Here is a 40659-nt window from a genome sequence, read left to right on the forward strand (position 1 = left end):
GAAAGTGTAACCCATGTATTTGGACTAAACTGTTACCCATGTTCTTGACATTACAGTGTCTTTTCTTTTGGTTCCTTTTCTTTGGACAAGCAAAGAAAAGGAACTCGCAGAAAGGCGAAAAAAATAATTTTCTTAATATTGAATTAGTACCATTAAATAATTCTAGAGCTATATCAAAGTACAAAATATGACTTTTAAAAGTAGAGCCTATAGTCGATAACTAATACTCAAAGACCCAAACCGGGCATTGCCCTTTCGTTCCTCAAAGGTGCTGGTGGTTTCGGCTATCGAAAACAACAGCCCCCAGTCTTTCCAGTTCCAGACAAAACCAGTTGAGTAGATCAGTCTTTCGTTCTTGATGGTAACCGATGGGCTATCTCGGAAGGTGTTGCCGTCGACAAAAATATCATTGAAGACATAGCGCGGCTGAACACCGAAAAAGACGTAATACTCTTCAGAATTGGTGCCTGCCAAAGGATTAATGCCGCGCCCAGGTAACACGCTGATAGAGGCATGCGTTCGAGCTAGATTTAATCCCCAGCGCACCATATAGGTTCCTGCGACATAAGAAGTATAGTTCCCGCCACTGGCTTCCAGAATGCCGATAAAATCAAGACCATGACCATCGCCATTGCTGATTTCATGACGCCAGCTGCGTCGCGCCTGTAGAGCAAAAACAGGCTCATTATGTAACTGGTAATCCCAGCCCATGGGCTCGTCAGAACCGGTAATTTTATGCACCACTTTCTGTGACTGCTCTGCCAATGAAGCGGGGCCAACCATACCCAGTACCAGGTTAAACTGATCCGCTCTATCTTCGGTCCAGGAATGGATCGTACCACGCCAGCCGAGAATACCGGCGTAAGGTAAATCATTGGGCTCAAAATTAGGATTGGTAATATCGGCAGGAGTTTGTATCCCTTGAAAGATACTATAGGTCGCAGCATTGAAGTGTTCCGCATCATCATGCACACCAAACACTTGAGCCATAGACTGTAACCACTCAGGACTATTGGTTTCCTCTAATGTCTGATAAGGCCCACGCCCCCAGCTATAGCCAAATCCATTGGTGTAACCGCCATCCTCGCCGGCAAACAGATCATTCTCAATGGTAATGGTGACAAAGGTATCCGGATCTTTGAGTTCCTGCTCTGCAAAAGGCAGATCATTGGCAGCAATGGATACGTGACTAAGGCACAAGACTAGACAGCCGATAAGCGCTGGCCACTTGTTAACATACATACAAAATCCTTGTGTTGGGATTATGAATTTAGTGGTTACTGCGGTTTTTAAACTTTTCTTTAACCTTGTTAACCACCTGCTCAGAATATTCCCCATTTTTCACTTCCTTGCGTATAGTCTCTTCGACGATATTTACTGCATCGTCAATCGTCATATAACCCTTTTTGTATGAACGACGATGTTTGAATAAATTAATATGGTGATCGCTGCGACGTCCCCAGGCCATTAACCGATCCCAATAGCTTGGCTGGTCTTTATCTCGCTCACCGAAGTCCAAAATATAACAAAAAAGTGCTACCGGCATTAATACGAAATCGCGAATAGCGTCTATACCTAATTTGACTTGCAATAAAACTAACTCTCTGGTTCTGTCCCAGGTATCCTTGTTGGCGCTGGACGGCTCTTCATGCTCAGCCTCAAGCTCAATCAAATCTTTATTATCAGAATGTTTGTCCATATTATTGTCCTCGCCTTGCTGCAACCAAGCTCCTGGCTTGATTACAGTTTCTTGCCAAAACCCTTATTAAATAACTCTCGGTTAATTTGTTTTTCTTCATCATTTTTCTTCAACAAAACATAAACCGAGCCCAGGCCACCATGCTGCTTTTGAGCCGAGTGAAAAGCTAGAACAGACTCATGCTGTTTCAACCAATGATTAACATGGCTTTTGAGTACCGCCTGCGGATGACTGCGCTCACCTTTGCCATGAGTTATCAGGACCGTCCGCTTGCCACGCTTCAAACTGCCATTGATAAAATAGAACACATCATCGCGTGCTTCCTTAACGCTGCGACGATGTAAATCAATATGTGCATCAATCGGATACTTACCCAGTCGCAACTTCTTATAAACCCCTTCCTGAACACCATCTTTTTTATATTCGAGCCAATCGTTCGGCAAAACCGGCTCAACAAAGTCAGTGCTTAAATAATTAGGGTCCACATTGGGCTTGCGTCCCAGTGCGGCTTCGCGTCGCGCCTGCTGAGCTATGCTTGGCCCTTCTTTCGACTGATGCAAATTGACACGATCATTTTCCAGGCGCTGAACATCGGACAACTCTTTTTTAAAAAGCTCAAAATCATCTTGTGACATACAACACCTCAATTCACTTGTAACTACTTTTTTACGACAGCTTTAGATGCCGTTCTTCATTGCTTCCAGCGCTTCCCAACGCTCAAACTTCTGCTCCAGTTCTGCTTCTAGCTGCTCCAACGCCTCTTTAGTCTGAGCAATCTTATCGCCATCCTGCTGATAAAATTCAGGATCGCTCATTTGAGCATGAATCTCTTCAATTTTCTGTTCAAGCTCAGCCAATACTTCGGGTAACTTATCCAGTTCAAGCTGATCCTTGTAACTTAACTTCTTCGTTTTCTTTTGATTCTTCTGAACAGGCTTTGCGTCTTGAGCAGAATCTTTCTGTTTTTCCTGAGCCAGCTTATTACCTGACGAAGCTGTTTTGTCCGCCGGCTTTTGTCGTAACCAATCGTCATAACCGCCTACGTACTCTTTAACAATACCATTTCCTTCAAAGGCAATTGTGCTGGTCACCACATTATTCAAAAAATCACGATCGTGTGAGACCAACATTAATGTACCCGGATAGTTATCCAGCATTTCTTCGAGCAGCTCTAAAGTTTCGATATCCAGATCATTGGTTGGCTCATCCAGAATTAACAGGTTCGAAGGCTTGGCTAATATTTTGGCCAGCAACAGTCGATTTCGTTCACCTCCCGACAATGCGGTAATCGGTGCGCGTGCGCGCTCAGGAGTAAATAAGAAATCCTGCAAGTAACTGATAACATGACGCGGCTGACCATTAATAGTCATCAAGTCTTTGCCACCCGACACATTGTCCATCGCAGATTGCTTTTCATCCAACTGAGCACGATGCTGATCAAAGTAGGCAATTTCTAATTTAGTGCCTAGCTTCACCTCACCACGATCTGGCTTTAACTCACCCAGCAAAATATTAATCAGGGTCGTTTTACCGACACCGTTGGGGCCAATAATACCGATTCGATCACCGCGCATGATCAAGGTCGAAAAGTCCTCAACTAAAGTTCGCCCTTCGTAGCCATGATGAATGTTTTTGGCTTCGATAACCTTTTTGCCAGACGCTTCCACATCCTGAGCCTGCATTTTCACATTGCCAATCAGGTTACGGCGTTCGGCGCGCTCTTTTCTGGCTGCCTCCAACCTTCTGACACGACCTTCGTTACGGGTCCGGCGCGCTTTTATGCCCTGACGAATCCACACTTCTTCCTGAGCCAGCTTTTTATCAAAGTCCTGATTTTGCTTTTCTTCAGCGGCTAACTGCTCTGCCTTTCTACGCAAAAAGTTTTCATAATCTCCTGGCCATGAAGTTAATTGCCCACGATCAACTTCAACAATTCGAGTAGCCAGGTTTTTCAGGAAGCGACGGTCATGGGTAATAAACAGCAAACTGCCTTCGTAGGCTTTGAGGAAATTTTCCAACCATTCAATAGACTCGACATCCAAATGGTTAGTCGGCTCATCCAGCAACAAAATATCAGGCTGCTCCACCAGAGCTTTGGCCAACAGGACCCGTCTTTTCATACCGCCCGACAATTCATCAAAAGATTTTTCAGCATCTAGACTTAATCGGTTAATCACCGTCTCGACTTTCTGATCCATCGCCCAGCCGTTAATCTCTTCGATCTTTTCCTGCACTCGTGCCAACTTCTGCATTGATGCATCGTCGGTGGATTGGGTTAAATGGTGAAATTCTTTAATCAGCGCCCCGGCTTCACCCAGACCTTCTGCCACAACATCAAACACGCTACCGCTGGTGCCTGATGGAACTTCCTGGGTGAGCTTTGCGACTTTAATGCCCTGTACAAAACGGATATCACCATCATCCGGAACAATCTCGCGGTTGATAACTTTGAGTAGCGTTGATTTACCCACGCCATTGCGCCCGATAAGACAGACCCGTTCACCGGGTTCAATGCTGAAATCGACTTTGTTGAGTAAGGCGGGACCGCCATAACTGACTTCGACTTGTTGTAATGTAACTAATGCCATTAAAATGATACTTTTCGTGTTTGCGCTATTTTAACGTAAAAGATTGCCGATGACTTGCCCTCTTTGCCTGAACCACCAAACTTTGCACTTTCATACCGACAAACAGCGGGATTACTTGCAGTGTCAGGTTTGTGACCTGGTGTTTGTACCCAAACATCAGCTGTTATCAGCCACTGAGGAGAAGTCTCAATACGATCTCCATCAAAACTCTCCGGATGATCAAGGCTACCGACAGTTCCTCTGTCGATTATTAAATCCATTGACCAAATACCTGCCAGAGCAGGCTCAGGGCCTTGATTTTGGCTGCGGGCCAGGCCCTACCCTATCCATAATGATGTCTGAACGCGGCTTTTCAATGGAGAACTATGATCCCTTCTATGCCAACCTGCCAGACCTGCTCGAGCGAAGCTACGACTTTATCACCAGTACCGAAGTCTTCGAGCACCTACATCAACCTTCTGAGACCATCCCGCTGCTCATGCAAATGCTCAAACCCGGAGGTATTCTCGGCGTCATGACCAAACGCTGGATTGATAAAGATGCCTTTGCGCGCTGGCATTACAAAAATGACCCAACCCATGTCAGCTTCTACTCGGATCAAACCTTTCAATGGATGGCCGATCAGTGGGACTTAAGATTAAAAATCATTTCGGCTGATACAGTGCTACTTTTTAAACCATAAACAACAGCCACAAAAAAGCGGATTCAATATTAGAATCCGCCAATCTAGTCTCAAACGATGACTAAGGGGTGTTCAACTCTTTCACTTTGTAGTTTATCGATTAATTCTTACGAAGCTCGATATCGCCATTAACCGTATCAAATGACAAGTTAGCGCCACCACCATTGTAGGTACCGTTCATTTCAGCCCCAACATACTCACCTTCATCCACTTCAATACCGAATTCATTACTCAGGTCGCCATTTAGGGTTTCTGAGGACAACTTGAAAGAAGCATCGGCAGGAGCGAACAGTGTGATATCACCATTTACGCTATCAGCGCTCACTCTTTGCGAGGAGCCTAAACGGTTCATACGAATAACGATTTTGCCGTTGACTGTATCGGCAGATACATCACCGGATGAACCTTCAATGGTGATTTTTCCGTTAACTGCATCGGCCTGAACATCACTGCGCATATCCTTAATGGTTATAGCGCCATTGACTGAGTCAATTGAATTTAGCTTGGCTTTATTGGGTACTTTCAAGACAAAATCAACTTCACCGGAACCACCACCCCAGCTAAACATGCCTCTGCTTTTAAAATCAACTTCGACATCAAAATCTTTTTCGCTATGGTCAATGATGACTTCGATACGCTCCAGATCTTTCTGGTTGTCCGCTGTAATAACATACTCCAGCGCGATCTCATCTTTGTCCCAACCACTGATATCAATGCTGCCGTTTATATTTTCTACCGAGACAGAGCCGGTAGCACTGAAATCATAAGTTTGTGAAAAGCTTTTGCTTTCTTCTGCCTGAGCAGCTGCACCAAAAACTGATAAAGCGACTATGGCACCTGTGTAGACTAATGTTTTCATTGTTAACCCTCATTATTTGTTAATACACCTTTTTGATGCCTTTCATTGGCAAAGGGTTTAGTTGCTTTTAAATCATTTAACAAAACGCCCTCAAATGAGGGCGCATAAAGTGACGATAGTGACACTATTGATTACTAACGTTTCTTTTTCAGAAAGTCACCGAGCTTATCCTCCAGCTCATCTTTGACTTTGTCTTCCAGCTCTTCTTTTTTCTCATCAATTTTTCCCTGATACTCCGCTTTTAAAATGGCTTCATAATCAATATTGGCCTTCGGCTCAGCCCAGGTGCCTTTCAGTTCAAAAGGTAGCTTCTTATCCTTTAATTTAGGATATTTAGCTTCGACCTGCTCCTTCAAAGCACCTTTTAGGACTAGCTGGAAACTACCACCGATACTTTCTTTATTGGCATCGGTCATAGCCTTGCCCACCAGATCAAACACTGGTGAGTTAATGGCAAAATTGGACAGGTCAATCACCCCATTGTTAGCTTTCAGGTCGCCTTTTAAGCCAGCAAATACGGTTTTGCCGCTGTAATTTTCTTTATTCAGGCTCTGTAGACTTAAACCGGAAGTAATCAGCTTTTCGATATCAATCCCCATCAGGGCCCCATCTGACAGGTTGATATGGCCGGTTCCATTAAGATTCTGCAACATCTGTTTAACGTCGGCACCTTTGGTTTTCATGTCCAGATCCAGTGCTCCGAGTCCTGATAGCCGCTCAAAGTCAAAGAATGCCGCTAGCAAATCTCCAATCTGGATATTGTTTAAGTCAGGCTGAATAGCCAATGCCAATGGCTTGCTGGCAAAGTCAACACTGGCGGTAGTTGCCAGATTGCCCTGGAATGCCTGCGCCTTGAAAGGGTCAAGGTGCAAAGTTGCTCCTTTGTTATAGAGCTTTGCTGATACCTGAGTGAACTGGGTATTTTTCAGGTTGAGGCTACCAATCGTCAGGTCACCCTGAATGCGAGACTGCTTGAGAAAGTCCGCCACTGGTGATAAATCAGCTTCCGCTTGAGCTTTGGTCTCTTTTTCCCCACTGGTTGCCATAAATTGATCCAGGGTCAAGCTATCTGCTGAAACACTGACTTTAATATCGTTTAGCCTACCCAGGCCAGCAGAAACTGTTAGCTGAGCGGACTGATTATCAAAAGTGACGGTGCCTTTATGCTCAATTTGTGTAGATTGATTGGCCTGAGAAACTGACAATAGTCCCTTTAAGCCAACCGATTGAACGCTGCTTGAAACATTATCAACAGTGGCTTCCATTTTCTGTAAATCAATTTGCTTAAAGTCAGAACTGACCTTTAAGTCACCCGCCACAGCCCACTTCATAACAGGCTTATTCACTTCACTGGCAATCTTGCCGCTGGCAGTCACTGGACGGAACTCTCCCGGACGGAAGTCCTCGATCATGAGCTGCTCTAAAGTAAGGCTTTGACTGAGCTTGTTATTTGCATCGAATTGATTGACGGTAAAATTGTTGAGTTCCAGCTTCTGCAGACTGAGCTCCATTGTTTTGCTTTCTGCACTTGCTTCCTGCTCGGTGGATTCTGATTCTGCTTTTTGCAAGGCTTCGGTAAAAGCCTGTAAATTCGATTTACCCTGTGGCCCCTGAGTCATATTCAAAGTGGCGTCACTCACTGATACGGCGCCAACTTCAATATCACCGCTAAACAAAGGCATCAACTTGATACTGGCAGATACCGCGTCAATGGTCAGCGCGGGATTCTGGTCTGGGAATAATGGCGGTTGGGATAAACTAATGCCGCCGGTTTCAATCGCCAGCCACGGAAAGAAGGTTAAGCTTAAATCCTGTTCAATCACCAGTTCTGCGCCGGTCTTTTCTTTAACCTGCTTGGTTAAGGTTGTTTTGAGCTGATCACTATTGAAGAAAATCATTAACGCCACAGCCGCCACAATAAACAGTACGACTACGGCAATAATCAGTCTAAGACTCCATTTAAATAGGGTTTTCATCACTAAATCCTGTAGAAATCAAACGGTTATCATTAGATTAACAGTTATTTATGATAGTTCCATGGATCTTTTGGCAAATATTTTGAACTTTTTTGCATACTGGCTGACAAACTTAACAGATAAGTTGTCATTGTTAGTTCATGGAATGTTACTTTTTAGACAAGCTTTTAGACCTAGCTCTTAGATATCAGAACCCTCAGAACTAGTCCCCCTAAAAGAGTTAAGGCCAATCGAAAGATTGGCCTTTTTATTTTGTGGACTTTATGTCAGTTAAACTAAGAGTTCGCTTCTTTATCCGACCAGGAATCGCGCAAGGTTACCGTGCGATTAAAGACCAGATTATCTTCCGAAAACTCATAACGATCTGCCGTGAAATAACCTTCGCGCTCAAACTGGAAACGATCTTCCGGCTTTGCCTGAGCAAGACTTGGTTCCACCATCGCTGTAATCACTTCCAGCGAGTCTGGGTTTAGCGCCTCGAGGAAGTTATCCATCGCGCCAGGATTAGGTACATTGAACAGGCGATCATACAGACGAATTGTCGCTTTCTTGCCGTGTTTAGCAGAAACCCAGTGAATCACACCACGCACTTTGCGACCTTCTGGATTTTTGCCTAAAGTATCTGGGTCATAAGTACAGTGCAGCTCCTTAACTTCACCATTTTCATCCAGAATCGCTTCGTTGGCTTTAATTACATAGGCATTACGCAGACGAACTTCGCCACCTTTGACCAGACGCTTATATTTTTTATTAGCACTTTCGCGATAATCCGCACGATCAATATAAACTTCGCGGCTAAATGGTAACTCACGAGTACCCATTTCTTCGAACTTCGGATGGTTGTTACCGGTCAGGATTTCTTCTTTATCTTCTGGATAGTTGGTAATAATGACCTTGATCGGATCGAGCACCGCCATACGGCGCTCAGTAGATTTATCCAGATCATCACGCACATTATCTTCCAGCAACGTCATGTCGGTCACACTATTGACCTTACTGATTCCAATCGCATCGCAGAAGTTACGAATTGATGCAGGGGTATAGCCACGACGACGCATACCTGAAATGGTAGGCATCCGCGGATCATCCCAGCCATCTACGCGTTTCTCTTCAACTAACTGGGTCAGCTTACGCTTCGAAGTGATGGTGTACGCAAGGTTCAGGCGTGAAAACTCAATCTGTTGCGGATGACAATCAATGGTGATGTTATCCAGTACCCAGTCATAGAGCGGACGATTCACTTCAAATTCCAAGGTACACAAAGAATGAGTAATGCCTTCCAGCGCATCCGAAATACAGTGGGTAAAGTCGTACATTGGATAAATGCACCACTTGTCGCCAGTGCGAATATGATGGAAGCGCTTGATGCGGTACAGAACCGGATCACGCATCAACATGTTCGGATGCGACATATCAATTTTGGCACGCAACACCATTTGTCCATCGGCAAACTCGCCAGCTTTCATGCGATGGAACATGTCCAGGCTTTCTTCAACCGGACGATTACGATACGGGCTTTCTGTGCCAGGCGTCTGGAAATTGCCGCGATTTTCAGCAATTTTATCGGCAGGTTGCTCATCCACATAAGCCTTGCCTTTTTGAATCAATTCTTCTGCAAAAGCATACAACTGATCAAAATAATCCGAAGCATGGCGCACTTCGCCTTCCCATTCAAAGCCAAGCCAGTGCACATCTTCCTGAATCGCTTTGGCAAATTCTTCGCTTTCTTTTTCTGGATTGGTGTCGTCAAAACGCAAATTACAGGGCGCGTCATAGTCACGCGCGATACCGAAATTCAGGCAAATGGATTTGGCATGGCCCACGTGCAGATAGCCATTTGGCTCGGGTGGAAAACGCGTATGCACTCGCCCTTCATTTTTATTGTTGGCAATATCTTCGTTGATCTTGTTACGAATAAAATTGGTCGGAGTGACTTTTTCCGCATTGCTCGTAGCATTAGCCGAACCATTGTCTTTAGTCTTGTCAGTCGCTGAACTCATGAATCTGCCATTAGGCGCAATATTGCGCGAATTAAGTAAATGTCTAGGATAGGTGGGGATTTTAGCGATATTTACAAGCTAATGCGACACTTGAGCCTGCCGAGTGCGACTTTTTTTACTGAAACGCCTCAGCCTTTAGCGACTTGGGCTAGCGCTTTCCTTTTGTAGACCAATATAGGACAATAAGGCCAGTTTCCACATCCAAACTTCGACTAAACACTTATGCCTGAGAAAAAAGCGTCTACAGCCAAAAAAGCCACCAGTGTTAACTTTGAAAGCCAGTTACAGCAACTGGAGACCATTGTTGAGCAGCTAGAAGGCGGCGAACTGCCCCTCGATGAAGCTCTTAAGGTTTTTGAAAAAGGCGTTAAGCTCTCCCGTCAATGCCAACAGCTACTCGCTGAAGCAGAGCAGAAGGTGACGATTCTGATGGAGAATCAAGAACAGGCCTTCGAAGTAGACGACCAATAATTTCTAGCCTCAATGACCATTTCTCAACAACTTGAACGCTGGCAAGACCGGATTTATCAGCTATTAACTACACGTCTGCCAAGCGATAACAATAGTCCACAAAGCTTACATCAGGCCATGCGCTACGGTGCGCTTAACGGCGGTAAACGCATTCGTCCGACGCTGGTTTATATGACCGGACAGGCGCTTGGTGCCGAACTTACCGATTTAGACAGCCCAGCGCTGGCGGTCGAGCTGATCCACTGCTATTCGCTGGTACATGACGACCTGCCAGCGATGGATGATGATGATTTACGCCGTGGCAAACCGACCTGTCATATTCAGTTTGACGAAGCAACGGCTATTCTGGCCGGTGATGCGCTGCATACTCAGGCTTTTGAAGAGCTGGCCAGCCATCCGTTTTCGGGCAAAGCCAAGCCTCAACAGCTACAGATGATTCAACTGCTGGCGCGCGCCAGTGGCTCATTAGGCATGGGCGGGGGTCAGGCCATTGACCTGGAATCCACATCAAAGATGATAGACTTGGCGACGCTGGAACAGATGCACCGCATGAAAACCGGTGCGCTGATCAAAGCTAGTGTGCTATTGGGTGCCCTCTGTGCAGGCCAGCTGAATGAGCAGGAACAAAGCGCTCTTGAGCAATATGCCGATGCGATTGGGCTGGCGTTTCAGGTTAAAGACGACATTCTGGATATTGAGTCAGACACCAGCACCCTCGGTAAACCGCAGGGCTCTGATCTGGCCAAGGATAAAAACACCTATCCCGCCCTGCTTGGCCTCGATGGTTCCAAGCAAAAATTAGCCGATTTATTGGATTTATCCCTACAAGCACTGGCTAAGTTGCCGTACAATACCGAGTCCCTCGCCGAGTTGGCGAATTATATAGTCAATCGTAACGCTTAATTGCCGCAAAACCCTATGAGCTCTGAAAAATACCCATTATTAATGCATATTGACTCACCTGTTGACCTCAGGCAGTTGGAAAAGTCGCAACTGAACGAAGTTGCCGACGAGCTACGTCAGTACCTCATAGATACGATTAGCCAGTGTGGCGGTCACTTTGCGGCAGGTTTAGGAACGGTTGAACTCACCGTAGCCCTGCACTATATGTTTAATACGCCAGACGATCGCATTGTCTGGGACGTGGGCCATCAGGCTTATCCGCACAAGGTTCTGACTGGTCGCCGTGATCAACTACAGACTATTCGCCAAACCGATGGCTTACATCCTTTCCCGGTGCGTACCGAGTCTGAATACGATACTTTCGCAGTCGGCCACTCCAGCACCTCAATCAGCGCTGCCCTGGGGATGGCGCTGGCAGCCAAACAACAGGGCGAAGATCGCCACTGTGTAGCAGTCATTGGTGATGGTGCACTGACAGGTGGTATGGCTTTCGAGGCGATGAATCATGCAGCCGATACCGATGCCAATATTCTGGTTATTCTGAATGACAATGAGATGTCCATTTCAGAGAACGTTGGTGGCTTAAACAAATATCTTGCCAAGTTACTGGCTGGGCGTTTTTATCAACGCGTCCGCGAAACGGGCAAAAAAGCATTACACAACATTAAACCTCTGTCTGACTTTGTCAGCCGTGCTGAAGAGCACATGAAAGGCATGGTTTTGCCTGGCACTTTGTTCGAGGAGTTAGGCTTTAATTATAACGGCCCAATTGATGGTCATGATCTGCCTACTCTATTAAATACTCTGAACAATATTAAAGAGCTACAAGGTCCGCAGTTTTTACACATCGTTACCCGCAAGGGTAAGGGCTATGAGCCAGCGGAAAATGATCCGATTGCCTATCACGGCGTACCGATTTTTGATCCAAAAGATAACAGTCTGCCGAAAGGCAAAAAACCCAAAACCTATTCCAACATCTTTGGTGATTTTCTGTGTGATATCGCCACTAAAGATGAACGCGTGGTCGGCATCACGCCAGCCATGCGTGAAGGTTCCGATCTGATTCGCTTCTCACGCGAGTTTCCTGAGCGTTATTATGATGTCGGCATTGCTGAACAGCATGCAGTGACAGTCTCTGCTGGTTTGGCTTGTGAAGGATTAAAACCGGTTTGTGCCATTTACTCAACTTTCTTGCAGCGCGGCTACGATCAGCTGATCCATGACGTTGCACTACAGAATCTTGATGTATTGTTTGCCATAGATCGTGGCGGATTAGTCGGTGGCGATGGCGCCACTCATAACGGCGCCTTCGATCTAAGCTATCTGCGCTGCATTCCAAACATAGTCATCATGACACCGAGCGATGAAAACGAATGTCGCCAATGTTTATATACTGGCTATTTGTACGAGGGTCCAGCAGCCGTGCGTTATCCGCGCGGTATGGGTAGCGGCATAGAGCCAGAGCAAACGTTTACCCCATTCCCGATTGGTAAGAGCAGCATCAAACGTCGCGGAGAAAAAGTGGCCATACTAGCCTTCGGCTCAATGGTGCAAACCGCCATGGAAGCCGCCGAGCAAATCCACGCCACCGTCGCCGACATGCGCTTCGTTAAACCATTGGATGAAGAGTTAATCAGACAATTAGCCGAAACCCATGATCAATTCATCACCATTGAAGAAAACGCCATCATGGGCGGCGCAGGCTCAGCCATCAATGAATTCCTATTGAATAACAACATTCAAATCAAAGTTAAAAACTTAGGCATTCCCGATCGCTTCGTTGAACACGGTGACACTAAAGAATTATTGAAAAGAATTGGCTTAACAGCAGACGATATTATTAAGAGCTTGTAGTTTTATTAAGTTTTTATAGGTTGGGTTAGCCTCTTGGTGTAACCCAACATCAACTAACATATAGACTTTAGGCTACATGTTCTACCCAACCTATGTTTTATTTCTTCAGCTACCAGCGAACTCAGATAACTTAACTTTTTCCTTACTATCCTTTATCAACACCTTATTTATATCAATTGGTTCGGATAACTTAATAACCACTGTATTCACATCTCCCTGCTCTGCTTTGGCAGCAACATCACACTCTTCCTTTATGCCACATCTAACGACTTCAATTTCCAACTCACCATCGTTTGATAATATGTAATTGATACCGGGTGAATAATATAAAGTTTCAAGAGGTATTTGATACTCAAGCTCTAATTGGTTTTGACTCATTTCATACTTAATATTACTAACATCGCTTATCGAATAGACCATGCCATTTACCTCCATGCTACACCCCCATAAAAAAACACAAACCATTAGTAAATATTTATTCATCTCAAACTACTCCCTCTAGGCCGGTACAATGTAGGATTAGTTCTTGAGGTTGGCCGCTCAGACTCTAACTCAAGAATATGCTCACCTAGCTCTCTAGGCGTTTCAAAACCAGCCCAGTCATCTGCATCAATATCAACTCCTACAACTTCTTCAATAAGTTCGCTTGCCCATGAGGCGCAAGTATTGGTGTAACGCCAAGTAACATTTCTTTTTAATGCTTGCTCTAACTTTAAGGTTTGCAGAGATGTTAATTGATAGAAGCGACTTGCTTTGGGAAATCTTGTTCCCTCTAAACCAACACGAATATCGGTTTGATCACCGTTATCCACTGTTCTTGGATGCTCATCAGGCCACAGCCCATAAGCGGTGACTTGACTGCCACGAGTCACCGTTATCCACGCATGACCAGAGGTGAAACCATTCGCATTCCCTGCCACATTGCTATGGATACCTAAGGTAACCCTCTCTCTATTTTGCATATAATTCTCCCTTTTTAGAAAAGAGAGAAATTATAATCTAAAATAAATCTCAAAGTTAGTATCTTGGTTCAACTTTTAATAATTATTTCTCTAAAGAGAATTGTTAGAGTTAGAGGGCTCTAGACTCTGTGTGCAACTTGCCTTCCGACAGTTAAATAGTGATCAACACTAGCCCCTGCAACACCACCCACGCAAAAATACCGGCCAACAAATCGTCAATCATAATGCCGAAGCCACCGTGGACTTTTTTGTCGAGCCATTTGATCGGCCAGGGTTTGATGATGTCGAAGATGCGAAACAGGATGAAGCCTACAATCGGCCAGATCCAACCTGTTGGTGCTGCGATCATGGTTACAAAATAGCCGCAAAACTCGTCCCAGACGATGCCTGGATGATCATGCACTCCAAGTTTCTTGGCGCTGTAATGACAAATGCCGATACCGAGAATGCTTAACAGTATAGTTGCTGCGATATACCAGGGAAGGCTTAACAATGACAAACCATACCAGAGTGGGATAGCCACCAAGGTTCCCCAGGTTCCGGGGGCTTTTGGTAGCAGTCCTGAGCCAAAACCAAAGGCGAGGAAGTGAATAGGATTTTTAAAGACTGTTTGGCTCAATGACATGATAAGTTCACTATTAATTTATTCGGAGAAATGTTGCCAGCCCTGGCGCTTTGGTTTGTAAGGCTTGCCATCCAGCATCAATTGAATTTCAGCTTCTTCGCCAGCCGTTATCGAACCGATACGATGGACATTGATGTTAAGGTCTTCTGCCAGATTGAGGATCTTGTTGCGCATACTGGGTTTGGCGGTAAAGCATAATTCGTAGTCATCGCCACCATTCAGTGCAAACTCACGCGCACCTTCCAATCCTGCAAATTCAGTTAACTGCTCAGATAAAGGTAATGACGAAACTTTGATTTTGGCTGAGCAATGACTCTGTTCAAGAATATGCCCAAGATCTACCAATAGGCCATCGGAAACATCAATGGCAGCATGCGCCAGCTTGGCCAGTTTTTTAGCAAAGACTATTGGCGGTTTTGGACGCAACAATTGTTGCCATAAATAATGCTCCGCATTATTGAGCTGTCGCGACTGTGCTTTGCCATGCAGACCTAAAGCTGCGGCAGCATCACCCAGATAACCGGTGACCCAGATATCATCATCCAGCTGAGCAGATTTTCGTAGCAAGGCTCTGTCAGTTTTTACCGTACCGAGCACATTGATGGTAATGGTTAATGGGCCCTTGGTGGTATCACCACCAATCAGTGGAATATCAAATGCTGTGCTCGCTTGCTGTAAACCGTCACTAAAAGCTTTAAGCCAATCTTCTTCTACTTTCGGTAAAGCAATCGCCAAAGTAAAACCCAACGGTTTAGCACCCATCGCCGCCAGATCACTCACATTGACTGCTAGCGATTTATAGGCGATGTCGGCCGGATTAATGTCTGAAAAAAAATGAACACCCTCAACCAGCGTGTCGACGGAGGTGACCAGTTGGCGTTTGTCAGGAATGGAAAGCACAGCACAGTCATCACCTACTCCTTCGATCACTGCGCCTGATTTAGATTGGCTAAAACTGAAAAACTCCTTGATCAGCTCAAACTCTTTCATGATAAGACTTTTTTGTTTTATTCGTGTGGACGTAAATCTTTGCTGATTTTATCGAGCACACCGTTCACAAATTTATGGCCGTCGGTAGCACCAAAGGTTTTCGCCAGCTCAATACCCTCGTTGATAACCACTTTTTTAGGAACATCGATACGCTTTTTCAATTCAAATGCTGATAGGCGAATAATAGCGCGCTCAATCGGATCGATACCTTCGATGTCTCTCTCCAGCGCTGGAGCCAATGCCGTATCTATTTCATCAAGATTGGTTAATACGCCAGAAAACAACTCCTGAAAGTAAACCGTATCGACTTTTTTAGCATTCATGGTAGTCAAATACTGGGCTTCGATCTCATTCAAGGGATTGCCAGTCATTTGCCACTGATAAATTGCCTGGATAGCATATTCTCTTGCACGGCGACGCGCAGCGGGTTTAAAGGTTGTACTCATGAGCGTTTCTCTTTTAGTGCGCGAGTTAAATTAATCATTTCGACAGCTGTTGCCGCGGCTTCGCCACCCTTGTTCATTTTTGCCGGGTTAGCGCGTTCTTCAGCCTGCGCTTCAGTATTAACCGTTAAGATTCCGAAAATAACCGGGATGTCGTTATCCAATGATGCGCGCATCAAGCCAGAACTCGACTCAGCGCAGACATAATCAAAATGCGGCGTGTCACCACGAATCACTACGCCAATCGCAATTACAGCGTCAAACTGGCCCGTTTTGGCAACCTGCTGTACTGCGTAGGGTAATTCATAAGCCCCCGCCACATCAAATAACTCAATATTCTCAGCCGGAACTTTAAGTTCCTGCAAACGCTCTTTCGCGCCATTAATCATCTGATTAATGATCGGAAGATTAAAGCGGGCATGCACAATAGCAATACGGCCACCCTGATATTGTGTTGCAGAAAAGTCTAACTTGAAGTCGCTCATAACACTGTAAATTACGAAAAATTATCGCGTATTGTAATATGAATAGGTCCCTTTGAGTATGATTATCTTAAAGAATCCTATATATTACGCCTGTTCTACGCTTTATATGGCACCAAGGACACAATAAAAAATATATTGAATATATCGTAATAAGGAATACTAATAATGAAACTTCCAAAACCTAACTTTTCATTTGCCAGCCTTTATAAAAATAGCAAACTGCTGATTGGTGCTGGTGTGGTTTTTGTGCTCTACATCGTCTTACGCAACTCAGTGTTTTACGCAGAACCGGGCTATGTCTATCACGTACGGACAATTTTGGGGAATGAACACGCTGTCAGCGATGTTGGCTACCAGTTTTTCTTCTTTGGTCGCTGGAATTCATGGAAACGTGCGACAACAGTTCAGGCGGTACTGGGCGGCCATGATAATAATGTCAGCGCAGAATTAGAGTCTGCTCAGGGCGGTAGTGCCAGTCTTCCACCATTAAACATCATGTTCCTCGATCAGGTCGACGCTGATGCCCAGGCCACCGTTAGATTTTCGATCCCAACCGACCAGGAAGGCTTCCTGAATCTTGCTCATGAGTACCGTACGCCAGACAACTTCCTACGTACAGCGCTCATTCCAGCTTTCAAGGAAACCCTGCAAGCAACCGCTTCCTTGATGAGCGCAGAAGATTACTACTCAGGCGGTCGTACCGAGTTCAATACCGAATTCGAAAACCAGATGGCTAATGGCATTTATATTGTTCGTCGCGAGGAACGTCGTGAAACGCTTCAGAAAGAGCGACTATCTTCCGCCAACGCAACGCTAGGCAAAGATCAGAAAGAATACGATGATGAAATCAAAATCTCTTTTGAAGTCAAAAAGCGCTTAGATGAGAACGGTATTCCACTACGCAAGAAACAAAAATTCACCGGCTTTGGAGTACAGGTAGTTGATGCGCGTGTTACTGATATGCGTCCCAACTCACGCTTTATTGATCGTATGCAGTTAAAGCAAAAAGCATCTGCTGATCGTGCCATTGCCCGCGAACAGCGTATTCAGGAAGAAGAGCAGCGCCTGCTTGCCATTGCTCGTGGTGAGCGCGAGGTGGCCGAACGCCAGGCCGAAGCTAAAGTGAATCAGATTCAGAAAACCACAGATGCAGAGACGGAAAAACAATTAGCTTTAACAGAAGCACAGAAGTTTAAGGAACAGGCAGAAATTCAAAAGGTTACGGCCGAAATCCAGTTGGGAAAAGCGCGCATTGAAGCAGAAACTAAACGGACACTGGCTGATGCCGAAGCTTATCAGAAAAAAGTGATTCTTGAAGCTGATAATGCCTTGGCGCAGAAGCTTGAAGCTGAGATAGAAATTCAAAAATTATGGGCAGATGCCTTTGCCAAACGTCAGGTTCCGACCAATGTCTTTGGTAGTAATGGCAACACGCCAACTGGCTCTGACTCAGAAACAAAAGCCTTTATGCAGATGTTGACTCTGGATGCGGCCAAGAGACTGAGCTACGACAGAGATATTAAAAAGTAATTATTGAAAGCTAAAAAAATCCCGCCAATTGGCGGGATTTTTTTCAGACTCTCTCAATAATTTACTGTTCTGACTTTATTGTTCCGGTGCTATGTTCTCAACAATTTCCAGACCATAACCCGCCAAACCAGTATATTGGCTACCTGAACTGAGTAAGCGCATTTTATGTACGCCTAAATCAGCGAGGATCTGAGAACCGATACCAACAGTGCGTTTTTTCTGACGCTTTTGTTCCTGAGTCAAAGTCTCACCCTTATCTTCCTGCTCAAAACGACGAATCCGATTAAGAACCTCTTCGCTTGATTCTTTATTGGCCAGCACGACCACAACGCCTTCACCTTCTTTAGCGATACGCTCAATCGCTTTACTCAAGCCCCAACCCGGCTTTCTGCCACGCTGCGCTTCAAGCAAATCGCCTAAGCTATCGGTTAAGTGAACACGTACTAACGTTGAAGTATCATTCTTTGGGTTGCCTTTAACTAAAGCAAAATGCACCTGCCCATCAATGGTGTCACGGTAGGTGTGCAAACGGAATTCACCATGCTCAGTTGGCCAATGACACTCACTCACCTTTTCCACAGTTTTCTCTTTAGTAGAACGGTATTCAATCAGATCGGCAATGGTACCGATTTTCAGATTATGTTCCTCAGCGAACTTTTCCAAGTCAGGACGACGCGCCATAGTGCCATCTTCATTTAGAATTTCAACAATCACTGCGGCTGGCTCAAAACCTGCCAGGCGCGCTAAATCACAGCTTGCCTCAGTGTGACCGGCACGATTCAGAACGCCACCGGGTTTCGCCATAATCGGGAAGATATGACCCGGCTGTACGATGTCCGATGGTTTTGCATTCGGCGCTACCGCCATTTGTACGGTACGCGCACGATCAGCAGCAGAGATTCCTGTCGAAACACCCTCGGCGGCTTCAATGGACACCGTAAAGTTGGTGCTAAAGCGCGCACCATTCTGTTGCGACATCAGCGGCAAGTTCAACTGCTCACAGCGTTCGCGCGTCATCGGCAAACAGATTAGTCCACGGCCATAACGCGCCATAAAATTAATATCTTCCGGGCGTACCTGAGTGGCGGCCATCACCAAATCGCCTTCATTCTCACGATCTTCGTCATCCATCAGAATGACCATTTTGCCCTGACGGATATCTTCAATAATTTCTTCGATGCTATTTAATTGCATAGTTCTCACACTTATTGAGGTTTAACAGCTCCAGTCTGCATCAAGCGCTCTAAATATCGAGCAATGAGGTCAATCTCCAGATTGACCCTGGTTCCCACCTGATAACTGTCTGCAATGGTTTCTTGCAGTGTATGTGGGACCAGATTGAGGAAAAAACAATCCTCGTTCAATTGGTTGACGGTCAAGCTGGTGCCATCAACCGTAATCGAGCCTTTAATGGCGATATAGTGTAACACGTCTTTTGGTGCTCGAATGGTGTACTGAATTGAACGTCCGGCATCTTCAATCGCCACTACTTCGCCAATACCATCCACATGGCCACTGACCATGTGACCGCCGAAACGGGTCGTTGGCAGCATCGCCTTTTCGAAATTGACCGGCTGATGCTCCTTGTAATGAGCAAAGCAGGTGACTTTAATGGTTTCTACCGACACATCCGCTGCAAAGCCGTCCTGGTATTTCTCGATCACAGTCAGGCAGACACCATTGCAGGCAATGCTGTCGCCCAGCTCTACGTCGGACAAATCCAATTTACCCGTCTGAAAACGGTAACGCGCATCATCACCCTTGGGCTCAATGGCGGCAATATAACCAGTAGCTTCAATAATTCCGGTAAACATAACTAAACCTTTTTAAAATGATAGGTTAGGCGCAAATCATCGCCTATCTGCCGAACATCACTCAGCGACAGTTCGATATTCTGCTGCATGGTTTCAAATGGTAATTGCATCATTGGCCTGGCGGCACTGCCCATCAGTTTTGGTGCCATATACACCGCCAGCTCATCAATCAGCCCCTGCTCTGCAAAAGCACCCACCAGACCACTGCCAGCTTCAATCAACACATCATTGATTCCAGCGTCCGCCAGTATGGTCAGCAAAACCTTTAAATCTACTTTATGGTGACTGACACCATTCTTTCCTGGCAATAAGGCAACTTGTTTCTGCTCAACATTGGCGGGATAGTCTTTGGTCGATACATTGCCGGTAATCAACCAGCAAGCACCTTCGTTAGCGAATATGTTTGCATCCGGTTCGACAAGATTTTGTGAATCTATGATGACTCTTAAGGGCTGGACAAAATGAGGGTTAGCGGTATAGGCCTGTTCGCGAACATTCATGGAAGGGTTATCAATAACCACAGTACCCGAGCCAGTAATAATGGCGCCTGATTCAGCTCGTAAGCGCTGCACATCACGTCGAGCTGCCGCCCCGGTAATCCATTGACTTTCACCGCTTGCCATGGCGGTCCGCCCATCAAGACTTACAGCAACCTTAGCCACCACTCTGGGCAGACCTTTGGTCATGCGTTTTATAAAACCAGGATTCAGTTTTTCGGCTTCTGACTGCATCAGGCCATGCTCAACCTTGATTCCTGCATCAGCCAGAATCTGCATACCTTTGCCAGCCACCAATGGGTTCGGATCCAGCATGGCTGCAACCACTCGTACCACTCCAGCCTTGACCAGAGCTTCGGCGCAGGGACCGGTTTTGCCATAATGAGCGCAAGGCTCCAAAGTCACATAGGCGGTAGCACCTTTTGTGGCATCGCCAGCTTGCTGGAGCGCGTTGATTTCGGCGTGGGCAAAACCCGGTTTTTCATGCCAGCCTGCGCCAATGATTTGCCCGTCTTTTACCAGAACACAGCCCACCCTAGGATTGGTTCGGGTCGTAAACCAGCCTTTACGAGCCAATTGAATGGCCCGTGCCATATAGCTGGAGTCTTGTGCGGTAAAAGACATATCAGGTTTGAATGACCTCAGACATGAAGGAGATTTGAAGTTGAACAGAGTGTAAGTGGCTATTTACCATCACTTTGCAGTTTATCAATTTCTTCGCGGAAAGCATTAACATCCTTAAAGCGACGATAAACCGATGCAAAACGAACATAAGCCACTTCATCAAGCCCACGAAGAGCCTCGATCACTAGCTCTCCCACCACAGTAGAAGGCACTTCGCGCTCACCCAGAGCGCGAATTTGCGATAAAATTTTATTGATTGCAGCTTCCAGATCTTCAACACTGACCGGGCGCTTTTCAACGGCTTTTGCCAAACCCATTCGCAGTTTAGCTTCATTGAAAGGCTCACGAGTTCCGTCAGTTTTAATAATCTTGGGCATCACCAGCTCAGCACTTTCAAAGGTCGTGTAGCGCTCGCCACAGGCAAGACATTCTCTGCGGCGACGAACCTGGCTACCGTCAGCCACTAAACGCGAATCAATAACCTTGGTATCTGGATGGGCGCAAAACGGGCAATGCATAACAGCTCCTTATGTTGCCAATAGCGTGCTTATCAATTAACTGCGATAGACCGGAAAGCGGGCAGCCAGTTTCAAGGCTTTTGCTTTCACATCCGCAATGGTCTGCTCATTCGTAATATCGTCAAGAATATCACAGATCCAACCGGCAAGCTCAGTCGCCTCGGCTTCTTTAAAACCACGTGTGGTAATCGCTGGCGTACCCATACGCAATCCGCTGGTTACGAATGGCGAACGAGGTTCATTTGGCACAGTATTTTTGTTCACTGTGATATTCGCTCGACCAAGAGCAGCTTCCGCATCCTTACCGGTAATGTCTTTATCGATTAAATCAATCAGGAACAGGTGGTTATCGGTACCGCCGGAAACGATTTTGTAGCCACGCTCCATCAGCACTTTAGTCATCGCCTGAGCGTTAATTTTAACCTGCTTTTGCAAAGCCTTGAATTCATCGCTTAAGGCTTCTTTGAAAGCTACCGCTTTAGCAGCGATTACGTGCATCAAAGGACCACCCTGTCCACCAGGGAAAACCGCTGAATTTAACTTTTTCTCAAGATCAGGATTTGAACGGGCAATGATGATACCACCGCGAGGGCCAGCAAGTGTTTTATGGGTAGTGGAAGTCACAACATCCGCATAAGGAACTGGATTTGGATATTCGCCTGCGGCAATCAGACCAGCAACATGCGCCATATCCACAAACAGGAAGGCACCTACTTTATCGGCGATTTCACGGAACTTGGCCCAGTCAACCACACGTGAATAGGCCGAGAAGCCAGCAACGATCATTTTAGGTTTATGCTCAAGCGCTAAAGCTTCAACTTGCGCGTAATCTATATAGCCGTTTTCATCAACGCCATATTCGATCGAATGATAGATTTTACCTGAGAAGTTTACTTTTGAGCCATGCGTCAAGTGGCCACCGTCTGACAGGCTCATGCCTAGAATGGTATCGCCAGGTTTGACTAAAGCCATATAAACTGCGGCATTAGCTTGCGAACCAGAGTGAGGCTGCACATTAGCGTAGTCAGCGCCAAACAATTCTTTCAGACGCTCAATGGCCAGTTTCTCGGCAATATCCACATACTCACAACCGCCGTAATAGCGTTTATCTGGGTAACCTTCAGCATACTTGTTGGTTAACACTGAACCCTGGGCTTCCATCACGCGCTGACTGGTATAATTTTCCGATGCAATCAGTTCAATGTGCTCTTCTTGGCGCTTCTTTTCAGCTTCAATTGATGCGAAAAGTTCAGGATCAAACTCTTTTAATGGCGTTGTGTTGCCCAACATGTGCTAAACCTCAATTATGTTCATTAAATAGAATGCATTTAAGCATTGAGAAGTGGCGCTATTTTAACCTATCCATGGTCGAAATGTCCTACAAAAATAGATAATTAATGGTTATAACTGCTATGTTTAGAACCATCCGCGGTTAGACTCTAATTCGGCCTGACAGCGCTTATATTGAGCAGCATAAGCCAGTGACTGAGCTTTAACTTTATCAGCAACCTTGATTAACCAGCCTTTAGAGTTATAGGTTTTCCGCTTATAGCCACCCCAGCCTTCATGATAGGCCAGATATTGCGCTCGAGCGTCCCACTTTGAAATCCCCAGTTTTTTATGGCTGTGATAGGTGTACCAACCAATGAAGTCTATGGCGTCATCAAAATTATCACGCTTGGCACCGTGATTACCCGTTGAGGTGCGGTAGGTATCCCAGGTTCCTTCCAGTGCCTGCGCGTAGCCGTAAGCATTGGAAGGTCTAAAACCAGGGATGAAGCCTAAATACCACTTGCGGGCAGGGCGAATATCCTTTTGGAACTTGGACTCCTGATGCATGATGGCGAGCTGCACATGAATGGGAGTTCCCCAGCGCTCCTGCGAGTCCAGAGCGGCTTCATACCAATCTTCATCTTCTAAAATACTGCACGCATCATTGACATTAGCTGGCTGAAAGCTGGCACAGCCCTTTATCATGAATAGTAAAATAATGCTTGTCAGTAAAATTAACAATTTTGAACGCAAACCTGTTTCCTCTCACAAATTGCTCTTTTTTTAGTAAATTTTAATATACCTAACAAAAATCAATGATAAAATAAATCAAACAGTTACCTTAACTTTTGTTAACCTATATTAATACATTATGAGCGCCATTCTTCTCGTTGATGATAACCGTGAAATTTTAGCGAATACTGCGCAACAGTTAACGGCAGCCGGTCACGATTATCATTATGTCGCTGACTATAAAGACGCTCTCAACTATATTCGCCTGAACCGTCCACAAATAAGAATTGTCGTAGTCGCGCTCAATAACGCGCTCGGCTACCCATCTTTGCGTAAGATCAAAAGTGGCATGTCCGAACGCGCCACCATTATTGTCTATTCGGACAACAAAGACCAGACCATTGCCAACTGGGTAAAAAAGCTGGGGATAGACCTGTTTTATGAGCATGATCGCCAGGAAATTGATCTATTTAACCGCATCAAACGGAGCCTGTTCCAGAAAGGGATGTTTTTTACCAGCCAACAACTCAAGGATTTAACTGTAACTCTGTCCAAATACACTCAAGATGCCGAGCAGCTGGTCAAGGAAACGGCTCCCCAATCGAAAAGCCTGCAGGAATTACAGCATAAACTGGCTAGACGACTGGAAGGTATTGAAAATCAACGCGGCTTCCTGTTGGAAGCGCAAAAGCAATAAAGTCACACTAGGCCACAAGCCTCTTCGCTCTCCTGGCATATACCTACTTCCACCTGAATCGTCGCATGACCAATACCATGCTCTTCTTTGAGTAATCGCAACATATCTTCTAACAATCCATCACTATCACTCTCAGGGTTGACCAAAGCATGAAAGGTCATCATCGGCTCATCTTCACTCAGGCTCCAAGCATGCATGTGATGGATATCCTCAACCCCTTCAAGACTCATTAAGTCTGCACGAATGTTTTTGAGACTGATACCAAGCGGTATACCTTCTAACAAAATATGGCTAGCATCCTTTATCACATGGTAGGCACTGCGCAGAATAAGAGCAGCAACAAAAATCGATAGCAATGGATCGACCCACAAGAGACCCCAAATCCAGATTACTATGGCTGCAATGATAGCACCAACCGAACCCAGCAAGTCGCCAAGAACGTGTAATAAGGCGCTACGTATATTGATATTGGACTCCCCGGCACTGTGCAGAATCTTAAATACCAGTATATTTACCACCAAACCGATCACTGCCACCGTAAACATACTGACGCTCTGGATAGGGTTTGGCTCAATGAAGCGATGAATCGCCTCCCAGATAATCCAGGCAGTCAATAAAATCAGGAAGATACCATTCGTATAGGCGGCCAAAACCTGCAAACGGCCATAACCAAAGGTACGCTTGCCATCAGCTGGCTTGCTTGCAAAATAAAGTGCTGAATAGGCCAAAAGTAATGCGGCAGTATCCGTCAACATGTGGCCAGCATCGGCTAATAACGCCAAGGAACCTGATATAAGGCCACCAATCACCTCGACCACCATAAAGGTGCCGGTTAATGATAAAGCCCATAACAGGTTTTTCTTACTGGTTACATTCCTGCCGTGTGACTCATCATCATTCAGATGATTATGACCGTGATGTCTGCCCATTAATTGGTTGCCAGTTAATCGGTAATGCTCAGAGTGTAACAAACATCAGAAACAGACAAAAAGACAATTTATACTCAGTACTCTTTGGATAGCTGATGATGAACTTAACAATGAGAGTAAAAGTCCTTACACTTAAGGGCCACTCAACCAATTGAATTGACTATGCCTGAGTTACAAGAGCTACCAGAAGAGCATATATTTCAAGCCTACGGTATTTTATTGCTCGAAAATAAACATCGTTTCGTTAAAAAACTTAAGAAGCATTACACCCCATCCATTCATGGCCATAAAACCTGGAACAGTAGCTTTTTGCTGATGGACTACTTGCTGCATAGCCGGATACTGGACAGTAAGCAAAAGGTACTCGAGCTTGGTTGTGGTTGGGGCCCCACCAGTATTTTCTGCGCGCACCACGCTGGATGTGAAGTAACAGGAACTGATAGAGATGACGAAGTATTCCCGTTTCTTGAACTTCAGGCAGCCTTAAATGAAGTCGAAATCAAAACCGAAGCTGTCAGCTTCGAAAATCTCACAAAAAAACACTTAAAGCAGTATGATATTGTGTTTGGGACAGATATCTGCTTCTGGGATGACTTGGCAAAAATACACTACAACTTGATTAATCGCGCCAAACAGGCAGGGGTTAAGCACATCTTACTGGCCGACCCGGGCAGGCAACCTTTTTTTGATCTTGCAGAGCGCGTTCTTTCAAAACACGAAGCAGAACTACTGGACTGGTACTGCACAGAGCCGGAAAACTTTGAGGGCTACATATTGCATGTGACGCTTTAGATAGGCCCGCCAAGAATGGGTATGCTAAGCTAATCGAACAAGATTGATTAAATTTGGGGACCGATAATGGACAATATCAATTATTATGCTGTAGTAGTTTCTGCACTATCAGCTTTTGCAGTGGGCGGCCTTTGGTACTCACCCTTTCTTTTTGGCAAAATGTGGCTGGAGGAAATGCAGCTAAAGGCTGAGGATATGCAACAAAAGCCCAGCGTATTTATCGTCAGTTTGGTATTCTCGTTGATCGCAGTATTTATCATTGCCGATTTACTCGGTCCCAAACCAGAACTGTTCCACTCTATAACCATTTCCGGACTCATTGGAGCTCTTGTATTTTTAGCGCTGGGCATTACCTATCAATTTAGCAATAGAAGCCTGAGGCACCTATTGATTGACGGTGGTTACCACCTGGTCATATTTACTTTATTTGGTTTAATCCTTGGCAGCTGGCACTAAAGCTCCCGGCAAGATACTGTATAAATGAAAAAGCCCGCTATAAAGCGGGCTTTTAGTGTCACAACAAAGAATTACTCTTCAGTAACTACCTCGTCTAAATCGACATCGTCTTCAACCACTGGGCGGTCAACTAATTCAACGTAGGCCATAGGTGCGTTATCGCCTGGACGATTGCCACACTTAAGAATACGCAGGTAACCACCTGGACGCTCTTGGTAACGAGGACCAAGCTCAGCAAAAAGCTTAGCAACTGCTGCATTATTGCGTAGACGAGCAAAAGCTAGTCGACGATTTGCAACAGAGTCTGTTTTAGCAAGAGTAATCAAAGGCTCAGCCACACGACGTAGTTCTTTTGCTTTTGGCAAAGTAGTACGAATAAGCTCGTGTTCGATCAATGACGCAGTCATGTTACGAAACATAGCCTTACGATGTGAGCTGTTACGGTTTAATTTACGACCTGATTTTTGATGACGCATATTGAGTTCCTCACTCTATTTAATTGTAGCCTGCTGTAGTACTACAAAAACTTCTGTAAATGTCTAAACTTTACGATTACTTTGTTAAAAAGATTTACTCAAATCGGTCATTTACTTTAGTAAAGTCCCTGTTTCGTAAACTTTTTGCCTCGAAATCAAAAAAGTTTATTTCATTTACACAACTAAGATTAGAAATTACTAATCGTTCAATCAGGTAACTGTCTGAATAAATTCAAAAAATTACCAAAGGGTTTCATAGCAAGCTATGAATAAAAAGGCGCAAGACAATGCTTGCGCCTAATTCTTACAAGCAAGAATTAGTCACCAAGGATACTTGATGGTGGCCAATTCTCTAAACGCATACCCAAAGACAAACCACGAGAAGCAAGAACGTCTTTGATTTCTGTCAATGACTTCTTACCAAGGTTAGGAGTCTTAAGCAACTCAACTTCGGTGCGCTGTACCAAGTCACCAATATAATGGATGTTCTCAGTTTTAAGACAGTTAGCAGAACGCACTGTTAATTCAAGATCATCAACCGGACGCAATAGAATTGGGTCGATTTCTGGCTCTTCTTTCTCTGGTTCAGCCTGCTTCTCATCTTTAAGATCAACGAAGGCTGCTAATTGCTCCTGAAGGATTGTCGCACTACGGCGGATCGCTTCTTCTGGGTCAATAGTACCATTCGTTTCAAGATCAAGAACCAGTTTGTCCAAGTCAGTACGTTGCTCTACACGAGCCGATTCGACTGTGTAAGAAACTTTTTTCATTGGGCTGAAAGAAGCATCAACTTGCAATACACCAATCGGTTTATCTTCGCCTTCAGGCTGTTTACGAGTATTTGAAGCCTCATAACCACGACCTAAGCGAACTTTGATGCGCATATTTAAAGCGCCACCTTTATTCAAGGTAGCAATGTAGTGGTCTTTATTAACCACTTCAGCACCTGATACTTCTTCAATGTCAGCAGCAGTTACGACGCCTTCACCTTTTTTCTGAAGAGTCAAAGTTGCTACTTCTTTATCTTCTAGGCGAACAGCCAACCCTTTTAAGTTCAAAAGGATATCGATAACGTCTTCTTGAACGCCCTCAATAGCTGAGTACTCATGAAGAACACCGTCGATTTCTACTTCTGTCACTGCAGCACCTGGCATAGAAGATAGCAAGATGCGACGCAATGAGTTACCCAAAGTGTGTCCAAATCCGCGTTCAAAAGGTTCAAGTACCACTCGGGCTTTAGTGCCTTCGCTTGATTCAACCTTAATTTGGCGCGGAGTCAGAAATTCAGTCGCTGACATATGATCCCTCTCAAGGATTAAAATTACTTAGAGTACAACTCTACGATTAGGTTTTCATTGATGCTGGCGTCAAGTTCTGAGCGCTCTGGTACACGCTTAAACTGACCTTCCATTTTCTTACCATCAACTTCAATCCACTCTGGCTTGTCACGCTGTGCAGCCAATTCCAGTGCAGCAACGATACGTGCCTGCTTTTGTGATTTCTCACGAACAGAAACAACGTCTTCAGCTTTAACTGTGTAAGAAGGAATATTGACTGTTTCGCCGTTTACCAAGATAGCCTTGTGGCTAACTAACTGACGTGCTTCGCCACGAGTAGCGGCATAACCCATACGATAAACAACATTATCCAAGCGAGATTCTAAAAGCTGTAACAAGTTAACACCTGTGGCACCTTTTAGACGATCAGCTTCTTTGTAGTAGTTGCGGAATTGACGCTCAAGTACGCCATAAATACGACGAACTTTTTGCTTTTCACGTAACTGTAAACCGTAATCAGACAAGCGGCTACGACGCGCGCCATGTTGACCAGGGGCTACTTCAATTTTACATTTAGTCTCAATTGCACGAACGCCAGACTTGTGTCCTAAATCGACACCTTCACGACGCGACAATTTGAGTTTTGGACCTAGATATCTAGCCATTTCAAACTCCCGTTAATCTCTTATACACGACGCTTTTTAGGCGGACGACAACCATTATGAGGAATAGGTGTCACGTCAGTAATGTTAGTGATCTTGAAGCCAGCTGCATTCAAAGCACGTACTGCTGATTCACGACCTGGTCCAGGACCTTTAACAAATACTTCAACGTTCTTCATACCCATTTCTTTAACTACTTGAGCAGCGCGATCAGCAGCTACCTGTGCAGCAAATGGAGTCGATTTACGTGAACCACGGAAGCCAGAACCACCAGAAGTTGCCCATGCAAGAGCATTACCTTGGCGATCTGTGATCGTTACGATGGTGTTATTGAAAGACGCGTGAATGTGCGCCATCCCATCGACAACGTGCTTTTTAACTTTCTTTTTGGTACTACGAGGTGATTTAGCCATGTGTTAATTCCACCATAACCATTATTTCTTGATTGGTTTACGAGGACCTTTACGGGTACGGGCATTTGTCTTCGTGCGTTGACCGCGCAATGGCAGGTTACGACGATGACGGATACCACGGAAACAACCCAAGTCCATCAAACGTTTAATATTCATGTTGATTTCGCGACGCAAATCACCTTCAACGGTAAATTTGCTCACCTCGTTACGTAGATTCTCAATTTGGTCTTCGTTCAAATCTTTGATCTTTGCAGTAGTTTCAATTCCTGCAGCAGCACAAATTTTTTGTGCACGAGGACGACCGATACCATAGATAGCGGTCAAGGCGACATCAGCATGCTTATGTACCGGAATGTTAATACCAGCTATACGAGCCATTTAACAATTTCTCCTAAATTTAATAAGCAGGCGTGAAAGGCCGCGTATTCTAGCCACATCACGCCTAAAAATCAACCAATTAAATGACTAACCTTGACGCTGTTTATGGCGTGGGTCAGTACAAATAACGCGAACACTGCCGTGACGACGAATCACTTTGCAGTTACGGCACATTTTTTTTACAGAAGCACGAACTTTCATTTGCTACTCCAACATGCTTTAGCGACGAACACGACCCGACGGGCCATGCTTCTTAAGATTCGCTTTCTTAAGTACTGAATCATATTGCTGCGACATAAGGTGAGCTTGCACCTGGGCCATAAAATCTATGGCAACAACAACGATGATCAGCAGTGAAGTTCCACCGAAGTAGAACGGGTAATTAAAGAACAGGATCAGGAATTCTGGCATCAAACAGACAGCTGTCATGTACAGAGCGCTCCAGAAAGTCAAACGTGTTGTGACTTTATCAAGATACTGAGCTGTTTGTTGACCAGGACGAATACCTGGAATAAATGCACCTGATTTCTTTAAGTTATCAGCAGTATCTCTTGGATTTTGCGTCAATGCAGTATAGAAGAACGCAAAGAAGATAATGCCGACAGCATACAACATAATGTATACAGGTTTTCCTGGCTGAAGGTTTTGCGCCATGGTGGTTAACCAGGTCACTTCGCCTGAGCCGCTACCAAACCAGGACAATAAAGTACCTGGGAATAGTACGATGCTCGAAGCAAAGATCGCAGGAATAACACCCGCCATGTTAAGTTTCATTGGTAAGAAACTACTTTGTGCTGCAAAAACTTTATTGCCTTGCTGGCGTTTAGCATAATTGATAGTAATTCTACGTTGAGCTCTTTCGAACCAAACAATAAAGTAAACTACAGCTAATGCGAAAATACCAAATACAAGAACACCCAGAATGTTACGGTCACCATCATAAGCCTGACTAAAGATCTGGCTAATAGCTTGTGGAAAACCAGCAACAATACCTACTAAGATAATGATTGAAATACCATTACCTATACCGCGTTCAGTAATCTGCTCACCTAACCACATTAAGAACATGGTACCAGTAACAAGAGTTACTACCGCGATAAAGAAGAATGAAAAATCAGGATTAGCCACAAGCCCTGGAATAATTCCTGGTAACTGTGTGGACATACCGATTGCCTGAATAGTTGCCAAGGCAACCGTCAAGTAACGAGTATACTGATTGATTTTACGGCGACCGCTCTCGCCTTCCTTCTTGATCTCTTTTAGACGTGGGTCAACGAAACTCAAGATCTGCATGATAATGGAGGCCGATATATACGGCATAATACCCAATGCAAACACTGAAGCACGCTCTAGCGCACCACCTGAGAATACGTTGAACATCGTAAAGATAGTTCCACCCTGGTTTTCCAAGAAAGCTTGCAAAACAGAGCCGTCAACGCCCGGAACTGGAATAAAAGAGCCAATCCGGAAAACAATAATAGCCATGAGCACAAACAGCAAACGCTGTTTGAGCTCACTTAAACCACCGCCTTTAGCAATTTGCTGTGGTGATAATGCCATTATTCTTCAACCTTTCCACCGGCTGCTTCAATAGCAGCTTTAGCGCCTTTGGTTACACGAACGCCGCCAGATACAGTAACTGCGCGCTCGATGTTACCTGATAGCATGATTTTAGCGTTTTCGATGTTGTTAGTGATAAGACCGGCTTTTTTCAAGCTCAACATATCAACAACTTCACCTTCAACTTTAGCCAACTCGCTAAGACGAATCTCAGCAGTTACTAAAGCTTTACGCGATTTAAAACCAAACTTAGGCAAACGCTGTTTCAAAGGCATCTGACCACCTTCGAAACCGATCTTGTTGAAACCACCTGAACGTGATTTCTGACCTTTGTGACCACGACCTGCAGTTTTACCGTCAGTAGAACCGATACCGCGACCAACGCGTTTGCGATCTTTTTTACTACCAGGAGCTGGCATCAATGTATTTAAACGCATGATCTTACTCCTCTACACTAACCATGTAGTAAACTTTATTTACCATACCGCGAGTCGAAGGGGTATCTTCAACTTCTACTGTATGACCGATACGACGCAAACCCAGGCCACGCAAGCATGCCTTATGGCTGTCCAAGCGACCGATGCTTGAACGCGTCTGCGTTACTTTCATCATTTTCTTTGCCATGGTCTTAGTCCAAAATCTCTTCTACAGTTTTACCACGCTTGGCAGCCATATCTTCTGGAGAAGTCATTTGCTTCAAACCATTAATAGTTGCGCGAACAATATTAATAGGGTTTGTAGAGCCAATGCTTTTTGCCAAGATATTTTGGATACCTAGCACTTCAAATACCGCACGCATCGCACCACCAGCAATAATACCAGTACCTTCAGAAGCTGGTTGCATATAAACTTTGGATGCACCGTGCGCAGCTTTGATTGGATGTTGTAAAGTATGGCCGTCTTTCAATTCAACTTGAATCATATTACGACGAGCCTGCTCCATTGCTTTTTGAATCGCAACTGGAACTTCTTTCGCTTTACCACGACCAAAGCCAACTTTACCTTTACCATCGCCAACAACAGTCAAAGCTGTGAAGCCGAAAATACGACCACCTTTAACCACCTTGGCAACGCGGTTTACGTTGACCAATTTCTCAACTAAACCTTCTTGGTTATTCATATCTTTTGCCATGCTTCACACCTTAGAATTGTAAGCCTTTCTCACGAGCCGCATCAGCTAAAGCCTGAACACGACCATGATATTTAAAACCACTACGGTCGAAAGCAACCTGCTTTACACCCGCTTCCAAGGCACGCTCAGCAACTAAGGTACCAACATGCTTTGCAGCATCTACGTTACCTGTTGACTTAACGTCACCGCGAACTGTCTTCTCAACAGTCGAAGCGCTAGCGATCACATTACCGTTCTCACCGCTGATTACTTGTGCGTAAATGTGGCGAGGGGTTCTGTTAATAACTAGACGGTTAACGCCTAGTTCATGCATTTTGGCACGGCTTTTAGCCGCACGACGCAAACGTTGAATTTTCTTCTTCATAACCCTGCCCTACTATTTCTTCTTGGCTTCTTTACGAACAATACGCTCGTCAGCATAGCGAACACCTTTGCCTTTGTATGGCTCTGGTGGACGATAGGCACGAATGTTTGCCGCAACCTGACCCACGACTTGTTTGTCAGCACCTTTAACAAGTAATTCTGTTTGCGAAGGCGCTTCAATAGTAATGCCCTCTGGTGCTTCGTACTCTACTGGGTGAGAGAAACCTAGGCTTAAGTTCAATTTTTTACCTTGAACCTGCGCACGATAACCAACACCAACAAGCTGAAGTTTCTTTTCAAAACCATTAGTAACGCCTGTAATCATGTTGTTGACTAACGCACGATATGTACCAGCCATAGCCCAGCTTTCTGCGCCTGCTGAAGGAGCGAAGGTGACTTCACCATCTTCAACTTTTAACTCAACGTCAGAATGCAAAGCTTGTTCTAGCTGACCTTTTGAACCTTTTACACTGATCACGCCATCTTTGATGTTTACTTCAACACCTGAAGGGATAGATACAGCGCTTTTTGCTACACGTGACATCTTTAATCTCCCCTTACGCTACAGTGCAAAGAACTTCACCGCCGTGGCCGTTTTTACGAGCCGCGCGGTCAGTCATAACACCTTTAGAAGTAGAAATGATCGCAACGCCAAGACCACCAATAACTTTTGGCAGCTCGTCTACTTTCTTATAGATACGTAGACCTGGGCGACTTACACGCTTCAATTCCTCGATAACCGGACGACCTTGATAGTATTTCAATTCAACGGTCATTGTCGGCTTTGGACCTTCTTCTACGCTAAAGCCAGCGATGAAACCTTCATCAACCAGTACTTGAGCGATAGCTTTTTTCAATTTAGATGCAGGAATGGCGACAGTTTTCTTCGCAGCGGTCTGGCCGTTACGAATTCGAGTCAACATATCTGCAATAGGATCTTGCATACTCATTGTGATTCTCCCAAGCCTTACCAGCTAGCCTTAACCAAACCAGGAACGTCACCTTTCATAGCATGCTCACGAAGCTTATTACGGCATAAGCCGAATTTGCGTAGGTAAGCATGTGGACGTCCAGTTACACGACAACGATTACGTTGACGCACAGGATTTGCATTACGTGGTAGCTTTTGAAGCTTCACCTGAGCTTCCCAAACTTCTTCTTCTGAAGAGTTAGGATTCTTGATGATTGCTTTAAGCTCAGCGCGTTTTGCAGCGTACTTTTCTACAGTTTTTGCACGCTTTAATTCACGCTCAATCATTGATGTTTTAGCCATAGCGTGCCCCTTATGATTTCAATGGGAAGTTAAACGCATCTAACAATGCGCGACCTTCATCATTGGTAGTTGCCGTGGTGGTAATAGTAATATCCATACCGCGGATTTTATCTACTTTATCGTAGTCGATTTCAGGGAAAATAATTTGTTCCTTGATACCTACTGAGTAGTTACCGCGACCGTCAAACGATTTAGGATTCAAACCACGGAAGTCACGAATACGTGGAACCGCGATAGAGATCAATCTCTCGAGGAATTCCCACATACGCTCGCCACGCAGAGTCACTTTACAGCCAATTGGGTAACCGTCACGAATCTTAAAGCCTGCAATAGATTTGCGTGCTTTAGTGATGACCGGCTTTTGGCCTGAGATAGCTGTCATATCATTGACTGCGTGCTCAAGAATTTTCTTGTCCGCAATAGCTTCACCCAGACCCATATTTAATGTGATCTTGGTAATGCGTGGGACTTGCATAACTGATTTGTACTCAAACTTCTCTAGAAGCTGAGGTACAACAGTTTCTTTGTAAAAGTTGTGCAGTTTCGCCATCATTAATTACCTGAATATTAACAAATTAAATTGCTTCGCCAGTTTTCTTAAAGAAGCGTGATTTTTTGCCTTCTTCTACTTTAAAGCCCACACGATCTGCTTTGCCCGTAGAAGGGTTATAAATCGCTACGTTAGAAATATCTAACGATGCTTCTTTATCGATAATTCCACCTTCATTGATAGAACCATCCGGATTTTGACTTGGCTTGGTGTGTTTCTTCACCAAATTGATGCCATCAACAATCACACGACCATTTGATAAAACACGCTTAACGTTACCGCGCTTACCTTTATCTTTGCCTGCGATTACGATGACTTCGTCGCCACTTTTAATCTTTTGCATGATTCTCGTCTCTCTACAGTACTTCCGGTGCCAAAGACACGATCTTCATAAACTTGTCACCACGTAGTTCACGTGTAACAGGTCCAAAGATACGAGTACCAATCGGCTGTAAGTTGTTGTTCAAAATAACAGCAGCATTACCATCGAAACGGATCAAAGAACCGTCTGGACGACGTACACCTTTACGAGTACGTACTACAACTGCGTTTAGAACGTCACCTTTTTTCACCTTACCGCGTGGAATCGCTTCTTTTACGCTCACTTTGATTACGTCACCAATGTTGGCGTAACGGCGATGCGAACCACCCAGTACTTTAATACACATTACTCGACGAGCGCCTGAGTTATCAGCTACGTCTAGCATTGATTGCATCTGGATCATGGTTTTCTCCGCTTAAACCCGCGCTAAAATGGCGCGAGAGTATACCATTAAATTACTTAAATTCCTAACCCCGAGGAAAACTATTTGCTCGGGGCCGGCTTATCCAAACTTAGTTAGCGCGTTCAACTATCTCAACTAACTTAAATGACTTAGTTTTTGAGATAGGACGACACTCAACGATTCGGACCACATCACCTGCTTTACACTCGTTTGATTCATCATGAGCGTGGATTTTAGTCGAACGCTTGATGAACTTACCGTATAGCGGGTGTTTTACCTGGCGTTCAATCAATACAGTGATAGATTTATCCATCTTGTCGCTGATGACTTTGCCCTGTAATGTGCGTTGAATAGTATCAGTGCTCATTATGAACCCGCCTTTTGGTTGATGATGGTTTTAACACGAGCAATGTCACGACGAAGTGCACGCATTTTGTGCGTTTCAGTCATCTGGCCCGTAGCCTTTTCCATACGTAACTTGAATTGATCTTGTAACAATTCGTGCAACGTTACGTTGAGCTCTTCAACGCTCTTGTCTTTCAATTCTGTCGCTTTCATTACATCACCGTCCGTTTAACAAAGGTAGTTTTGAAAGGAAGCTTTGCCGCAGCCAAAGCAAATGCTTCGCGCGCCAATTCCTCAGAAATACCCTCAACTTCATATAACATACGGCCTGGCTGAATTTGTGCAACCCAGTACTCAACGCTACCTTTACCTTTACCCATACGCACTTCAAGAGGCTTTTTGGTAATTGGCTTGTCAGGAAATACACGAATGTAAACCTTACCGGCACGTTTCATATGACGGGTCATTGCACGACGAGCAGCCTCAATTTGGCGTGCTGTCATACGACCGCGACCTGTCGCTTTCAAACCGAATTCACCGAAACTCACATCATGAGCTACTGTTCCACGGTTACGCAGCTTGTGCTGCTTGCGATATTTCGTTCTTTTAGGCAATAACATACTTGCTCACCCCTACTTCTTAGCTTTAGGAGCAGGTTTTCTGCGGCGAGGTTTCTTATCTTCTTTCGGCTCAACTTTTTCTTGGCCGGGAAGAACTTCACCTTTGAAAATCCATACTTTAATGCCGATGATTCCGTAAGTTGTCAAAGCTTCTGAGGTTGCGTAATCAATGTCCGCACGCAATGTATGCAACGGTACACGACCTTCACGATACCACTCGGTACGAGCGATCTCAGCGCCACCTAAACGACCACTTACTTCGATTTTGATACCTTCAGCACCAAGACGCATTGCGTTTTGTACAGCGCGCTTCATAGCACGACGGAACATAACACGACGCTCAAGCTGTTGAGCAACATTGTCACCTACAAGCTGGGCATCCAACTCAGGCTTACGTACCTGCTCTACAGAAACTTGGGCTGAAACGCCTGCCATATCGGCAATCTTTGCACGCAATTTCTCAATATCTTCACCTTTCTTACCGATGACGATACCTGGGCGCGCAGTGTGAATAGTCACACGAATTGCTTTTGCAGGGCGTTCGATATCAACACGCGATACAGAGGCGTTCTTTAATTCTTTGAACAACCACTTACGGATGTTGATATCACTTTCAAGGTTATCCGCAAAATCGCCGCGCTCAGCATACCAGGTTGCAGTATGCTTCTTTACGATACCTAAGCGGATACCAGTAGGATGTACTTTTTGACCCATTACCTTCTCCTAGTTATCCGATACTTTAACGGTTACGTGGCTAGAACGCTTCAAAATGCGGTCGCCACGACCTTTAGCGCGCGGACGCATACGCTTGGCAGTTGGGCCTTCATCAACGAATACAGTTGAAACTTTCAACTCGTCGATATCTGCGCCTTCATTGTGCTCAGCGTTAGCAATCGCAGACTCAAGAACTTTCTTAATTAAGCGAGCCGCCTTTTTCGGGCTAAACTCAAGAACGTTCAACGCTTTCTCTACTGGCAAGCCACGAATCTGGTCGGCGACGAGACGCATTTTCTGTGCCGAGATGCTAGCATTGCGCAATTTAGCTGCTACTTCCATCTTTCACTCCTCGCCTTACTTCTTCTTCTTGGCTTTCTTGTCAACATCATGGCCAAAGTAAGTACGAGTCAATACAAACTCACCTAACTTATGACCTACCATGTCTTCATTTACGAAAACAGGTACGTGCTGACGACCATTGTGAACGGCAATCGTCAAGCCAACCATTTCAGGGAAAACGGTTGAACGACGAGACCACGTTTTAATCGGTTTTTTGTTACCAGAGGCCGCAGCTTCTTCAACCTTCTTCAATAAATGAAGGTCAATGAATGGGCCTTTCTTTAACGAACGTGCCACAGTGCTATCCTCTATCGTTTGTTGCGGCGACGGACAATCAACTTGTCAGTGCGCTTATTACTACGGGTTTTCTTACCTTTGGTTGGAACACCCCATGGAGTTACAGGATGACGACCACCAGAGGTACGACCTTCACCACCACCATGTGGGTGGTCTACCGGGTTCATCGCGACGCCTCGAACTGTTGGGCGAACACCACGCCAGCGCTTAGCACCAGCTTTACCCAAGCTACGTAACATGTGCTCAGAGTTGCCCACTTCACCAACGGTGGCACGGCATTCTGAAAGCACTTTACGCATTTCGCCCGAACGCAAACGTAGAGTTACGTATGCACTATCACGTGCAACGATTTGTGCGTAAGCACCTGCGCTACGAACCATTTGCGCACCTTTACCAGGTTTAAGTTCGATGTTGTGAACAACAGAACCAACTGGAATGTTACGCATTGGCAATGTGTTACCTGTTTTAATAGGTGCTGCATCGCCAGAAATGATTTGATCACCAGCTTTCATGCCTTTTGGAGCGATAATGTAACGACGCTCGCCATCTGAGTAACAAACCAACGCGATGTGCGCGCTACGGTTTGGATCATACTCAAGACGCTCAACTTTCGCTGGGATACCATCTTTATTACGTTTAAAGTCGATAACACGGTAGTGTTGCTTATGACCACCACCAACGTGACGCACAGTGATGCGACCGTTGTTGTTACGACCACCATTTTTGGATTTCTTCTCCAACAAACTTGCTTCAGGTTTACCCTTATGCAAATCTGGGTTGACCACTTTTACGACAAAGCGGCGTCCAGGAGAAGTTGGTTTAGCTTTTACAATTGCCATTTACTTGTCTCCTTCTTACTCGCCGCCTGCAAAGTCAAGGTCTTGACCAGGCTTCAATGATACGTAAGCTTTTTTCCAGTTTGGACGACGGCCTTCAACAAGACCAAAACGCTTACGCTTACCTTTCATGTTCAAAGTGCGAACAGATTCCACTTCAACCTCAAACAAGGTTTCAACGGCTTTCTTGATTTCACGCTTGTTAGCATCTTTGGCCACTTTAAATACAAACTGACCATCGCGCTCAGCCAAAATCGTCGCTTTCTCTGAAACGTGAGGGGCCAGAAGAACTTTTAAGATACGCTCTTGGTTCATCCTAACATCTCCTCTACTTTCTTAACCGCTGGAACCGTCATGATCACCTTGTCGAAGCCGATAAGGCTAACAGGGTCAAGTGCGTTCACATCGCGTACGTCAACTTTATGCAAGTTGCGAGAAGCTAAGAACAAATTCTCATCAACAGAATCTGTAACGATAAGTGCTTCTTTAGTATCCAGCTCTTTCAACTTAGCAACCAATTCTTTAGTTTTTGGCGCTGACACTGAGAAGTCTTCAACAACGATTAAACGTTCTTGACGTACTAGCTCAGAAAGAATGCTCTGGATAGCTCCGCGATACATTTTGCGGTTAACTTTTTGTGTATAGTCTTGTGGTTGTGCAGCGAAAGTTACACCACCTTTACGCCATAATGGGCTACGGATAGTACCCGCACGGGCACGACCTGTACCTTTTTGACGCCATGGTTTTTTACCACCACCGCTAACAGCGCTACGGTTCTTTTGTGCACGAGTACCGGCACGCGCAGCCGCTAGATAAGCAACGACTACTTGGTGAACTAATGATTCGTTAAACTCACGACCAAAAGCCACTTCAGAAACCTTGATTGCGCCGCCAGATGTTAAACTAAGTTCCATAGTCAACTCCTCTTGGCCTAGGCTTTCTCAGCAGGACGTACGATAACGTCACCACCGGTAGCGCCTGGGACGGCACCTTTGATTAACAACAAATTGCGCTCAGCATCAACACGTACAACTTCTAGAGTCTGTACCGTTACACGCTCAGCACCCATGTGACCTGACATCTTTTTGCCTTTGAAAACGCGACCAGGTGTTTGGTTTTGACCAATAGAACCTGGAGCACGGTGCGACAAAGAGTTACCGTGAGTGCTATCTTGACCACGGAAGTTCCAACGCTTGATAGCGCCAGCGTAACCTTTACCTTTAGAGGTACCGGTCACGTCAACTTTTTGACCCGCTTCAAAGATATCTACTTTAACTTCGCCACCAACTTCAAAGCCGTCTAAAGAATTCACACGGAATTCCCACAAACCACGACCTGCTTCAACGCCAGCTTTCTTATAATGACCAGCTTCCGCCTTAGTGATGCGGTTTGCCTTACGGCTTCCTGTAGTAATCTGTACCGCTTCATAACCGTCAACGTCAGTTGTTTTCAACTGCGCGATGCGGTTTGGATCGGCTTCTACTACGGTAACCGGGATAGACACGCCGTCTTCAGTGAAGACACGAGTCATACCTCGTTTTATACCTACTATTCCGATAGCCATGTTTTAAACCTCAACCGAAATGGTTATCTACCTTGCTTCTAGTGTTGCCTTAAGAAAGGCTAATTTGTACATCAACACCAGCAGCCAAATCCAACTTCATCAAAGCATCAACTGTTTTTTCTGTTGGCTCGATGATGTCCACCAAACGCTTATGCGTACGAATTTCATACTGATCACGCGCATCTTTGTTAACGTGCGGAGAAATCAGGATGGTGAAACGCTCTTTACGAGTTGGTAAAGGGATTGGACCTTTTACCTGAGCACCTGTACGTTTAGCGGTATTTACGATCTCTGAAGTCGATTGGTCAATCAACTTGTGATCAAACGCTTTCAATCTGATTCGAATACGTTGCTTTGCCATTGCAAAGAACTCCACTTTTAAAATTAAAGAACATAAAAAACCGCTCCACCCTACTGCAGCGAGGGGTGCGGTTACCAAACTTTAATCAGACTCCAATCGAGCCTGTTGTTAGCAAAATCAATAACTTACTTTGGAAAAAGTCTGAAATTGCTTCGCAAGAACAACCCTAATAGTGGCCGTTACGCCTACAAAGGGACGCGCATTATATGGCAAAAAGCCTAATAGGACAAGCCTTTTAGCAAATAAGTCGCTTAATCTTACAAATAAAAAAAGCGAGTCCGAAGACTCGCTTTTAAAGCGCTACTTACCGATTACTCGATAATTTTAGCAACAACACCAGCGCCTACTGTACGACCGCCTTCACGGATCGCAA

General features: G+C 45.0%; 56 protein-coding genes. 8 read left to right on the forward strand and 48 right to left on the reverse strand.

What is annotated here, in order from left to right; translation table 11 throughout:
* Positions 1-207: 207 nt before the first annotated feature.
* Genes HUJ19_RS03275 through HUJ19_RS03290 form a run of 4 tightly spaced genes read right to left on the reverse strand, consistent with a single transcriptional unit; the run spans position 208 to position 4287 of the window.
* Positions 208-1242, reverse strand: coding sequence for a lipid A deacylase LpxR family protein (locus tag HUJ19_RS03275; protein ID WP_290622256.1), 1035 nt, complete (start codon positions 1240-1242; stop codon positions 208-210).
* 28 nt (positions 1243-1270) lie between these two features.
* On the reverse strand, positions 1271-1699 hold the full coding sequence (locus HUJ19_RS03280; protein WP_290622257.1) for a hypothetical protein: 429 nt from the start codon (positions 1697-1699) through the stop codon (positions 1271-1273).
* A gap of 41 nt (positions 1700-1740) precedes the next feature.
* Positions 1741-2334: a DNA endonuclease SmrA gene (smrA, locus tag HUJ19_RS03285; protein WP_290622258.1), complete on the reverse strand. Its 594-nt coding sequence runs from the start codon at positions 2332-2334 to the stop codon at positions 1741-1743.
* Between the two features lie 42 nt (positions 2335-2376).
* Positions 2377-4287, reverse strand: a complete 1911-nt coding sequence (locus tag HUJ19_RS03290) for an ATP-binding cassette domain-containing protein (RefSeq protein ID WP_290622259.1) — start codon at positions 4285-4287, stop codon at positions 2377-2379.
* A gap of 49 nt (positions 4288-4336) precedes the next feature.
* On the opposite strand from HUJ19_RS03290, the gene HUJ19_RS03295 reads away from it, so the two are divergent.
* Positions 4337-4969, forward strand: a complete 633-nt coding sequence (locus HUJ19_RS03295) for a class I SAM-dependent methyltransferase (RefSeq protein ID WP_290622260.1) — start codon at positions 4337-4339, stop codon at positions 4967-4969.
* A 100-nt stretch (positions 4970-5069) separates the two neighbouring features.
* On the opposite strand, the gene HUJ19_RS03300 is transcribed toward HUJ19_RS03295, so the two are convergent.
* From HUJ19_RS03300 to HUJ19_RS03310, 3 genes are all read right to left on the reverse strand, one after another.
* Positions 5070-5828 carry a DUF4097 family beta strand repeat-containing protein gene (locus tag HUJ19_RS03300; protein ID WP_290622261.1) on the reverse strand — a complete coding sequence of 253 codons (759 nt, stop codon included), beginning with the start codon at positions 5826-5828 and terminating at the stop codon, positions 5070-5072.
* Positions 5829-5962: 134 nt separating this feature from the next.
* The gene (locus tag HUJ19_RS03305) at positions 5963-7804 is read right to left on the reverse strand and encodes an AsmA family protein (RefSeq protein WP_290622262.1); all 1842 of its coding nucleotides are present in this window, start codon (positions 7802-7804) and stop codon (positions 5963-5965) included.
* 275 nt (positions 7805-8079) lie between these two features.
* Entirely contained in the window at positions 8080-9804 is a 1725-nt protein-coding gene (locus tag HUJ19_RS03310; protein ID WP_290622263.1) for a glutamine--tRNA ligase/YqeY domain fusion protein, read from the reverse strand.
* A 222-nt stretch (positions 9805-10026) separates the two neighbouring features.
* Between HUJ19_RS03310 and HUJ19_RS03315 the strand changes: the two genes are divergently transcribed.
* From HUJ19_RS03315 to dxs, 3 genes are read left to right on the forward strand one after another with little or no spacing between them, the layout of a single operon-like run.
* Positions 10027-10275 (forward strand): exodeoxyribonuclease VII small subunit, encoded by a 249-nt coding sequence (locus tag HUJ19_RS03315; protein ID WP_290622264.1) that lies wholly within the window; start codon positions 10027-10029, stop codon positions 10273-10275.
* Positions 10276-10287: 12 nt separating this feature from the next.
* Positions 10288-11178 (forward strand): (2E,6E)-farnesyl diphosphate synthase, encoded by an 891-nt coding sequence (gene ispA, locus HUJ19_RS03320; RefSeq protein WP_290622265.1) that lies wholly within the window; start codon positions 10288-10290, stop codon positions 11176-11178.
* Between the two features lie 15 nt (positions 11179-11193).
* Positions 11194-13032 carry a 1-deoxy-D-xylulose-5-phosphate synthase gene (gene dxs / locus HUJ19_RS03325; RefSeq protein ID WP_290622266.1) on the forward strand — a complete coding sequence of 613 codons (1839 nt, stop codon included), beginning with the start codon at positions 11194-11196 and terminating at the stop codon, positions 13030-13032.
* A gap of 105 nt (positions 13033-13137) precedes the next feature.
* Here dxs and HUJ19_RS03330 read toward each other — a convergent pair whose 3' ends face one another.
* From HUJ19_RS03330 to ribH, 6 genes are all read right to left on the reverse strand, one after another.
* The gene (locus HUJ19_RS03330; protein WP_290622267.1) at positions 13138-13515 is read right to left on the reverse strand and encodes a hypothetical protein; all 378 of its coding nucleotides are present in this window, start codon (positions 13513-13515) and stop codon (positions 13138-13140) included.
* Complete coding sequence (locus HUJ19_RS03335; RefSeq protein ID WP_290622268.1) at positions 13512-13994, reverse strand: hypothetical protein; 483 nt, start codon at positions 13992-13994, stop codon at positions 13512-13514. Before HUJ19_RS03335 ends, HUJ19_RS03330 begins: the two co-directional genes overlap by 4 nt.
* 151 nt (positions 13995-14145) lie before the next feature.
* Entirely contained in the window at positions 14146-14619 is a 474-nt protein-coding gene (locus HUJ19_RS03340) for a phosphatidylglycerophosphatase A (protein WP_290622269.1), read from the reverse strand.
* A gap of 18 nt (positions 14620-14637) precedes the next feature.
* The gene (gene thiL, locus HUJ19_RS03345; RefSeq protein WP_290622270.1) at positions 14638-15609 is read right to left on the reverse strand and encodes a thiamine-phosphate kinase; all 972 of its coding nucleotides are present in this window, start codon (positions 15607-15609) and stop codon (positions 14638-14640) included.
* A 17-nt stretch (positions 15610-15626) separates the two neighbouring features.
* Positions 15627-16055, reverse strand: a complete 429-nt coding sequence (gene nusB / locus HUJ19_RS03350) for a transcription antitermination factor NusB (protein ID WP_290622271.1) — start codon at positions 16053-16055, stop codon at positions 15627-15629.
* Positions 16052-16537 (reverse strand): 6,7-dimethyl-8-ribityllumazine synthase, encoded by a 486-nt coding sequence (gene ribH, locus HUJ19_RS03355; RefSeq protein WP_290622272.1) that lies wholly within the window; start codon positions 16535-16537, stop codon positions 16052-16054. The genes nusB and ribH overlap by 4 nt, the downstream gene beginning before the upstream one ends.
* Before the next feature lie 165 nt (positions 16538-16702).
* Here ribH and HUJ19_RS03360 point away from each other — a divergent pair, with 165 nt between their 5' ends.
* Positions 16703-18067, forward strand: coding sequence for an SPFH domain-containing protein (locus HUJ19_RS03360; protein WP_290622273.1), 1365 nt, complete (start codon positions 16703-16705; stop codon positions 18065-18067).
* A 75-nt stretch (positions 18068-18142) separates the two neighbouring features.
* Here the strand turns inward: HUJ19_RS03360 and ribBA are convergent, their stop codons facing one another.
* The 6 genes from ribBA to HUJ19_RS03390 all read right to left on the reverse strand — a co-directional run bounded on the left by ribBA (position 18143) and on the right by HUJ19_RS03390 (position 23545).
* Positions 18143-19261 carry a bifunctional 3,4-dihydroxy-2-butanone-4-phosphate synthase/GTP cyclohydrolase II gene (ribBA, locus tag HUJ19_RS03365; protein ID WP_290622274.1) on the reverse strand — a complete coding sequence of 373 codons (1119 nt, stop codon included), beginning with the start codon at positions 19259-19261 and terminating at the stop codon, positions 18143-18145.
* Between the two features lie 11 nt (positions 19262-19272).
* Positions 19273-19881, reverse strand: a complete 609-nt coding sequence (locus HUJ19_RS03370; RefSeq protein WP_290622275.1) for a riboflavin synthase — start codon at positions 19879-19881, stop codon at positions 19273-19275.
* A 2-nt stretch (positions 19882-19883) separates the two neighbouring features.
* A complete protein-coding gene (gene ribD / locus HUJ19_RS03375) occupies positions 19884-21002 on the reverse strand; it encodes a bifunctional diaminohydroxyphosphoribosylaminopyrimidine deaminase/5-amino-6-(5-phosphoribosylamino)uracil reductase RibD (protein ID WP_290622276.1) in 1119 nt (372 codons plus the stop codon).
* A gap of 59 nt (positions 21003-21061) precedes the next feature.
* Positions 21062-21520, reverse strand: a complete 459-nt coding sequence (gene nrdR / locus HUJ19_RS03380) for a transcriptional regulator NrdR (protein WP_290622277.1) — start codon at positions 21518-21520, stop codon at positions 21062-21064.
* Positions 21521-21556: 36 nt separating this feature from the next.
* Entirely contained in the window at positions 21557-22810 is a 1254-nt protein-coding gene (gene glyA, locus HUJ19_RS03385; protein WP_290622278.1) for a serine hydroxymethyltransferase, read from the reverse strand.
* A 126-nt stretch (positions 22811-22936) separates the two neighbouring features.
* Positions 22937-23545, reverse strand: a complete 609-nt coding sequence (locus HUJ19_RS03390; protein WP_290622279.1) for a hypothetical protein — start codon at positions 23543-23545, stop codon at positions 22937-22939.
* A gap of 118 nt (positions 23546-23663) precedes the next feature.
* Here HUJ19_RS03390 and HUJ19_RS03395 point away from each other — a divergent pair, with 118 nt between their 5' ends.
* A complete protein-coding gene (locus HUJ19_RS03395) occupies positions 23664-24221 on the forward strand; it encodes a response regulator (RefSeq protein ID WP_290622280.1) in 558 nt (185 codons plus the stop codon).
* Positions 24222-24223: 2 nt separating this feature from the next.
* Here HUJ19_RS03395 and HUJ19_RS03400 read toward each other — a convergent pair whose 3' ends face one another.
* Positions 24224-25150 carry a cation diffusion facilitator family transporter gene (locus tag HUJ19_RS03400; protein WP_290622281.1) on the reverse strand — a complete coding sequence of 309 codons (927 nt, stop codon included), beginning with the start codon at positions 25148-25150 and terminating at the stop codon, positions 24224-24226.
* 162 nt (positions 25151-25312) lie between these two features.
* On the opposite strand from HUJ19_RS03400, the gene HUJ19_RS03405 reads away from it, so the two are divergent.
* Entirely contained in the window at positions 25313-25942 is a 630-nt protein-coding gene (locus tag HUJ19_RS03405; protein ID WP_290622282.1) for a methyltransferase, read from the forward strand.
* 66 nt (positions 25943-26008) lie between these two features.
* The gene (locus HUJ19_RS03410; protein WP_290622283.1) at positions 26009-26398 is read left to right on the forward strand and encodes a DUF1761 domain-containing protein; all 390 of its coding nucleotides are present in this window, start codon (positions 26009-26011) and stop codon (positions 26396-26398) included.
* 71 nt (positions 26399-26469) lie between these two features.
* On the opposite strand, the gene rplQ is transcribed toward HUJ19_RS03410, so the two are convergent.
* From rplQ to rpsJ, 28 genes are all read right to left on the reverse strand, one after another.
* Positions 26470-26874: a 50S ribosomal protein L17 gene (gene rplQ / locus HUJ19_RS03415; protein ID WP_290622284.1), complete on the reverse strand. Its 405-nt coding sequence runs from the start codon at positions 26872-26874 to the stop codon at positions 26470-26472.
* 317 nt (positions 26875-27191) lie between these two features.
* The gene (rpoA, locus tag HUJ19_RS03420) at positions 27192-28172 is read right to left on the reverse strand and encodes a DNA-directed RNA polymerase subunit alpha (RefSeq protein WP_290622285.1); all 981 of its coding nucleotides are present in this window, start codon (positions 28170-28172) and stop codon (positions 27192-27194) included.
* A 23-nt stretch (positions 28173-28195) separates the two neighbouring features.
* Entirely contained in the window at positions 28196-28816 is a 621-nt protein-coding gene (gene rpsD, locus HUJ19_RS03425; protein WP_018625134.1) for a 30S ribosomal protein S4, read from the reverse strand.
* 20 nt (positions 28817-28836) lie between these two features.
* Positions 28837-29226: a 30S ribosomal protein S11 gene (gene rpsK / locus HUJ19_RS03430; RefSeq protein WP_106645971.1), complete on the reverse strand. Its 390-nt coding sequence runs from the start codon at positions 29224-29226 to the stop codon at positions 28837-28839.
* Positions 29227-29247: 21 nt separating this feature from the next.
* A complete protein-coding gene (gene rpsM, locus HUJ19_RS03435; protein ID WP_018625133.1) occupies positions 29248-29604 on the reverse strand; it encodes a 30S ribosomal protein S13 in 357 nt (118 codons plus the stop codon).
* 87 nt (positions 29605-29691) lie between these two features.
* On the reverse strand, positions 29692-29805 hold the full coding sequence (rpmJ, locus tag HUJ19_RS03440) for a 50S ribosomal protein L36 (protein WP_012800392.1): 114 nt from the start codon (positions 29803-29805) through the stop codon (positions 29692-29694).
* 18 nt (positions 29806-29823) lie between these two features.
* A complete protein-coding gene (gene secY / locus HUJ19_RS03445) occupies positions 29824-31164 on the reverse strand; it encodes a preprotein translocase subunit SecY (protein WP_290622286.1) in 1341 nt (446 codons plus the stop codon).
* Positions 31164-31601 (reverse strand): 50S ribosomal protein L15, encoded by a 438-nt coding sequence (rplO, locus tag HUJ19_RS03450; protein WP_290622287.1) that lies wholly within the window; start codon positions 31599-31601, stop codon positions 31164-31166. Before rplO ends, secY begins: the two co-directional genes overlap by 1 nt.
* 4 nt (positions 31602-31605) lie before the next feature.
* A complete protein-coding gene (gene rpmD, locus HUJ19_RS03455; RefSeq protein WP_290622288.1) occupies positions 31606-31788 on the reverse strand; it encodes a 50S ribosomal protein L30 in 183 nt (60 codons plus the stop codon).
* 4 nt (positions 31789-31792) lie between these two features.
* Positions 31793-32296: a 30S ribosomal protein S5 gene (gene rpsE, locus HUJ19_RS03460; protein ID WP_018625129.1), complete on the reverse strand. Its 504-nt coding sequence runs from the start codon at positions 32294-32296 to the stop codon at positions 31793-31795.
* 10 nt (positions 32297-32306) lie between these two features.
* Positions 32307-32660 (reverse strand): 50S ribosomal protein L18, encoded by a 354-nt coding sequence (gene rplR, locus HUJ19_RS03465; protein WP_018625128.1) that lies wholly within the window; start codon positions 32658-32660, stop codon positions 32307-32309.
* Positions 32661-32672: 12 nt separating this feature from the next.
* Positions 32673-33203, reverse strand: a complete 531-nt coding sequence (gene rplF / locus HUJ19_RS03470) for a 50S ribosomal protein L6 (protein WP_290622289.1) — start codon at positions 33201-33203, stop codon at positions 32673-32675.
* A gap of 13 nt (positions 33204-33216) precedes the next feature.
* The gene (gene rpsH / locus HUJ19_RS03475) at positions 33217-33609 is read right to left on the reverse strand and encodes a 30S ribosomal protein S8 (protein ID WP_290622290.1); all 393 of its coding nucleotides are present in this window, start codon (positions 33607-33609) and stop codon (positions 33217-33219) included.
* A gap of 17 nt (positions 33610-33626) precedes the next feature.
* The gene (rpsN, locus tag HUJ19_RS03480; protein ID WP_018625125.1) at positions 33627-33932 is read right to left on the reverse strand and encodes a 30S ribosomal protein S14; all 306 of its coding nucleotides are present in this window, start codon (positions 33930-33932) and stop codon (positions 33627-33629) included.
* Between the two features lie 10 nt (positions 33933-33942).
* On the reverse strand, positions 33943-34482 hold the full coding sequence (gene rplE, locus HUJ19_RS03485) for a 50S ribosomal protein L5 (protein ID WP_026309343.1): 540 nt from the start codon (positions 34480-34482) through the stop codon (positions 33943-33945).
* A gap of 25 nt (positions 34483-34507) precedes the next feature.
* The gene (gene rplX / locus HUJ19_RS03490) at positions 34508-34825 is read right to left on the reverse strand and encodes a 50S ribosomal protein L24 (protein WP_018625123.1); all 318 of its coding nucleotides are present in this window, start codon (positions 34823-34825) and stop codon (positions 34508-34510) included.
* Positions 34826-34838: 13 nt separating this feature from the next.
* Positions 34839-35207, reverse strand: a complete 369-nt coding sequence (gene rplN, locus HUJ19_RS03495; RefSeq protein ID WP_012800381.1) for a 50S ribosomal protein L14 — start codon at positions 35205-35207, stop codon at positions 34839-34841.
* A 109-nt stretch (positions 35208-35316) separates the two neighbouring features.
* Entirely contained in the window at positions 35317-35574 is a 258-nt protein-coding gene (rpsQ, locus tag HUJ19_RS03500; RefSeq protein ID WP_018625122.1) for a 30S ribosomal protein S17, read from the reverse strand.
* The gene (rpmC, locus tag HUJ19_RS03505) at positions 35574-35765 is read right to left on the reverse strand and encodes a 50S ribosomal protein L29 (RefSeq protein WP_290622291.1); all 192 of its coding nucleotides are present in this window, start codon (positions 35763-35765) and stop codon (positions 35574-35576) included. Before rpmC ends, rpsQ begins: the two co-directional genes overlap by 1 nt.
* The gene (gene rplP / locus HUJ19_RS03510) at positions 35765-36172 is read right to left on the reverse strand and encodes a 50S ribosomal protein L16 (RefSeq protein ID WP_290622292.1); all 408 of its coding nucleotides are present in this window, start codon (positions 36170-36172) and stop codon (positions 35765-35767) included. The genes rpmC and rplP overlap by 1 nt, the downstream gene beginning before the upstream one ends.
* Before the next feature lie 12 nt (positions 36173-36184).
* Positions 36185-36886, reverse strand: coding sequence for a 30S ribosomal protein S3 (rpsC, locus tag HUJ19_RS03515; RefSeq protein ID WP_290622293.1), 702 nt, complete (start codon positions 36884-36886; stop codon positions 36185-36187).
* A gap of 9 nt (positions 36887-36895) precedes the next feature.
* The gene (gene rplV / locus HUJ19_RS03520; protein ID WP_012800376.1) at positions 36896-37228 is read right to left on the reverse strand and encodes a 50S ribosomal protein L22; all 333 of its coding nucleotides are present in this window, start codon (positions 37226-37228) and stop codon (positions 36896-36898) included.
* 15 nt (positions 37229-37243) lie between these two features.
* Positions 37244-37525, reverse strand: a complete 282-nt coding sequence (rpsS, locus tag HUJ19_RS03525; protein WP_290622294.1) for a 30S ribosomal protein S19 — start codon at positions 37523-37525, stop codon at positions 37244-37246.
* A gap of 11 nt (positions 37526-37536) precedes the next feature.
* Positions 37537-38364: a 50S ribosomal protein L2 gene (rplB, locus tag HUJ19_RS03530; protein ID WP_290622295.1), complete on the reverse strand. Its 828-nt coding sequence runs from the start codon at positions 38362-38364 to the stop codon at positions 37537-37539.
* A 15-nt stretch (positions 38365-38379) separates the two neighbouring features.
* The gene (gene rplW / locus HUJ19_RS03535; protein ID WP_012800373.1) at positions 38380-38676 is read right to left on the reverse strand and encodes a 50S ribosomal protein L23; all 297 of its coding nucleotides are present in this window, start codon (positions 38674-38676) and stop codon (positions 38380-38382) included.
* Positions 38673-39275: a 50S ribosomal protein L4 gene (gene rplD / locus HUJ19_RS03540; protein ID WP_290622296.1), complete on the reverse strand. Its 603-nt coding sequence runs from the start codon at positions 39273-39275 to the stop codon at positions 38673-38675. The genes rplW and rplD overlap by 4 nt, the downstream gene beginning before the upstream one ends.
* A 17-nt stretch (positions 39276-39292) precedes the next feature.
* Positions 39293-39925: a 50S ribosomal protein L3 gene (gene rplC / locus HUJ19_RS03545; protein WP_018625115.1), complete on the reverse strand. Its 633-nt coding sequence runs from the start codon at positions 39923-39925 to the stop codon at positions 39293-39295.
* A 49-nt stretch (positions 39926-39974) separates the two neighbouring features.
* A complete protein-coding gene (rpsJ, locus tag HUJ19_RS03550; RefSeq protein WP_018625114.1) occupies positions 39975-40286 on the reverse strand; it encodes a 30S ribosomal protein S10 in 312 nt (103 codons plus the stop codon).
* Between the last annotated feature and the right edge of the window lie 373 nt (positions 40287-40659).

The organism is Kangiella sp. (assembly GCF_014762745.1).
Taxonomy (GTDB): Bacteria; Pseudomonadota; Gammaproteobacteria; order Enterobacterales; family Kangiellaceae; genus Kangiella.

Bases quoted from the DNA above. Each gene is read 5' to 3' on its own strand.
- smrA (WP_290622258.1), bottom strand. From the start codon at position 2,334: ATGTCACAAGATGATTTTGAGCTTTTTAAAAAAGAGTTGTCCGATGTT.
- ispA (WP_290622265.1), top strand. From the start codon at position 10,288: ATGACCATTTCTCAACAACTTGAACGCTGGCAAGACCGGATTTATCAG.
- nusB (WP_290622271.1), bottom strand. From the start codon at position 16,055: ATGAGTACAACCTTTAAACCCGCTGCGCGTCGCCGTGCAAGAGAATAT.
- rpsJ (WP_018625114.1), bottom strand. From the start codon at position 40,286: ATGGCAAAGCAACGTATTCGAATCAGATTGAAAGCGTTTGATCACAAG.
- rplQ (WP_290622284.1), bottom strand. From the start codon at position 26,874: ATGCGTCATCAAAAATCAGGTCGTAAATTAAACCGTAACAGCTCACAT.
- rplW (WP_012800373.1), bottom strand. From the start codon at position 38,676: ATGAACCAAGAGCGTATCTTAAAAGTTCTTCTGGCCCCTCACGTTTCA.
- HUJ19_RS03405 (WP_290622282.1), top strand. From the start codon at position 25,313: ATGCCTGAGTTACAAGAGCTACCAGAAGAGCATATATTTCAAGCCTAC.
- ribH (WP_290622272.1), bottom strand. From the start codon at position 16,537: ATGAGCGACTTCAAGTTAGACTTTTCTGCAACACAATATCAGGGTGGC.
- rpsC (WP_290622293.1), bottom strand. From the start codon at position 36,886: ATGGGTCAAAAAGTACATCCTACTGGTATCCGCTTAGGTATCGTAAAG.
- rpsK (WP_106645971.1), bottom strand. From the start codon at position 29,226: ATGGCTAAATCACCTCGTAGTACCAAAAAGAAAGTTAAAAAGCACGTT.
- rplV (WP_012800376.1), bottom strand. From the start codon at position 37,228: ATGGAAGTAGCAGCTAAATTGCGCAATGCTAGCATCTCGGCACAGAAA.
- glyA (WP_290622278.1), bottom strand. From the start codon at position 22,810: ATGTTGGGCAACACAACGCCATTAAAAGAGTTTGATCCTGAACTTTTC.
- thiL (WP_290622270.1), bottom strand. From the start codon at position 15,609: ATGAAAGAGTTTGAGCTGATCAAGGAGTTTTTCAGTTTTAGCCAATCT.
- rplR (WP_018625128.1), bottom strand. From the start codon at position 32,660: ATGAAGAAGAAAATTCAACGTTTGCGTCGTGCGGCTAAAAGCCGTGCC.
- rplP (WP_290622292.1), bottom strand. From the start codon at position 36,172: ATGTTATTGCCTAAAAGAACGAAATATCGCAAGCAGCACAAGCTGCGT.
- rplD (WP_290622296.1), bottom strand. From the start codon at position 39,275: ATGGAACTTAGTTTAACATCTGGCGGCGCAATCAAGGTTTCTGAAGTG.
- ribBA (WP_290622274.1), bottom strand. From the start codon at position 19,261: ATGCAATTAAATAGCATCGAAGAAATTATTGAAGATATCCGTCAGGGC.
- rpmD (WP_290622288.1), bottom strand. From the start codon at position 31,788: ATGGCAAAGAAAATGATGAAAGTAACGCAGACGCGTTCAAGCATCGGT.
- ribD (WP_290622276.1), bottom strand. From the start codon at position 21,002: ATGTCTTTTACCGCACAAGACTCCAGCTATATGGCACGGGCCATTCAA.
- HUJ19_RS03290 (WP_290622259.1), bottom strand. From the start codon at position 4,287: ATGGCATTAGTTACATTACAACAAGTCGAAGTCAGTTATGGCGGTCCC.
- rpsQ (WP_018625122.1), bottom strand. From the start codon at position 35,574: ATGAGCACTGATACTATTCAACGCACATTACAGGGCAAAGTCATCAGC.
- HUJ19_RS03410 (WP_290622283.1), top strand. From the start codon at position 26,009: ATGGACAATATCAATTATTATGCTGTAGTAGTTTCTGCACTATCAGCT.
- rpoA (WP_290622285.1), bottom strand. From the start codon at position 28,172: ATGTCAGCGACTGAATTTCTGACTCCGCGCCAAATTAAGGTTGAATCA.
- rplB (WP_290622295.1), bottom strand. From the start codon at position 38,364: ATGGCAATTGTAAAAGCTAAACCAACTTCTCCTGGACGCCGCTTTGTC.
- nrdR (WP_290622277.1), bottom strand. From the start codon at position 21,520: ATGCATTGCCCGTTTTGCGCCCATCCAGATACCAAGGTTATTGATTCG.
- HUJ19_RS03305 (WP_290622262.1), bottom strand. From the start codon at position 7,804: ATGAAAACCCTATTTAAATGGAGTCTTAGACTGATTATTGCCGTAGTC.
- rpmJ (WP_012800392.1), bottom strand. From the start codon at position 29,805: ATGAAAGTTCGTGCTTCTGTAAAAAAAATGTGCCGTAACTGCAAAGTG.
- HUJ19_RS03335 (WP_290622268.1), bottom strand. From the start codon at position 13,994: ATGCAAAATAGAGAGAGGGTTACCTTAGGTATCCATAGCAATGTGGCA.
- dxs (WP_290622266.1), top strand. From the start codon at position 11,194: ATGAGCTCTGAAAAATACCCATTATTAATGCATATTGACTCACCTGTT.
- rplC (WP_018625115.1), bottom strand. From the start codon at position 39,925: ATGGCTATCGGAATAGTAGGTATAAAACGAGGTATGACTCGTGTCTTC.
- rpsM (WP_018625133.1), bottom strand. From the start codon at position 29,604: ATGGCTCGTATAGCTGGTATTAACATTCCGGTACATAAGCATGCTGAT.
- rpsD (WP_018625134.1), bottom strand. From the start codon at position 28,816: ATGGCTAGATATCTAGGTCCAAAACTCAAATTGTCGCGTCGTGAAGGT.
- HUJ19_RS03395 (WP_290622280.1), top strand. From the start codon at position 23,664: ATGAGCGCCATTCTTCTCGTTGATGATAACCGTGAAATTTTAGCGAAT.
- rplO (WP_290622287.1), bottom strand. From the start codon at position 31,601: ATGCGTTTAAATACATTGATGCCAGCTCCTGGTAGTAAAAAAGATCGC.
- HUJ19_RS03295 (WP_290622260.1), top strand. From the start codon at position 4,337: ATGACTTGCCCTCTTTGCCTGAACCACCAAACTTTGCACTTTCATACC.
- HUJ19_RS03400 (WP_290622281.1), bottom strand. From the start codon at position 25,150: ATGGGCAGACATCACGGTCATAATCATCTGAATGATGATGAGTCACAC.
- rplE (WP_026309343.1), bottom strand. From the start codon at position 34,482: ATGGCGAAACTGCACAACTTTTACAAAGAAACTGTTGTACCTCAGCTT.
- rpsE (WP_018625129.1), bottom strand. From the start codon at position 32,296: ATGGCAAAAGATATGAATAACCAAGAAGGTTTAGTTGAGAAATTGGTC.
- HUJ19_RS03330 (WP_290622267.1), bottom strand. From the start codon at position 13,515: ATGAATAAATATTTACTAATGGTTTGTGTTTTTTTATGGGGGTGTAGC.
- rplF (WP_290622289.1), bottom strand. From the start codon at position 33,203: ATGTCACGTGTAGCAAAAAGCGCTGTATCTATCCCTTCAGGTGTTGAA.
- rpmC (WP_290622291.1), bottom strand. From the start codon at position 35,765: ATGAAAGCGACAGAATTGAAAGACAAGAGCGTTGAAGAGCTCAACGTA.
- rpsN (WP_018625125.1), bottom strand. From the start codon at position 33,932: ATGGCTAAAACATCAATGATTGAGCGTGAATTAAAGCGTGCAAAAACT.
- rplX (WP_018625123.1), bottom strand. From the start codon at position 34,825: ATGCAAAAGATTAAAAGTGGCGACGAAGTCATCGTAATCGCAGGCAAA.
- HUJ19_RS03340 (WP_290622269.1), bottom strand. From the start codon at position 14,619: ATGTCATTGAGCCAAACAGTCTTTAAAAATCCTATTCACTTCCTCGCC.
- HUJ19_RS03280 (WP_290622257.1), bottom strand. From the start codon at position 1,699: ATGGACAAACATTCTGATAATAAAGATTTGATTGAGCTTGAGGCTGAG.
- HUJ19_RS03310 (WP_290622263.1), bottom strand. From the start codon at position 9,804: ATGAGTTCAGCGACTGACAAGACTAAAGACAATGGTTCGGCTAATGCT.
- HUJ19_RS03300 (WP_290622261.1), bottom strand. From the start codon at position 5,828: ATGAAAACATTAGTCTACACAGGTGCCATAGTCGCTTTATCAGTTTTT.
- HUJ19_RS03360 (WP_290622273.1), top strand. From the start codon at position 16,703: ATGAAACTTCCAAAACCTAACTTTTCATTTGCCAGCCTTTATAAAAAT.
- rplN (WP_012800381.1), bottom strand. From the start codon at position 35,207: ATGATCCAGATGCAATCAATGCTAGACGTAGCTGATAACTCAGGCGCT.
- secY (WP_290622286.1), bottom strand. From the start codon at position 31,164: ATGGCATTATCACCACAGCAAATTGCTAAAGGCGGTGGTTTAAGTGAG.
- rpsH (WP_290622290.1), bottom strand. From the start codon at position 33,609: ATGAGTATGCAAGATCCTATTGCAGATATGTTGACTCGAATTCGTAAC.
- HUJ19_RS03315 (WP_290622264.1), top strand. From the start codon at position 10,027: ATGCCTGAGAAAAAAGCGTCTACAGCCAAAAAAGCCACCAGTGTTAAC.
- HUJ19_RS03275 (WP_290622256.1), bottom strand. From the start codon at position 1,242: ATGTATGTTAACAAGTGGCCAGCGCTTATCGGCTGTCTAGTCTTGTGC.
- HUJ19_RS03370 (WP_290622275.1), bottom strand. From the start codon at position 19,881: ATGTTTACCGGAATTATTGAAGCTACTGGTTATATTGCCGCCATTGAG.